Source organism: Micromonospora sp. LA-10 (genome assembly GCF_051853095.1).
Classification (GTDB): Bacteria; Actinomycetota; Actinomycetes; order Mycobacteriales; family Micromonosporaceae; genus Micromonospora; species Micromonospora echinospora_A.
This window is the reverse complement of sequence record NZ_CP195710.1, coordinates 1457381-1515051: the sequence shown is the minus strand read 5'-3', so window position 1 is coordinate 1515051 and position 57671 is coordinate 1457381. Positions and strand designations below refer to the sequence as shown.

The 57671-nt window shown below is 73.5% G+C and carries 47 protein-coding genes and 1 riboswitch (1 of these 48 cut by a window edge); of the genes, 22 read left to right on the top strand and 25 right to left on the bottom strand.

All coding sequences use genetic code 11. The features are described from left to right. Positions 1 to 118 precede the first annotated feature (118 nt). Positions 119 to 259: riboswitch (cyclic di-AMP (ydaO/yuaA leader) on the top strand. 205 nt (positions 260 to 464) lie between these two features. Beyond that, a complete protein-coding gene (locus ACSDG8_RS07045; RefSeq protein ID WP_210899380.1) occupies positions 465 to 1298 on the top strand; it encodes a C39 family peptidase in 834 nt (277 codons plus the stop codon). Between the two features lie 561 nt (positions 1299 to 1859). Then, positions 1860 to 2606, top strand: a complete 747-nt coding sequence (locus ACSDG8_RS07040) for an alpha/beta fold hydrolase (RefSeq protein WP_210895001.1) — start codon at positions 1860 to 1862, stop codon at positions 2604 to 2606. A 6-nt stretch (positions 2607 to 2612) separates the two neighbouring features. Here the strand turns inward: ACSDG8_RS07040 and ACSDG8_RS07035 are convergent, their stop codons facing one another. From ACSDG8_RS07035 to ACSDG8_RS07020, 4 genes are all read right to left on the bottom strand, one after another. Further along, positions 2613 to 4289 carry a CDP-glycerol glycerophosphotransferase family protein gene (locus tag ACSDG8_RS07035; RefSeq protein WP_210895000.1) on the bottom strand — a complete coding sequence of 559 codons (1677 nt, stop codon included), beginning with the start codon at positions 4287 to 4289 and terminating at the stop codon, positions 2613 to 2615. Between the two features lie 19 nt (positions 4290 to 4308). Continuing rightward, complete coding sequence (locus ACSDG8_RS07030) at positions 4309 to 5811, bottom strand: bifunctional cytidylyltransferase/SDR family oxidoreductase (protein WP_210894999.1); 1503 nt, start codon at positions 5809 to 5811, stop codon at positions 4309 to 4311. A 142-nt stretch (positions 5812 to 5953) separates the two neighbouring features. Continuing rightward, positions 5954 to 6754 (bottom strand): ABC transporter ATP-binding protein, encoded by an 801-nt coding sequence (locus ACSDG8_RS07025; protein WP_210894998.1) that lies wholly within the window; start codon positions 6752 to 6754, stop codon positions 5954 to 5956. Further along, complete coding sequence (locus ACSDG8_RS07020) at positions 6747 to 7649, bottom strand: ABC transporter permease (RefSeq protein WP_210894997.1); 903 nt, start codon at positions 7647 to 7649, stop codon at positions 6747 to 6749. Before ACSDG8_RS07020 ends, ACSDG8_RS07025 begins: the two co-directional genes overlap by 8 nt. 154 nt (positions 7650 to 7803) lie before the next feature. Here ACSDG8_RS07020 and ACSDG8_RS07015 point away from each other — a divergent pair, with 154 nt between their 5' ends. From ACSDG8_RS07015 to ACSDG8_RS07005, 3 genes are all read left to right on the top strand, one after another. Then, positions 7804 to 8436, top strand: coding sequence for a TetR/AcrR family transcriptional regulator (locus ACSDG8_RS07015; protein WP_030499727.1), 633 nt, complete (start codon positions 7804 to 7806; stop codon positions 8434 to 8436). Positions 8437 to 8585: 149 nt separating this feature from the next. After that, positions 8586 to 9692, top strand: coding sequence for a DegT/DnrJ/EryC1/StrS family aminotransferase (locus ACSDG8_RS07010; protein ID WP_210894996.1), 1107 nt, complete (start codon positions 8586 to 8588; stop codon positions 9690 to 9692). A 104-nt stretch (positions 9693 to 9796) separates the two neighbouring features. Next, a complete protein-coding gene (locus ACSDG8_RS07005) occupies positions 9797 to 10792 on the top strand; it encodes a Gfo/Idh/MocA family protein (protein WP_247678637.1) in 996 nt (331 codons plus the stop codon). A gap of 42 nt (positions 10793 to 10834) precedes the next feature. Here the strand turns inward: ACSDG8_RS07005 and ACSDG8_RS07000 are convergent, their stop codons facing one another. Continuing rightward, positions 10835 to 12481: a glycosyltransferase gene (locus ACSDG8_RS07000; RefSeq protein ID WP_210894994.1), complete on the bottom strand. Its 1647-nt coding sequence runs from the start codon at positions 12479 to 12481 to the stop codon at positions 10835 to 10837. Between the two features lie 119 nt (positions 12482 to 12600). On the opposite strand from ACSDG8_RS07000, the gene ACSDG8_RS06995 reads away from it, so the two are divergent. Genes ACSDG8_RS06995 through ACSDG8_RS06980 form a run of 4 tightly spaced genes read left to right on the top strand, consistent with a single transcriptional unit; the run spans position 12601 to position 16389 of the window. Next, entirely contained in the window at positions 12601 to 13815 is a 1215-nt protein-coding gene (locus tag ACSDG8_RS06995; protein WP_307856205.1) for a glycosyltransferase, read from the top strand. Positions 13816 to 13844: 29 nt separating this feature from the next. Then, positions 13845 to 14408 carry a hypothetical protein gene (locus ACSDG8_RS06990; protein WP_210894993.1) on the top strand — a complete coding sequence of 188 codons (564 nt, stop codon included), beginning with the start codon at positions 13845 to 13847 and terminating at the stop codon, positions 14406 to 14408. Further along, positions 14405 to 15787, top strand: coding sequence for a glycosyltransferase (locus tag ACSDG8_RS06985; RefSeq protein ID WP_247678581.1), 1383 nt, complete (start codon positions 14405 to 14407; stop codon positions 15785 to 15787). The genes ACSDG8_RS06990 and ACSDG8_RS06985 overlap by 4 nt, the downstream gene beginning before the upstream one ends. Next, positions 15784 to 16389: a hypothetical protein gene (locus tag ACSDG8_RS06980; protein WP_210894992.1), complete on the top strand. Its 606-nt coding sequence runs from the start codon at positions 15784 to 15786 to the stop codon at positions 16387 to 16389. The genes ACSDG8_RS06985 and ACSDG8_RS06980 overlap by 4 nt, the downstream gene beginning before the upstream one ends. A gap of 76 nt (positions 16390 to 16465) precedes the next feature. Here ACSDG8_RS06980 and wecB read toward each other — a convergent pair whose 3' ends face one another. After that, entirely contained in the window at positions 16466 to 17554 is a 1089-nt protein-coding gene (gene wecB, locus ACSDG8_RS06975; protein ID WP_210894991.1) for a non-hydrolyzing UDP-N-acetylglucosamine 2-epimerase, read from the bottom strand. 176 nt (positions 17555 to 17730) lie between these two features. Here wecB and ACSDG8_RS06970 point away from each other — a divergent pair, with 176 nt between their 5' ends. Both ACSDG8_RS06970 and ACSDG8_RS06965 read left to right on the top strand, forming a co-directional pair. Next, a complete protein-coding gene (locus ACSDG8_RS06970; protein ID WP_210894990.1) occupies positions 17731 to 19191 on the top strand; it encodes a hypothetical protein in 1461 nt (486 codons plus the stop codon). 11 nt (positions 19192 to 19202) lie between these two features. Continuing rightward, entirely contained in the window at positions 19203 to 21134 is a 1932-nt protein-coding gene (locus ACSDG8_RS06965) for a hypothetical protein (RefSeq protein ID WP_210894989.1), read from the top strand. Between the two features lie 9 nt (positions 21135 to 21143). Here the strand turns inward: ACSDG8_RS06965 and ACSDG8_RS06960 are convergent, their stop codons facing one another. Next, the gene (locus ACSDG8_RS06960; protein ID WP_247688255.1) at positions 21144 to 22310 is read right to left on the bottom strand and encodes a hypothetical protein; all 1167 of its coding nucleotides are present in this window, start codon (positions 22308 to 22310) and stop codon (positions 21144 to 21146) included. Positions 22311 to 22631: 321 nt separating this feature from the next. Here ACSDG8_RS06960 and ACSDG8_RS06955 point away from each other — a divergent pair, with 321 nt between their 5' ends. The 3 genes from ACSDG8_RS06955 to ACSDG8_RS06945 all read left to right on the top strand — a co-directional run bounded on the left by ACSDG8_RS06955 (position 22632) and on the right by ACSDG8_RS06945 (position 27415). After that, the gene (locus tag ACSDG8_RS06955) at positions 22632 to 24191 is read left to right on the top strand and encodes a glycosyltransferase (protein WP_210894988.1); all 1560 of its coding nucleotides are present in this window, start codon (positions 22632 to 22634) and stop codon (positions 24189 to 24191) included. 3 nt (positions 24192 to 24194) lie between these two features. Beyond that, positions 24195 to 25478, top strand: a complete 1284-nt coding sequence (locus ACSDG8_RS06950) for a nucleotide sugar dehydrogenase (RefSeq protein WP_210894987.1) — start codon at positions 24195 to 24197, stop codon at positions 25476 to 25478. A gap of 188 nt (positions 25479 to 25666) precedes the next feature. Then, positions 25667 to 27415, top strand: a complete 1749-nt coding sequence (locus tag ACSDG8_RS06945) for a CDP-glycerol glycerophosphotransferase family protein (RefSeq protein WP_210894986.1) — start codon at positions 25667 to 25669, stop codon at positions 27413 to 27415. Positions 27416 to 27471: 56 nt separating this feature from the next. Here ACSDG8_RS06945 and ACSDG8_RS06940 read toward each other — a convergent pair whose 3' ends face one another. Together ACSDG8_RS06940 and ACSDG8_RS06935 are read right to left on the bottom strand one after the other, a co-directional pair. Next, positions 27472 to 28014, bottom strand: coding sequence for an acyltransferase (locus ACSDG8_RS06940; RefSeq protein WP_116509583.1), 543 nt, complete (start codon positions 28012 to 28014; stop codon positions 27472 to 27474). 65 nt (positions 28015 to 28079) lie between these two features. Beyond that, positions 28080 to 28418 (bottom strand): DUF952 domain-containing protein, encoded by a 339-nt coding sequence (locus tag ACSDG8_RS06935; RefSeq protein ID WP_073827482.1) that lies wholly within the window; start codon positions 28416 to 28418, stop codon positions 28080 to 28082. 83 nt (positions 28419 to 28501) lie between these two features. Between ACSDG8_RS06935 and ACSDG8_RS06930 the strand changes: the two genes are divergently transcribed. Together ACSDG8_RS06930 and ACSDG8_RS06925 are read left to right on the top strand one after the other, a co-directional pair. Continuing rightward, positions 28502 to 29158: a response regulator transcription factor gene (locus tag ACSDG8_RS06930; protein ID WP_210894985.1), complete on the top strand. Its 657-nt coding sequence runs from the start codon at positions 28502 to 28504 to the stop codon at positions 29156 to 29158. 10 nt (positions 29159 to 29168) lie between these two features. Continuing rightward, on the top strand, positions 29169 to 30626 hold the full coding sequence (locus tag ACSDG8_RS06925) for a sensor histidine kinase (RefSeq protein ID WP_307856206.1): 1458 nt from the start codon (positions 29169 to 29171) through the stop codon (positions 30624 to 30626). A gap of 48 nt (positions 30627 to 30674) precedes the next feature. Here ACSDG8_RS06925 and ACSDG8_RS06920 read toward each other — a convergent pair whose 3' ends face one another. From ACSDG8_RS06920 to ACSDG8_RS06905, 4 genes are all read right to left on the bottom strand, one after another. Beyond that, entirely contained in the window at positions 30675 to 31616 is a 942-nt protein-coding gene (locus ACSDG8_RS06920) for a TAXI family TRAP transporter solute-binding subunit (RefSeq protein ID WP_210894984.1), read from the bottom strand. A gap of 47 nt (positions 31617 to 31663) precedes the next feature. Then, positions 31664 to 32317, bottom strand: a complete 654-nt coding sequence (locus ACSDG8_RS06915) for a hypothetical protein (RefSeq protein ID WP_210894983.1) — start codon at positions 32315 to 32317, stop codon at positions 31664 to 31666. Between the two features lie 109 nt (positions 32318 to 32426). Continuing rightward, on the bottom strand, positions 32427 to 33230 hold the full coding sequence (gene yaaA, locus ACSDG8_RS06910; RefSeq protein WP_210895011.1) for a peroxide stress protein YaaA: 804 nt from the start codon (positions 33228 to 33230) through the stop codon (positions 32427 to 32429). A gap of 16 nt (positions 33231 to 33246) precedes the next feature. After that, on the bottom strand, positions 33247 to 34851 hold the full coding sequence (locus ACSDG8_RS06905; RefSeq protein ID WP_210894982.1) for a hypothetical protein: 1605 nt from the start codon (positions 34849 to 34851) through the stop codon (positions 33247 to 33249). A gap of 119 nt (positions 34852 to 34970) precedes the next feature. Between ACSDG8_RS06905 and ACSDG8_RS06900 the strand changes: the two genes are divergently transcribed. Further along, entirely contained in the window at positions 34971 to 36011 is a 1041-nt protein-coding gene (locus ACSDG8_RS06900) for an App1 family protein (RefSeq protein WP_374223528.1), read from the top strand. A 6-nt stretch (positions 36012 to 36017) separates the two neighbouring features. On the opposite strand, the gene glgB is transcribed toward ACSDG8_RS06900, so the two are convergent. From glgB to glgA, 8 genes are all read right to left on the bottom strand, one after another. Further along, a complete protein-coding gene (gene glgB / locus ACSDG8_RS06895; RefSeq protein ID WP_210942895.1) occupies positions 36018 to 38120 on the bottom strand; it encodes a 1,4-alpha-glucan branching protein GlgB in 2103 nt (700 codons plus the stop codon). Further along, positions 38108 to 40228 carry an alpha-1,4-glucan--maltose-1-phosphate maltosyltransferase gene (locus ACSDG8_RS06890; protein ID WP_210894979.1) on the bottom strand — a complete coding sequence of 707 codons (2121 nt, stop codon included), beginning with the start codon at positions 40226 to 40228 and terminating at the stop codon, positions 38108 to 38110. Before ACSDG8_RS06890 ends, glgB begins: the two co-directional genes overlap by 13 nt. Positions 40229 to 40318: 90 nt before the next feature. Beyond that, positions 40319 to 41164 (bottom strand): SDR family oxidoreductase, encoded by an 846-nt coding sequence (locus ACSDG8_RS06885; protein ID WP_210894978.1) that lies wholly within the window; start codon positions 41162 to 41164, stop codon positions 40319 to 40321. A 101-nt stretch (positions 41165 to 41265) separates the two neighbouring features. Beyond that, positions 41266 to 42981: a 3-ketosteroid-delta-1-dehydrogenase gene (locus ACSDG8_RS06880; RefSeq protein ID WP_210894977.1), complete on the bottom strand. Its 1716-nt coding sequence runs from the start codon at positions 42979 to 42981 to the stop codon at positions 41266 to 41268. Positions 42982 to 42995: 14 nt separating this feature from the next. Then, positions 42996 to 44225, bottom strand: coding sequence for an NADH:flavin oxidoreductase (locus tag ACSDG8_RS06875; protein ID WP_210894976.1), 1230 nt, complete (start codon positions 44223 to 44225; stop codon positions 42996 to 42998). Then, positions 44222 to 44839 (bottom strand): TetR/AcrR family transcriptional regulator, encoded by a 618-nt coding sequence (locus ACSDG8_RS06870; protein WP_210894975.1) that lies wholly within the window; start codon positions 44837 to 44839, stop codon positions 44222 to 44224. Before ACSDG8_RS06870 ends, ACSDG8_RS06875 begins: the two co-directional genes overlap by 4 nt. Positions 44840 to 44934: 95 nt before the next feature. After that, a complete protein-coding gene (locus ACSDG8_RS06865) occupies positions 44935 to 45663 on the bottom strand; it encodes a class I SAM-dependent methyltransferase (protein ID WP_210894974.1) in 729 nt (242 codons plus the stop codon). A 90-nt stretch (positions 45664 to 45753) separates the two neighbouring features. Continuing rightward, positions 45754 to 46947, bottom strand: coding sequence for a glycogen synthase (gene glgA, locus ACSDG8_RS06860; protein ID WP_247678578.1), 1194 nt, complete (start codon positions 46945 to 46947; stop codon positions 45754 to 45756). A 94-nt stretch (positions 46948 to 47041) separates the two neighbouring features. Between glgA and glgC the strand changes: the two genes are divergently transcribed. Both glgC and pgm read left to right on the top strand, forming a co-directional pair. Next, on the top strand, positions 47042 to 48274 hold the full coding sequence (glgC, locus tag ACSDG8_RS06855; protein ID WP_210894973.1) for a glucose-1-phosphate adenylyltransferase: 1233 nt from the start codon (positions 47042 to 47044) through the stop codon (positions 48272 to 48274). 33 nt (positions 48275 to 48307) lie between these two features. Beyond that, entirely contained in the window at positions 48308 to 49951 is a 1644-nt protein-coding gene (gene pgm / locus ACSDG8_RS06850; RefSeq protein ID WP_210942896.1) for a phosphoglucomutase (alpha-D-glucose-1,6-bisphosphate-dependent), read from the top strand. A 3-nt stretch (positions 49952 to 49954) separates the two neighbouring features. On the opposite strand, the gene ACSDG8_RS06845 is transcribed toward pgm, so the two are convergent. After that, positions 49955 to 50884: an NAD(+)/NADH kinase gene (locus ACSDG8_RS06845; RefSeq protein ID WP_210894971.1), complete on the bottom strand. Its 930-nt coding sequence runs from the start codon at positions 50882 to 50884 to the stop codon at positions 49955 to 49957. Positions 50885 to 51082: 198 nt separating this feature from the next. On the opposite strand from ACSDG8_RS06845, the gene ACSDG8_RS06840 reads away from it, so the two are divergent. From ACSDG8_RS06840 to ACSDG8_RS06830, 3 genes are all read left to right on the top strand, one after another. Beyond that, positions 51083 to 52492 carry an O-antigen polymerase gene (locus ACSDG8_RS06840; RefSeq protein ID WP_210894970.1) on the top strand — a complete coding sequence of 470 codons (1410 nt, stop codon included), beginning with the start codon at positions 51083 to 51085 and terminating at the stop codon, positions 52490 to 52492. Between the two features lie 3 nt (positions 52493 to 52495). Further along, entirely contained in the window at positions 52496 to 53863 is a 1368-nt protein-coding gene (locus tag ACSDG8_RS06835) for an oligosaccharide flippase family protein (RefSeq protein WP_210894969.1), read from the top strand. 113 nt (positions 53864 to 53976) lie between these two features. Further along, positions 53977 to 55260, top strand: coding sequence for a glycosyltransferase (locus ACSDG8_RS06830; protein ID WP_210942897.1), 1284 nt, complete (start codon positions 53977 to 53979; stop codon positions 55258 to 55260). Between the two features lie 48 nt (positions 55261 to 55308). On the opposite strand, the gene ACSDG8_RS06825 is transcribed toward ACSDG8_RS06830, so the two are convergent. The 3 genes in view from ACSDG8_RS06825 to ACSDG8_RS06815 are tightly spaced (each overlapping or abutting the next) and all read right to left on the bottom strand, a layout consistent with a single transcriptional unit that may run on beyond the window. After that, positions 55309 to 56214 (bottom strand): dTDP-4-dehydrorhamnose reductase family protein, encoded by a 906-nt coding sequence (locus ACSDG8_RS06825; RefSeq protein WP_210894967.1) that lies wholly within the window; start codon positions 56212 to 56214, stop codon positions 55309 to 55311. Then, the gene (locus ACSDG8_RS06820; RefSeq protein ID WP_210894966.1) at positions 56211 to 57518 is read right to left on the bottom strand and encodes a glycosyltransferase family 4 protein; all 1308 of its coding nucleotides are present in this window, start codon (positions 57516 to 57518) and stop codon (positions 56211 to 56213) included. The genes ACSDG8_RS06825 and ACSDG8_RS06820 overlap by 4 nt, the downstream gene beginning before the upstream one ends. Beyond that, on the bottom strand, positions 57515 to 57671 hold the 3' portion of the coding sequence (locus ACSDG8_RS06815) for a polysaccharide biosynthesis protein (protein WP_210894965.1). It continues 893 nt past the right edge of the window; 157 of the gene's 1050 nt are visible here — the last part of the coding sequence; the start codon falls outside the window, past its right edge; it ends in the stop codon at positions 57515 to 57517. The genes ACSDG8_RS06820 and ACSDG8_RS06815 overlap by 4 nt, the downstream gene beginning before the upstream one ends.

Genomic DNA, 57671 nt, shown 5'->3' with positions numbered 1-57671 from the left:
GTGTTCCGAAATCCGTTACCGAAGATCACGTTTACGCAGGTGGGAGCGCTTGGCAGGGGCAGTACCCGCCGGTAGTGTCGGCGCGTCCGGTGCGGTAACCGATCGCAGAATGCGACGCCGCGCCGACCCGCCTAATCGTGTCATCACGAACCGGGGAACCATGAGCACCATCGGGGTGAATCCGCGGCCACTGCCGCGGTAGGGCGTACTTCCCGCCCGAATCCGTCAGCTAACCCGGTCGGCGGCCACGGAAGGAGTCCCATCCTCGTGCCCACCCCTCGATCGTCCCCCCGCCTCCACGGCTCCGCGGTACCCGCGCTCGCCTGACGCGACCGGCACACCGCCCCTGGGCGCCCGGCATCGCGGGCGTACCCGTTCCCCCGGCCCATCCGGCCCTGCAGCACGTGTGGACACCCCGCGTGCCGGGCCGGCGTGTGCCGACACGCCCCCCGTGGAGGATTTTCGTGAAGCACCACCTGAAGCGTCAGCTGCGCCGGATCGCCACCGAACGCCCGTACCAGATCATCGCCGGATCGGCCGCGGCGCTCGTGCTGGCCGCCGGCGCCGGCACCGCCCTCGCCGCCGGTGAGGACGCCCCGGTCCGCCAGGAGAACACCGCCTCGGTCGCCGAACTCGACGCACGGCTCGGCGAGCCCGCCAGCCGGGGCGAGGCGCGCATCGTCGTCCCGCCGGCCTCGCCGAGCGCCGAGCCCAGCGCGTCGCCCAGCGCCTCCCGGTCGGCGAAGAAGGCCGCGCCGGACCCGGACGTCACCAAGGCCGCGCCGAAGCCGCCGTCCAGCAAGTCGCTCGACTACGACTACCAGGCGCAGATCAACTACTACTACTGCGGCCCGGCTGCCGTGCGCAACGCGCTCAGCGCCACCGGCATCGAGCGCAGTCAGGACGCGCTGGCCGGTCCCCTCGGCACCACCGAGATGGGCACCAACTCGGCCGAGGACACCACGCGCGTGCTCAACCAGCAGGTCAAGGGCAACCCGTACCGGACCCGGATGATTCCCGGCTCGGCCAGCCCGGCCCAGATGGACCGGCTCCAGGCCGACGTGGTCGAGGCGATCAGCAACGGCCGGGCGGTCGTCGCGAACGTCGCCGGCACCGCCACCGACACCAACGGCGGCTGGCACTCGTTCCCCGGCGGCCACTACGTCGCGGTGATCGGTTACAAGGACGACGGCCGGACCGTGCGGATCGCCGACTCGGCCGACCCGTCGCTGCCGTCGTACTGGCTCACCACCATCGACCTGGCCCACTGGATCGCCAGCCGTGGCTACTCCGCCTGACCAACCAGCACCAACCGAAGGCCGGCGCCCCTCCCGGGGGTGCCGGCCTTCTCCGTCCCGCCCGCGCCGCGCCCGTCCCCGCCGCGGCTCTCACGCGGCCTCGGCGCACCCCTCAGGCGGCGTTGGCGCGGCTCTCACGCGGCCCCGGCGCGCCGATCTTGGACTTGTGGCGCCTGGTATGCCCGGCTCACCCGCTATGGGAGGCACCACAACTCCAAGATCGACGGTGAGAGGGCGGGAAGTGCAAGATCGACGGGCGAGGGCGAGGGCGAGGGCGAGGGCGAGGGCGAGGGCGAGGGCGAGGGCGAGGGCGAGGGCGAGGGCGAGGGCGAGGGCGAGGGCGAGGGAGAGGGAGAGGGAGAGGGAGAGGGAGAGGGAGAGGGAGAGGGCGGGCGAGCGCGGGGCGAGCGCGGGGCGAGCGCGAGAGCGGCGCGCGGGGGCGGGGGCGAGCGGCGTGGGGGCGGGCGGCGTGAGGGCGGGCGGCGTGAGGGCGGGCGGCGTGGGTGGCGGGTCGGGGGTTCGGTCTCGCGTGTCCGGGGCGGGCGGTGGCAGACTGCGCCAATGGGCGATGCGACGGGGAACCGGCACCTGATTCTCCTGCACGGCATGGGCGCCACCGGCGAGGTGTGGCTGCCCTGGGCGCCACTGCTGGAGCGCCGCTGGCCCGGGCGCTGGCTCGCCCCCGACCTGGCCGGCCACGGCTGGTCGCCGCCGCTCGACGGCTACTCGTTCGAGGCCCTGGCCCAGCGCGTGGCCGACGGGCTCGGCCCGGTCCGGCTGGGTCCGGACGACCGGCTGGTGCTGCTCGGGCACTCGCTCGGCGGGGTGGTGGCGCTGGCGCTCGCGGCCCGGCAGCGGGCTCTTCCGGTCGACGCGGTGGTGGGGCTCGGCATCAAGGCGGTCTGGTCCCCGGCCGAGCTGGCGAAGGCGGCTGAGCTGGCCGCCCGGCCGGTCACCTGGTTCGCCACCCGCGACGAGGCGGCCCGCCGCTACCTGCGGGTGTCCGGGCTCGCCGGGCTGTTCGCGCCGGACCATCCGGTGGTGGAGGCGGGGCTGCGGCGGGTGGACGGCCGCTGGCGGCTGGCGATGGACCCGGCCGCGTTCGCGGTCGGCGAGCCCCGGTTGCCCGCCCTGCTGGCCGCCACCGGCGTGCCGGTGCTGCTGGCCCGCGGCGAGCAGGACCCGATGGTGAGCGACGAGCAGCTCAAGGAGCTGGGCGCGCCGGTCGCCACCCTGCCCGGTCTGGGCCACAACGCGCACGTCGAGGACCCGGCCGCCGTGCTCGCCCTGCTCGACGCGTACCTCTGAGCGGGCCTACACGACGGCGCGCTGCGCCGGGACCGCCCAGTCGGCCTCCAGCTCGCGGCGGGCGGCGGCGAGGAACGCCTCGGCGTAGGCGTCGGCGGGGAAGTCGCCCAGGTAGCGGGTACGCGCCGCCCAGCGCTGCGCGGCCTTCGGGTCGGCGTCGAGTAGGTCGGTGAGCACCTGGTCCACGTTCGACATGTCGCGCCGCAGCACGTAGCCGGAGGCCGCGAGCGGGAACCGCTCGACGAAGTGCTCGCCGTCGGCGCCGGTGTCGGTGACCGCGTACGGCTTGCCGGAGTAGAGCCAGTCGGAGATGACGCCGGAGACGTCGGAGACCAGCGCGTCGGCGCGGTTGACGCACTCGGTGAGCGTCAGCTCGCGGGCCGCGGCGGCGCCCCACACGTGCGGGCGGCCGGTCTTGGCCCGGTCGGCGGCGAGCAGCTCGGTGAGCCGGGCGAGCTGGCGGGCCGAGGCCGGGTTCTTGCCGGTGTACGGGTGGGCGCGCAGGATCACCGCCGCCCCGCGGTCGATCAGCCGGCGGATCAGCGTCTCGGCCACCGGCAGCGAGCAGTAGTTGGCGTCGGCGTGGTGCCCGGTCCAGGTCGGGGTGTAGAGGACCGTCGGGTGCGCGGAAGCGGTGACCGGCTCCCGGCGTACCTCGATGGCTTCGACCTGGGGCCGGCCGACCACGACGAACTTGTCGGCGGGGATCTCCACGCCGGCGCGGGCGTACCTGTCGATCGCTGCCTGCCCGGCCACGAAGATCTTGTCGAAGATGGCCGAGATCGGGTTGGCGCTGGGGGCCTTGTCGCTGTCGCCGTGGTGCAGCTGCACGTGGGTGAGCTGGTTGAACCGGATCAGGTGGGCGTTCTTCGCGCCGTGGTTGACGTAGAACGCGACGCGCAGGCTGGGCACCAGCGCCTCGTCGAGCGCCTTCAGGGTGGGGCAGAGGACCACCGGGGCGCGGGTGGCGGCGGCCACCGCGGGCAGGAGTTCCGGCTCGCGCAGCACCACCAGGAACGGGCGGCCGATCCGTTCCAGGTACGGCAGCCACATGGTGACCTGGTATTCCGAGCCGGGCGGCGCGGAGAAGTGCAGTACGAACTCGGGCTGGTGGCGGCGCAGCGCGCGGCCGACCGGGCCACCGCCGGCGGGCGGCCGGAACCGGCGACGTGCGAGGTCGAGCGCGACCGCCCCGCAGCCAGCGCCGACGAGCAGCGTGGCGGCGAGCGCCGACCAGGCGGGCAGGGTCAGGGCGGCGGCGAGCGCCACCACGGCGAGCAGCGCCAGCAGCGCGTCGCCGAGCCGGGCGGCGACCAGCGGCGTCCAGGTGCGGACCGGGAGGTTCGCCGCCCGGATCTCCAGTGCGCCGGCCTGCCGCAGCGGGCCGACCAGCAGCACCAGGCCGAGCAGGACGAGCGCGGTGGCGGCGAGGGCCGGGTCGAAGCCGTCGTCGAGGCGCCGGGCGTAGCCGACGAGGATGCCGGCGGCGACGAGCACCGTCTCGGCGAGGCCGTCGGCCGACGGGCGGACCCGGCGTTCCCAGGCGGTGGCGGCGAGCGCCGCGACGGCCAGGGCCAGGCCCCAGCCGGTGGCGCCGGTGAGCGCCACGACGAGGAAGGCCAGCACCGCCAGCCCGGTGGTCAGTACCCGGGCGAGCAGCTTGCGGACCAGGTCACCACGCATCTGGCACGTCCCGTCGGTCTCAGGCGCCGGTGGACAGCTCGGACCGGTCGGCGCCGGGCTGCGCCGGTACGGCGGCGGCCTGCTCGCCGGGGGCCCGGCGCACGTCGACCACCTGGCCGGTCAGGTCGGAGATCAGCACGTCCAGGGACGCCTGCGCGACCGCCTCGGAGGAGAGCAGCGTGTGCTCCGGCTCCTCGCCGAAGGCCCGCGTCCGCATCGGGGTGGCGGTGCGCTCCGGGTTGACGCAGTTGACGCGTACGCCGAACTCGGCCCACTCGTCGGCGAGCGCCTGGGTGAGGTTGACCAGCGCGGCCTTGGTGGCGGAGTAGAGCGCGTAGCGGGCCCGGCCCCGGGTGTACGAGCTGGACGTGTAGAGCAGCAGCTGGCCCTTGGTCTGCTGGAGGTACGGCAGCGACTGGCGCGCGATGGTGACCGGGCCGACGAAGTTGACGTGCAGGAGACGGTCCATCGTCTCGGAGTCCATCTCGGCGAGCGCGCCCTTCTCCAGGATGCCGGCGGTGACCACCACGTGGTCGATCCGGCCGGTGGCCTCGAACGCGGTCTTCAGCGCGGCTGTCACGTCCTCGGCGCGTTCGACGTGGGTGCCGGTGGTGGAGCGGCTGAACGGGAAGACCTGGGCGCCGTAGCCGCGGGCCAGCTCGGCGAGGTCGTGGCCGATGCCGTAGCTGCCGCCGAAGACCACGATGGTCCGGCCGGTCAGCTCCTCGGCGTAGCTGCGGTGGTCGGTCAGCCGGGGCGCCTGGGCGGCGGCGAGCTGGAACAGCTTGTCGGCCAGGTGCACGTCGACGGGGTGGGTGACCTTGATGTTCTCGTCCGAGCCGTCGATCACCTTGATCGGCGTGCCGGGCAGGTAGCGCAGCACCACGCCGCAGTCGTCGGTGGCGGCGAAGTCGGGGTCGCCCTCGGCGCGGCGGTACGCCTCGCGGATGGTGCCGGAGCGGAACGCCTGCGGGGTCTGGCCGCGGCGCAGCCGGGATCGGACCGGAATGTCGGTGATGCACTCGTCCGCGTCGACCTGGATGATCGTGTCGGCGGACGGGATGGCGACGTCGACGGCCGAGTACGTCCAGAGCGCGTTGACGCACTCGCGCACGATCCGGGCACTGACCAGCGGGCGGACCGCGTCGTGGAAGAGGATGTTGACGTCGCCCTCGCCGACCGCGTCGAGCGCGATCCGGGTGGTGTCGTTGCGGGTCTCGCCGCCCTCGATCACCTTGGTGACCTTGCGGAAGCCGGCGTCGGCGACGATGCGCCGCGCGTCGTCGACGTGGCCGGTGGCCATCAGCACGATGATCTCGTCGATCTCCGGCGCGCCCTCGAAGACGGCGAGGGTGTGCTCGATGATCGGCTTGCCGGCGATCTTGAGGAGCTGCTTCGGGATGCCCAGCCCGAGGCGCGTGCCGGTCCCCCCGGCCAGGATCACGGCCACCGTACGCGCGGGGCGCCAGGGTGCCGGGCTCGCCGGCGCGGCGTCCGGTGCGGTGGTGTGGTCCTGCGTCATTGCCGTTCCTCACTCTGCGTGGATGGGGGATGCGTGCTCTGGTGACCGGATCGTGAACTTCGGTCGACGGCCGAGGAAACCTTAACGCGGACGGCGGAGCGCACCGATCCGGGCGATCCCGGGACCGGTGCGCTCCGGCGGGCTACTTCTGGCCCTCGTACGCGTCGCAGACCTCCTTGGTGGGGCCGTCCATCCGCAGGACGCCGCCCTCCAGCCAGATGGTCCGCTCGCAGGTGTCCCGGATCGAGCCGATGGAGTGGCTGACCAGGAACACGGTGCCGGCGCTGTCGCGCAACTCGCGGACCCGCTGCTCGCTGCGGACCCGGAACTTGCGGTCACCGGTGGCCAGCGCCTCGTCGATGAGCAGCACGTCGTGCTTCTTCGCCGACGAGATGGCGAAGCGCAGCCGGGCGCCCATGCCGGAGGAGTAGGTACGCATCGGCAGCGAGGCGAAGTCGCCGCGCTCGTTGATGCCGGAGAACTCGATGATCTCCGGGGCGATCTTCTTGACCTGGTCCGGGTGCATGCCCATGGCGAGGCAGCCGAGCACCACGTTGCGCTCGCCGGACAGGTCGTTGAGCAGCGCGGCGTTCACGCCCAGCAGGGACGGCTGGCCCTGGGTGTAGACCGCGCCGCGGGCCGGCGGGAGCAGCCCGGCGATGGCCCGCAGCAGCGTCGACTTGCCGGAGCCGTTGCTGCCGATCAGGCCGATCGCCTCGCCCTGGTACGCGGTGAAGCTCACGCCCTTGACGGCGTGCACCTCGCGGATGTTCGGCGCCTTGGTGCGCGAGACGATCCGCTTGAGCGCGGAGACCGGTGTGGTGCCGCCGCTCGCGCCCTTGTGGATCCGGTAAATCACGTGCACGTCGTCCACCACGACTGTGGGCACGCGACCCGAGTCGAACACGGGACCGGCGTTCAGCGGCAGGGTCTGCTCAGCCACGGCCGTACTCCTTCTCTCCACGCCAGAAGTAGACGAACCCGCCGATGCCCATGACGACCGCCCAGAACAGGCCCAGCGCCCAGAGCTTCGGCGGCGAGCTGACCAGGTTGGCCTGGTGCGAGTCGAGCAGCGAGAAGCGGGCCAGCTCGATGAAGACCAGCGGCGGGTTCCACTCCAGGAGGTTCGCGGCCCAGTGCGGCAGGTGCTGGCGGAACAGCGCCACCGGGTAGAGCACGCCGGAGGCGTACAGCCAGGTGCGCATCACGAACGGCATGATCTGCTTGAGGTCGGTGATCTTGGAGCCGATCCGGGCCATGATCATGGTGAGACCGATGTTGAAGACCGTCTGGAGCAGCAGTGTGGGGGCGAGCAGGATCCAGCGCCAGGTCACCGGCTCACCGGTGAACAGCACGATCGCGGCCAGCACCACCATCGACATGAGCAGCTGCTGGAGCTGCACCAGCGTGACGGTGATCGGCAGCGCGGCCCGGGGGAACTGGAGCGCCCGGATCAGGCCCAGGTTGCCGGTGATCGCGCTGGTGCCGTTGGACACCGCGGTCTGGGTGAACATGAAGATGAACACGCCGGTGCACAGGTACGCGATAAAGTTCGACACGTTCCGGTTCTGCGACAGGATCACGCCGAAGATCAGGAAGTAGACCGCCGCGTTGGTGAGCGGTGTCAGCACCTGCCAGAGCTGCCCGAGCTGGGTGTTGCTCAGCGAGGACGCGACCTTCGCCCGCGAGTACGCGGTCATGAAGTGCCGGTACGCCCACAGCCGGCGTGTGTACTCGCCCAGTGGTGGTCGTTCCCCGGCGACCCGCAACCCGTACCGCCGGGCCAGTTCGGCCCGGCTCAGTCCGGATTCGGGGTCGGCCACCGCGGTGTTGGCCATGATCAGGCGCTCCGATCTTTCGTGCTGATGGGGAGCATTGCGGTGAACAGATCCAGCGTGGCCCGGCGGGGAGGAGCCGCCTCGCTGCTGCATGGAAGGTAGTCCACCGAACGTCGGGACGCAACCGTACCGTCGTTGCGCTACATTGTTCCACGTGACGACCGAGAAGAGGCGTGCCCCGGCCGGCGCGGCGGTGCTGCGCGGGGAGATCACCAGCGCCATCCGTACCGCCGTGATGCAGGAGTTGGCCGAGGTCGGCTACGGTCGCCTCTCCATCGAGGCGGTGGCCCGCCGGGCCGGTGTGAGCAAGACCGCCATCTACCGCCGCTGGCGGTCCAAGCTCGACCTGGTGCTGGACATGGTCTCCGCCGTGGCGGGCCGCAACATCCCACTGCTGGACACCGGCAGCCTGATCGGCGACCTGGAGATCCTGCTGCACGTGATGGCGCGTGCGCTGCGTCACCGGCTGGCCGCGCAGATCATCCCGGACCTGCTGGCCGAGGCGGCGCGCAACCCGCAGATCGCGGAGAAGCTGCAGGCCGCGCTGGACGACTACCAGCAGGCGGTGGGCCGGATCCTGATCGGCCGGGCGGTCGAGCGCGGCGAGCTGTCCCCGGACACCGACCGGCGTGCCGCGGTCGACCTCATCGTGGGGCCGGTGTACTGGCGGATGGCGATCTCCCGGGCCCCGCTGGAGCCCGCCGAGGTGCCCCGGATGGCGGCCGCGATCGTCGCCGCCCTGCGGGTAGCATGCGTGGGGCCTGTGCGCGACGAGGTGGAAGTCTGACCCGGGTCGCCCCCGGAGGGCCGTCGTCGATCATGAACAGAAGGTCACATCCAGTCGGACAATCAGCGCGACCCGATTGTTTTTCTGACAGAGCGGTAGCATCCCCCGAAATGTCTCCCATGAACCACGTGTCGACAGGAGGAAGCCCCATGGCCGGGCCGCATCCAGAGTTCATTCCCCCCGCACGGCCGATCATCGGCGAGGCCGAGATCGAGGCGGCCGTCCGGGTGCTGCGGAGCGGCCGGGTCGTGCAGGGCCCCGAGGTCGCGGCGTTCGAGGAGGAGTTCGGCGACCTGGTCGGCGGCCGGCACTGCGTCGCCGTCAACTCCGGCACCTCCGCGCTGCAGCTGACGCTGATGGCGCTCGGCTTCGGCCCGGGCGACGAGATCATCGTCCCCTCGTTCTCCTTCGCCGCGAGCGCCAACGCGGTGCGGCTGGTCGGCGCCGAGCCGGTCTTCGTGGACATCGAGCCGGGCAGCTTCTGCCTCGACCCGGAGGCCGTCGCCGCCGCCGTCACCCCGAAGACCGTCGCGATCATGCCGGTGCACCTCTACGGCCACCCGGCCGCGATGGACCGGATCATGGCGATCGCGCAGCAGCACGGCCTCGCCGTGGTCGAGGACGCCGCGCAGGCGCACGGCGCCGAGCTGAACGGCACCCCGGTCGGCGCGTTCGGCACCGCCGGCTGCTTCAGCTTCTACCCGACGAAGAACATGCACGCCCTGGAGGGCGGCATGATCAGCACCGCCGACGCCGAGCTGGCCCGCACCCTGCGGCTGCTGCGCAACCAGGGCATGGAGCAGCGGTACGCCAACGAGATCGTCGGCGCCAACATGCGCATGACGGACGTGGCAGCAGCGATCGGCCGGGTGCAGCTCACCCAGCTCGGCGAGTGGACCGAGCAGCGCCGCGCCAACGCCAAGTACCTCGACTCGGCGATCACCGGCATGGTCACCCCGCCGGTCGCCGACGGCGCCCGGCACGTCTACCACCAGTACACCGTGCGCGTCGCCGGCAACCGGGACGCGGCCATGGCCCGCCTCACCGAGCTGGGCATCGGCAACGCGGTCTACTACCCGACCCCGATCCACCGGCTCAAGCCGTACCTCGTGGACGGCAAGCCGGGCGCCTGGGACCTGCCGGAGACCGAGCGGGCCGCCGCCGAGGTCGTCTCGCTGCCGGTGCACCCGTCGCTGAGCCCGGCCGACCTGGAGCGGATCGCCGAGGGCGCGAACCTGGCCGCCGGTGCTCGGTGAGCGCGAGGAGTGAGCCGGGTCTGCGAGCCCCGCAGTCGCGAACGAAGGAGAGCTCAGTGAGCGAAGGACGGAAGCTGCGGGCCGGTCTGATCGGCCTCGGCGCCATGGGGCGCAACCACGCCCGGGTGCTGTCCAACCTCGACGGCGTCGACCTGGTCGGCGTGGTCGACCCGGCCGGCGACGTGACCGGCACGCTGCGCGCGCCAGTCGTACCCGAGCTGAGCGACCTGCTCGCCCTCGGCGTCGACTACGCGGTGGTGGCCTGCCCCACGGCGCTGCACGAGCCGATCGGCATGGAGCTGGCCGCCAACGGCGTCTGCGCGCTCGTCGAGAAGCCGCTCGCCCAGTCCGTCGACGCCGCCACCCGGCTGGTCGAGGCGTTCGAGAACGCCGGCCTGGTCGCCGGCGTCGGCCACATCGAGCGCTACAACCCGGCGCTGCAGAGCCTGCGCACCCGCCTGGAGGCGGGCGAGCTGGGCGAGGTGTTCCAGGTCGTCACCCGGCGCCAGGGCCCGTTCCCGCACCGGATCGCCGACGTCGGCGTGGTGATGGACCTGGCCACCCACGACATCGACCTCACCGCCTGGGTGACCGGCCAGGAGTACACCTCGGTCTCCGCCCGCACGGTCTCGCGCAGCGGCCGGCTGCACGAGGACATGGTCGCGGTCGTCGGTCAGCTCGCCGACGGCACGATGGTCAACCACCTGGTCAACTGGCTGAGCCCGCTCAAGGAGCGGTCCACTGTCGTCACCGGCGACAAGGGCTGCTTCGTGGCCGACACGCTCACCGCCGACCTCACGTTCTACGCCAACGCCGCCATCGACACCGAGTGGGAGGCGCTGCGCGCGTTCCGCGGCGTGGCCGAGGGCGACATGGTCCGCTACGCCATCCCGAAGCGGGAGCCGCTGCTGGTCGAGCACGAGCGGTTCCGCGACGCGGTGGAGGGCAAGCAGAGCGACATCGTCACGCTGCGGCAGGGCCTGCGTACCGTCCAGGTCGCCGCCGCCCTGCTGGAGGCCGCCGCGGACGGCCGTACCGTGGCCGTCGGCCCGGCCGCCGCCGACCGTGACGGGCGCGGCCTGCAGCCGACCCCGGCCTGACACCGGCTCCGGCCGGGCGTCACCGACGCCCGGCCGGGCCGGTCACACGCTGTCGATCCCCAGCAGACGGTCGAAGCACGGGGCGTTCACCGACCAGTCCCAGGTGGCAGCGGCGTGCTTGGCCGCGGCCTCGCCGGCGGCCCGCCAGACCTGCTCGTCCGCGGTGACCGCACGGACCCGGGCGGCGGCCTCGGCCGGCGTCCCGACCACCCAGTCGGCCGGGAAGACGGTACGCGCGCCGTGTTCCCCGCCGGCGAAGAACGGCCAGTCCCGCACCACCGGCACCGCGCCGCTGGCGGCGCCCTCCACCACGGCACAGTGGAAGCTCTCCCGCACCGAGCTGCTGAGCACCACGCCGATGCCGGTCAGCACACCCGGTACGTCGTCGGTGTGGCCCAGCCGGGTCACCGCGCCGGAGGGCGCCAGCTCGGCCAGCTCCGTCTCCAGCTCGGCCGCGTAGTGGCGTGCCGCCCGGCTCATTCCGGTGTCGATCCCACCGCCGACCAGGAGCAGGCGGTACCGCTCGTCGGTGGCGCGCAGCAGCCGCAGCACCTCGACCGCCCACCGCGGGTCCTTGGCGACCGCGCTGGTGCCCACCAGGCCGAGCGTGAACCGCGCCGCCGGGTCCTTGGGCCGCGCGAACGGCGCCAGGGCCATCGCGTTGCACAACACATGGGTACGCGGCGCGTGCGCGCCGGTGAGCCCGGGCGCCACCCGCAGCGTGAAGTCACGCAGGTGCTCGGAGACGAAGACGACGTCGTCCACCCGGCTGAAGTCGATCAGGTTCGGCCACCTGCCGAACGCCTCGTAGCTGTGCAGCCGGACCACCACCCGGGTGTCGCCGGGGTCGACCAGGCCGACCATCACCGCGGTCGCCACCGCCCAGTCCACGAACACCGTGTCGGCCCAGTCCAGGTGCGGTCGCAGCCAGTCCTCGACCTGCCTGCCGTAGTCGGTGTCGCGCAGCAGCGCCTCGGCGGTCATCCGCCTGGACTGCCGGATCAGCGGCCCGGCCACCGGGTCGTCGTCCAGCCGCACGTAGCGCAGCTCCACACCGGGGTGTGCCTCGTACCGCTCGCGGATCGCCTGCACGAAGTGCGCGCTTCCGTTGAGCAGCAGCAGCACCCGCTGCGGCCGGTCCGCCGGCGGCGGCGCGGCCGGCTGCCGGCGACCGCGCGGCGTCAGCAGCGCCCGCCCTACGGCGCTGTCGTGCAGCGGCGCGAGGAACGCCGCCGGATCGTCCACCAGCGGTGAGCTGAGCTGGTCGAAGTGGATCACCCGGTGGAACTGGGTGTGCAGCACCCGGTGCAGCCGCCGGGCCGCCGCCTCGCCGTCGCCCCGGGCGTACGCCCGGTCCGCCTCGGCCAGGTCGGCCGAGACGGCGGCAGTCAGGTGGGCCGGGGTACGCCCCTCGGCGATCTCGTCGGCGGCCTCCTGCGCGAGCAGGTCGGCGCGGGCGGCCGGGTCCACGCCACCGGCCACCGCGACCAGCGCCGCCCGGGACTCCGCCGCCGGCCAGCCGGCCCGGACCATTCCGGCGCGCAGGCGGCGGGCCAGCGACGACCGTGCGCCGGCCGGCAGCAGCGGCGCGGCCGCCAGGCCGTGGATCAGACGGGCCGCCGCGCGGTGCCGCACCACCCGGGGGGCGGTGACGCGACGGAGCACGCCGGCTGCGAGCTTGCTGCCCATCTGGGCTGGGTCCTTCCGATCGCGGAGGCGGGCGCCGCAACGCCGACACGCGTGGTCGGCGAGCGCGGTGGGTGCATGTTAACGTGGCGCGGTCCCTACTTGCGGCGAGGAAGGTTCGGGTGCCGGCAACTTCAGCACGGGACGTCGTCGTCCTCACGCCCTGGTTCCCGACCCGCGAACTGCCCTTCCGCGGCTCGTTCGTCCAGGCGATGGTCGACGCGACCGCACCGGTTTCCGACCGGATGACCGTCTATCACTGCGACGCCTGGGTGGCCGCCCTCGATCCGGCTGCTGAGCGCCGGGTCCGCGACGCCCACCGCGTCCTGCTCGGCCACGCGCTGCACCGCACCCCGACCGTCGGCGGCGCCGACCTGGTCTACGTGCCGGTGCCGGTGCCCCGCGGGCTGGGGCACGCGGAGATCGCCGACCGGCACGACGAGGCGCTGCGCGCGGCACTCGGCGGCCGTCCGCTCACCGCCTCCGTCGTGCACGCCCACGTCGGGCTGCCCAGCGGCTGGGCGGCGATCCGCAACGCCGGACCGGACACCCGGGTCTTCGTGACCGAGCACGCCAGCTTCCTGGACAAGGTGCTCGAGACCGCCCGTGGCCGGGAGATGTACGACGAGGTGCTCGACCGGTGCGCCGGTTTCCTCGCCGTCGGCGAGGGCGTCCGTGCCCCGCTGGTCGAGGCGTTCCCGCACCACGCGGACCGGATCGGGGCGATCGCCAACCCGATCTCCTTCGACCGGCCCCGCCCGACGCCGATCACCGCGCTGCGCCGGTGGCTGTTCGTCGGCGCGCTCTCCGAGCTCAAGGGCGTACCGCTGCTGCTGGAGGCGTTCGCGCGCTGCCGGCAGGACGACCCGGCCCTGACGCTGACGCTGGTGGGGGAGGGTGCGCTGCTGGCGAGCCTGACCGCCCGGGCGGCCGAGCTCGGGGTGGCCGACGCGGTCACGTTCACCGGGGCGGTCCCGCCCGAGCGGGCGCTGGAGCTGATGCGGGAGCACGACCTGCTGGTGCACCCGAGCCGCCGCGAGACGTTCGGGGTGGCGGTCATCGAGGCGATCGCGGCCGGGTTGCCCGTCCTGGTCACCCGCTGTGGCGGTCCGGAGCGGACGCTGGCCGGCATCGAGGACGCCGCCGGTCAGATGATCGACGTGACAGACGCCCCGGAGACGATCGTCGCCGGATACCGGCGGCTGCGGTCCCGGTTCCCCGACGACCTCGAACCGGCCCACGCCCGTAAGGCGCTCGCCGACCGGTACGGCTACGCAGCCGTCGCCGAGACGCACCGCCGCCTGTGGTTCTCCGACGAGGCCGACCCGGCGGTCTGACGCCGGGCGCCCGCAGCTGATGGAGTGAGATGCACGTCCTTTTCCTGTCCGTCGGGTCGGTCCGGCGGCGCGCGGTCGTGGAGGAGTCCCGTCAGGTGATCGCCGACGGGGGCGCCGCCACTGTGGTCGTCGACCGGATGGGCCCCTGGAGTCGTGAGACGTTCGCCACCGGCGTGCGGGTGATCGACCTGGCCGCCCTGCAACGTCGGCTGCCGGCCGACCGGGTCGAACAGGCGGCGCTGTACAAGGCGCCCCGCAAGCTGCTGCGGACCATCGGCCGCGGTCCGCTGCGGAAGGTGTCGAAGCGGGCCGAGCGGGCGTTCCAGCGGCGCCTCGCCGACCCGGCGCACCGGGCGTTCGTGCGGATGCGCGGCGACCAACGTGACCGGCTTCTCGCCCGCGCCTGCGCGCGCCCCACGGTGGATGTGCTCGTCGTCACCGATCCGGTGGCGATGCCGTACGCCGTGCGCCTGATCGAGCGCCGACGCGGTCACGCGAGCCCGAGAGTCTGCTTCAGCTACGACTACTCTGGAGTGGCGACCGATGGCCAGCACCGACCCGACCCGGATTCCGCCCAGGGGGACACTCCATGACGCGCCCGACGCGCCGACCGCGCATCCTGTACCTGTCCTTCTACTTTCCGCCGTCGCGGGCCAGCGGCGTGTACCGGGCCCGGGCCACCGCGAACTACCTCGCCGAGCACGGCTGGGATGTGACCGCCTTCGCGTCGCCGCTGTCGTTCCTGCACCGCGTCATCGGCTCGGTCGACGAGCAGCTGGCCGAGACCGTGCACCCGTCGATCCAGGTGGAGCGGCCCAACATCAGCCACTTCGCCTGGGAACGTGACCTGCACGCCTACGGCCGCTTCCGGGGCATGTCGCCGATCCTGGCCCGCAACCTCTACAACTTCGGGTTGAAGAAGTTCTTCCCCGAGCACTACCTGTCCTGGGCGCTGGCGTCGGTGCGCAAGGCGCTGCGGATGCACGCCCGGCGGCGCTTCGACGTGGTGCTCGCCACCGGCAACCCGTTCGCCTCGTTCGCCGCCGCCTGGATGATCCACAAGGCCACCGGCGTGCCGTTCGCCGTCGACTACCGCGACGCCTGGACGCTGAACATGTTCACCGAGGAGCCGGGGTACGAGCCGGGCCACCCCGCCTGGCGCTGGGAGCGCCGGATCCTGCGCGACGCCTCCGCGTCGATCTTCGTCAACCAGCCGCTGCTGGCCTGGTACGCCGACCGCTACCCGAACGCCGCGGACCGGATGATGGTGGTCCCCAACGGCTGGGACCCGGACCTGCTGACCCAGCTCGACGCGCCCACGCCGCCGTCCGAGTCGGACCGCGACCGCCCGCTGCGTTTCTCCTTCCTCGGCACCATGAACAGCACCCAGCCGGTGGAGCAGATGGCCGAGGCGTTCCAGATCGCCCGGCGGCATCCCGACCTGGCCGACGCGGAGCTGAACATCCACGGTCACCTCGGCTACTTCAAGCAGGGCAAGACCGACCTCATCGCGCGGCTCGGCCTGGTCGAGGGCGAGCAGGGGCACGCGCTGCCCGAGTACGGCATCCACTACCGGGGCCCGGTCTCCAAGACCGAGGTCGGCAAGGTCTACCAGGACAGCGACGTGCTGGTCTTCCTGGCCGGCGGCGCGCGGTACGTCACCTCCGGGAAGATCTTCGAGTACATGGCGAGCGGCAGCCCGATCGTCTCCGTGCACGCGCCCGGCATCGCCGCGCAGGACGTGCTGGCCGGCTACCCCCTCTGGTTCAACCCGGAGAGCCTCGACGTCCACGACATCGCCGAGTCGATGATCGCCGCCGGCAAGGCGGCCCGGGACATGTCGGCCAAGCAGCGCGCCGAGGCGCGCGCGCACGCCGACACGTTCACCCGGCAGGCCGTCACGGCGCCGCTGGAGGCCAGGCTGCGCTCGATGGTCAGGCGCAAGATCGAGGCGGGAAGGATCGCATCGTGACGTTCGACGACGGAACCGGGAACCAGCCGTCCCCGGTGGACGCGCCCCGTACGCCGCGGGCGCTGCTGCTGGCGTTCAACCACAAACCGCACGAGAAGGTCGTGGCGCTGGCCGAGCGGCTCCTCGACGAGGGCGCCCGGCTGGACGTGGTGGTCCTCAGCGACACGAACTGGGCGGACCTGGCCGGCCGGCCCAACGTGCGGCTGTTCACCCTCGGCGCCGCGGAGAAGCGGCATCCGCTGCTGCGCACCGAGCGGATCGTGGTCACCAGCGGGCCCCGGCGAGTGGCCCGCGGGCTGAGCCGGCTGGCCGGCGGCGGCCCGGCGAGCGGGCTCAGCCGGCGGCAGGAGCGCCTGAGCCGGGCGTTCCACAAGCGCGTGTTCATGAAGGCTTACTCGAACGTGCGCCCGCTGGTGCTGTCCCGGCTGGCCGACAAGCGGCTGTCCGAACTGGACCTGGAGCGCGACCCGGTCGACCTGATCGTGGCCTCCGACGCGCTGTCCATCACGCTCGGCTGGCGGCTGGCCCGCCGCTTCCCGAAGGTGGTCGCCACCACCTCGCTCGACCCGCCCCCGCTGGAGCAGCTCACCGCGGCGGCCTGACGCCGCCCGCGGCACTACCGGAAAACGGCCCGCCGGACACCGTCGATCGCGACGGCGCCCGGCGGGCCGATCCGATTCAGCGGGCGTGCTCGGCGAGCACCCGGACCACGTTCTCGGCCGCGCGGCCGTCACCGTACGGGTTGCCTCGCGGGGCGGCCGGCCGGGCCCGGGTGGCGGTCTGCACCCAGCCGGCGTCGCCCAGCGCCGACGGGTCCGGCACCAGCCGGTTCCAGTCGTCGGCGAGCGTCTCCACCCATTCCGTCTCCGGGCGCAGCGTGGTGCAGGGCCGGTCCAGCAGGTACGCCTCCTTCTGCAGGCCGCCCGAGTCGGTCACCACACCGACGGAGCCGAGCACCGCGGCGACCATGCCGCCGTACGGCAGCGGCCGGCCCACGTGCAGCGCGCCGCCGCCCAGCTTGATGCCGTGCTCCTCGGCCCGGGCCAGCAGGCGCGGGTGCGCCAGCAGGGCGACCGGCACCGGCAGCTCGGCGAGCGCGCCGACCAGCGCGGCCAGCCGCGCCGGGTCGTCGGTGTTCTCCGCCCGGTGCAGCGTGGCCAGCAGGTACGGGGCGTCCGGGTCGATGCCGGCCGGCAGCTCGGGGCGCGGCTGGTCACCGGCCAGCACGGCGTCGCGCACACGCAGGCACACGTCGACCATCACGTCGCCGACCAGCACCGAACGCGCGGCCAGGCCCTCGGCGGACAGGTGGCGCACCGCCTCCTCGGTGGGCGCCAGCAGCAGGTCGGCGCAGTGGTCGGTGAGGACCCGGTTGTGCTCCTCCGGCATCCGGCGGTTGAACGAACGCAGCCCCGCCTCCAGGTGGGCCACCGGCAGGTGCATCTTCACCGCGGACAGCGCGCCGGCCAGCGTCGAGTTGGTGTCGCCGTACACCAGGACCCAGTCGGGTCGTTCGGCCGCGAGCACCGGGTCGAGGGCGGCCAGCGTCTTGCCGGTCTGCACGCCGTGGCTGCCGGACCCGATGCCCAGGTGCACGTCCGGGTCGGGGATGCCGAGCCCGGAGAAGAAGACGTCGGAGAGGTCGGCGTCGTAGTGCTGCCCGGTGTGCACGATGACGTGCTCGTGCTCCGTGGCGGCGAACGCCGCGGCGATCGGTGCGAGTTTGACCAGCTGGGGCCGGGCGCCAACGATGCTGACGACCTTCATGTGGGTGATCCCTCCGATTGTCTGTCCGTCCGACCGGGGCGGCGACAGTGGGCGCCCCGCGGAACCGGCTGTGCCGGCCGGTGAGGGGAACCCCCACGCGGGCGATCCAGGCTAACATCGGGGCATTCCGCTTCTGGACGCCGACAAGGCCGGCACGAGCGCGAGGAAATCCCGTCATGGTCGAGTCGTCGGTCGTTCAAGAGCGCCCGCAGGAGCCGGCTGAGCCGCCCGCCTCCCGGCGGCCGCGGTCCCGCCCGCGCCCCGCGCAGCTCGTGCTCGCGGGCCTGGTCGTCGCGTTCGTCGCCGCGCGGCTGAGCATCGCCGCGCGGGCCGAGGCGTTCCGCACCTTCGACACCCGGTCGTACGCCGGGCTGCTCGACGGGCCGAACCCGACGGCGACGCTCTCCTTCACCGGGCACGCGCCGCGCCTGTGGGGCACCCCGCTGCTCTACACGCTCGCCGGCAGCGATCCCGCCCGCGCGTGGGCGCAGGCCCTGATCAGCACCGCGGCGTGGGTGGTGCTCGTGCTCGCGCTCTGGACGATGCTGCGCAGCACGACCGCCCGGGTCTGCGCCGGGGTCGCGCTGTTCACGCTGGCGCTGACCCGGGCGGTCTACGTGTGGGACCACACGCTGACCGCCGAGTCGCTGTCCATCAGCCTCGGCCTGCTCGCGTTCGGCCTGCTGGTGCTCTGGGTGCGCCGGCGGTCGTGGCCGCTGCTCGCCGCGACGGTCGTGGTCACCGTGTGGTGGATGTTCGTCCGGCAGGACATGCTGCTGTTCATCGCGCTGGTGCCGGCGGTGCTGGCGGTGCTGGCGTGGCGCAGGCGCCCGCATCGCTGGGCGGCGGTGGTGGCGCTGGTCGCGATCTGCGCCGGGCTGGGCTGGAACGCGGCGCTGCTCGGTCCCACCGACGAGACGTTCGCCAAGTGGAGCGCGTCGGGCCGCTCGCAGACCGACGAGACGTTCCTCTACCGGCTGATGGTCGAGGTGCAGCGCGACCCGGAGATGCGGCAGGTCTACCACCGCGAGCTCGGCATGCCGCGGTGCGTGGCGATCGAGGACCCGAGCCTGGTCCGGCGGTGGAACGTCCGCAAGTTCTCCGAGGCGTACGCGAACTGCCCCGAACTGCAGCGGTGGGCCGATGAGCACGAGATGGCCATCGGCTTCCGGTACGCGGTGGCCGAGCCGGATCACTACCGCGAGATCATGGTCGGTCGGATCCTGCCGATGGCGCTGGGCAGCACCGAGTTGCACACGTACGGCCGGCCGGTGTCGATGCTGCCGGAGGCGGTCGAGAAGGTCTGGTACCCGCGGCGCGGCCTGGTGCTGCCGCTGCTCGCCGGTGCCGTCGTGGCGACAGTGCTGGCGTGCGTGCTCACCGGCGCGGTCCGCCGGCGGCGGTGGCTCGTCCTGGCCGGCGTGCTCGGCGTGGTGGTGAGCCTGGCCAGCGTGCTCGCCAGTCTCATGCTGTCCGCCGGCGAGTACAGCCGGTTCGGCATCCAGGAGGCCATCTACCTGCGGATCAGCCTGGCGGTGCTGGCGGTGGCGGCGCTCGACGCGGCGCTGACCAGGCCGTGGAGACGCGCCGGGCGGGCGGCCCGGGGGGTACCGGGCGGCGACGCCGCGCAGCCGTAAACTCCTGCCTCATGACCGTTCCGGACACCCGTCCCACCGACCCCGCTGCGGCCACTCCCGGCGACAGTTCGCCCGGCGACACGGCGGTGAGCCGGGCGCCGGAGCCGGCGGAGACCGCGACGATCGACGACGGCGCGACCGGGACCGACGGCGCGACCGGGACCGACGGCGCGACCGGGACCGACGGCGCGACCGGGACCGGCGACGGGACCGGCGAGCGGCCGGCCCGGCGGTGGAGCCGGTGGGACGCCGTGGTCGCGGCGGTCTACCTGGCCTGGGCGCTGCTGGTGACCGCCCGCGGGTGGCGCAACCCGGACGGGCGCCTGCTCGGCAGCCGCCCGGACGACCAGGGGTTCAACGAGTGGATGCTGGCGTACGCGGCGCACGCGGTCCGGCACCTGGAGAACCCGTTCTTCACCACCGCGCAGAACGCCCCCGACGGCGTGAACCTGATGACGAACGTCGGCATGCAGCTGCCCGGGATCCTGCTGTCGCCGGTGACGCTGCTGTTCGGCGCCCCGACGGCGTACGTGCTGCTGATGACGCTCAACCTGGTCGGCACCGGCTACGCCTGGTATTACGTGCTGTCCCGGCACGTCGTACGGTCCCGCGTCGCCGCGTTCGTCGGCGGCCTGTTCTGCGCGTTCGCGCCGGCGCTGGTGTCGCACAGCAACGGGCACCCGCACATGACCGCGCAGTGGCTGGTGCCGCTCATCGGCTGGCGCGTGCTGGCGCTGGCCCGGGGCGGCCGCCCGGTGCGGGACGGGCTGGTGCTCGGCGCGCTGATCGCGGCACAGTTCTTCATCAGCGTGGAGATCCTCTTCCTGCTCGCGCTCGGCTGCCTGCTCGCCGTCCTGGCACACCTCGCGGTGGCGCCGAGGGTCGCGTTGCGGCGTGCCCCCCGGCTGCTGGGCGGGCTCGGCGTGGCCGGAGCGCTGGTCGCTGTCGTCACCGCGTACCCGTTGTGGATGCAGTTCTTCGGGCCGCAGCACCGGATGGGGCACCCCGGCGGCCCCGACGTCTACGCCCTGAAGCTCGGCTCCTACGTCCGCTACGCGACCGAGTCGATCGCCGGCAGCCCGACCAGCGCCGGCGGGTGGGGCCCGAACACGACCGAGCAGGTCAGCTTCTTCGGCTGGTCGCTGGTGGTGGTGGCGGTCGCCGCCGCGTGGTGGCTGCGCAAGGAGGTCACCGTCCGGGTGCTGACCCTGGTCGCCGTGGTGTGCGCGCTGCTGTCGATGGGCACCACCTGGACCTGGGGCACCGAGCGGACCACGATCCCGGCGCCGTTCGCGCTGCTGCAGCACCTGCCGGTCTTCGACGCCGTGGTGGTGGCGCGCTTCGGGTTCATCACCACCATGGCCGTGGGTGTCCTGCTGGCGCTGGCCCTGGACCGGGCGGCGCGGCACTCGCGTGCCGGGGACCGGCTGCCGGCCCGGATCGCTGTGGTCGCGGTGGCTGCCGCGCTGGTGCCGATCCTGCCCACCCCGCTGCCGGCCCAGGGCCGCCCCGCGGTGCCGGACTTCGTCACCGCCGGCACCTGGCGTGACCACGTGGCCCCCGGCCGCACCCTGGTGCCGGTGCCGGTGGCGAACATGACCTCGGTCTACTGGGGTTCGGCGGCGCTGGCCGAGTTCGCGGTCCCGCAGGGCTACTTCCTCGCCCCCACGTCGAAGGACGACCCGACCGGGCGGTGGGGCGTCGAGCCGCAGCCGACGGCGAAGCTGCTCACGCTGGTCGCCGAGGGCAAGCGCGGCACCGCGGTGACCCCGGCCGAGGTCGACCAGGCCCGCGCCGACGCCCGTTACTGGCGGGCGGACGCGGTGGCGCTGCCGAAGCACCGCCGGCAGGCCGACCTGCGCGCGGTGCTCGACGCCCTGTACGGGCCGGGCCGCCAGGTCGACGACGTGTGGCTCTGGGACGTGCGGCCGTTCAGCAGCTGACCGGGCGCCTCACGGCGACCGGTTCCAGATGATCAGGACGTAGCCGCCGAAGTAGGCGGAGACGATCAGCAGCGGGGTCAGCACGGTGACGGCCCGGGCCCAGCCGGCCCGGGCCAGCGCGACGGCGACTGGGAGCAGGAGCGGGAACGCGGGCAGCAGGAAGCGCGCCTTCGCGTGGTAGTAGCCGGCCGCGCCGAGCGTGGTGAGCAGGATGAGGCCGCTGTAGAGCAGGAGCTGCCAGGGCTGCTTGTCGAGGGCGCTGAGCACGAACAGCGCCAGCGCGATCAGCACCACGAGCGTCACCACGTACATGGTCAGCGCCGTGGGCTGCGCCAGCACGCGCTGCGCCACCCGGACCGTGTCGGCGCCGAAGTCGAAGGTGGTGCCCCAGCCGGCGTCCTGGATGTGGAACCAGCCGTCCGGCCGCCCGGTCTGCCGGCCGACCCAGGCCAGGTATCCGACCCAGCCGGCCGGGGCGATCACCAGCGCGGCCCACGGGCGCCAGCCGTCGCGGCGGCGCAGCGCCGCGATCAGCGCCGCGAGACAGACCACGGCGAGCAGCGCGGAACCGGTCGGCCGGGTCAGCCCGGCGCACAGGCTGAGCACGGCGGCGGTGAGCCACGAGCGCCGCAGCAGCGCGTACAGGGACCAGGCGGCGAACGCGGTGAAGATCCCCTCGCTGTAGCTCATGTTCTGCACGATGCTGTGCGGCAGCACGCCCCACAGCACGGCGAGCAGGATGCCGACGCGCCGGTCGTACAGCCGCTCGCCGACGGCGAACAGGCCCCACGCGGCGGCGAGCGCGGCCAACGCGGCGACCGCAAGCGCGGTGGCGCGCGCGCCGAGCGGGGTCAACGGCTCCAGCGCCCCGACCAGCCGTGGGTAGAGCGGGAAGAAGGCCATGTCGCTCTGGACCCGGGCGTAGCCGTCGTAGCCGTCGCGCGCGATCCGCAGGTACCACACGCCGTCGGACCCGGTGAGCAGCGCGGCCGGACGGTCCCCGGTGGCGCGGGCCCAGAGCCAGAGCGTGACCAGCCCGACCGTACGGACGGCGGCGTAGCCGACGAGCGCGGGCAGGGCGTTGCGGAAGGCGGTCGCCAGCCGGTGCCCGAAGGAGGCCCGGTGCTGGGAAACCGTCTCCGCGGGCGGCTGTTTGCCGCGCGTCGGTGCGGTCATGCGTGGTCCTGTCCGAGTGATCTTCGCCCCCGGCGTCGGCGTTCCGGGGCGTCGGCGACCGGCTCCGGAACCGGCGGGAGCGCCCGCCCGGAGCCGGGTGCAGGGTAGCAACGGCGACACCGGTTCCCGGCGCGGCCGGGCATCGACCTCCCGCGCAGCGCTTGTCGTACACTCGCTCGGGTCGCACGTGCGACGCTGGTTGACACGGAGACGGACGGGCATGGGTTCTGACGGGGCGATCTCTGCGGCAGACCTGAGGGCGGCAGCCGCGGCAGGGGGCGCCGTCACGATCGACAACTCGGCCCGGACGGCGGCCGGGCGGTGAGCCGACCGGACGTCACGGTCGTCGTCGCGGTGTACAACACCATGCCGGACCTCACCACCTGCCTCGAATCGCTGATCAACCAGACGATCGGGCACGACCGGCTGCAGATCGTCGCGGTCGACGACGGCTCCACCGACGGCAGCGGCGCGGAGCTGGACCGGTTCGCGGCGGCGTACCCCTCGGTGCTCACCGTGGTGCACCAGCCCAACTCCGGCGGCCCGGCCGCGCCCAGCAACCGGGCGCTCGACCTGGCCACCGGCCGGTACGTGTTCTTCATCGGGGCGGACGACCACCTGGGCCGCGAGGCGCTGGAGCGGCTGGTGACGGCGGCCGACCGCTGGGAATCGGACGTGGTGCTCGGCCGCATGGTCGGCGTGAACAAGCGATACGTGCACCAGGAGATCTACGACCGCACCCGCTCCGACATCGACCTGTTCGACTCGCCGCTGCCGTTCTCGCTGTCGAACACGAAGCTGTTCCGGCGGGACCTGATCGAGCGTCACCACCTGCGCTTCCCGGAGGACATGGCGGTCGGCAGCGACCAGCCGTTCACGTTGGAGGCGTGCCTGCGGGCCGCCCGCATCTCCGTGCTCGCCGACTACGACTACTACTTCGCGGTCAAGCGGCTCAACTCCACGAACATCACCTACCGCAGCGACCACCTCGCCCGGCTGGAGTGCGTGGAGCGCATCGTCCGGTTCGTGGCCGACATGGTGGAGCCGGGCCAGCGGCGCGACGCGGTGCTGCGGCGCCACTTCGCCTGGGAGATCGCGAAGCTGTTCCGCCCCGACTACCTCACGCTCGACGCCGAGACCCGGGAGCAGGTCCGGGCGCGGGTCGGCAAGCTGGTCCGGGAGTACCTCACCGACGGCGTCCGCGCCCGGCTCGACGCGGCCACCCGGGTGCTCGTCGGCACTGCGGCGTACGGCCGGCCGGAGGACCTGCTGGCGATCATCCGGCTGACCGCGACCGACGGCCTGCCCTCGACAGTGGTCCGCGACCAGCGCTGGTTCGCCGCGTTCCCGGGCTTCGGCGAGGCGGGTGGCCTGAGTGACGAATGGTACGAGTTGGAGCCGGCCGCGAGCCGTTGGCTCGCCGCCCTGACCGCCGTTTCGGTACGCTCGGTGACCGGGCCCGACGGCGACCGGCGGGTGCAGATCTTCGCCCGCAGTCCCCGGCCGGATCTCGCGGACCTGGTCGGCGGGGACATGTCGGTGCGGGTGGGTGAGGCGGACGCCGCGGTGCGGCTGCTGCCCGCCGACCCGATGGGCACGACAGTGGAGGCCACGTTCCGGCTCCAGGATCTGGCGGCCGACCTCGGCCCGGCGGGAACGACCCGGGCGGTCCGGGTCCGGGTGGCCGACAGCGCCGCCGTCCCGGTGCGGGGGTTCCGGCCGCCGCTGATCCACCGGGTGGTGTACCGCGACGGCACCCGACTGCATCTGGTCACGATCAACAACAACCACAAAGGTCACTTGGCGTTCACCGTCTGGCCGGTGACGCTTCGCCGGGTCGCGGCCCGTCTTCGGCGCCGGCTCCCCCGAGGAGGAAAGTAGTTCATGAACATCTGCGTCGTCGCGCTCGGCAAGATCGGTCTGCCGCTGGCCGTGCAGTTCGCGTCGAAGGGGCACCGGGTGATCGGCGCCGACGTCTCCGAGCGGGTCGTCCAGCTGGTGAACGACGGCGCGGTGCCCTTCCCGGGCGAGGCCGACCTGGACGTCAAGCTGAAGGAGACGGTCGCCGCCGGCCTGCTGTCGGCCACCACCGACACCGCCGCCGCGGTCGCCGAGTCGGAGGCGGTCGTCGTGGTCGTGCCCCTGTTCGTGGACGCCGACGGCGTGCCGGACTTCGGCTGGATGGACGACGCCACCCGGGCCATCGCCCGTGGGCTGAAGCCGGGCACGCTGGTCAGCTACGAGACCACGCTGCCGGTCGGCACCACCCGCGACCGCTGGGCGCCGATGCTCGCCGAGGGTTCCGGCCTCACCGCCGGCACCGACTTCCACCTGGTGTTCAGCCCCGAGCGGGTGCTCACCGGCCGGGTCTTCGCCGACCTGCGCCGCTACCCGAAGCTGGTCGGCGGCATCGACGAGACGTCGGCCGCGCACGGCGTCCGGTTCTACGAGGCGGTGCTCGACTTCGACGAGCGGCCCGACCTGGACCGCCCCAACGGCGTGTGGGACCTCGGCTCGGCCGAGGCGTCCGAGCTGGCCAAGCTCGCCGAGACGACCTACCGGGACGTGAACATCGGCCTGGCGAACCAGTTCGCCCGCTTCGCCGACACCGTCGGCGTGGACGTCACCAAGGTCATCGAGGCGTGCAACACGCAGCCGTACAGCCACATCCACTCGCCGGGCATCGCGGTCGGCGGCCACTGCATCCCGATCTACCCGCGGATGTACCTGTGGAACGACCCGGCCGCCACTGTGGTGCGTTCGGCCCGCGAGGCCAACGCGGCCATGCCGGAGTACGCGGTCGACCTGCTCGCCGCCGCGTACGGCGACCTGACCGGGGTCGGCGTGCTGGTGCTCGGCGCCGCCTACCGCGGTGGCGTCAAGGAGACCGCCTTCTCCGGCGTCTTCCCGACCGTCGACGCGCTGCGCCGCCGGGGCGCGGTGCCGTACGTCTCGGACCCGATGTACAGCAACGAGGAGCTGGCCGCGCACGGCCTGCCCGGCTACGACGGCGAGGCGCTCGGCGCCGCGGTGATCCAGGCCGACCACGCGGAGTACCGCACGCTGTCCCCGGCCGACCTGCCCGGCGTGAGGGTGCTCGTCGACGGCCGGCGGGTCACCGACCCGGCGCGCTGGACCGGCGTGCGCCGGGTGGTCATCGGAGGCTGACCGCACACGCGCGTACCGGGCCCCGGCCGTGATCACGGCCGGGGCCCGTCGCGTGTCGCCACCAGCGGATCGGCGTCCGCCGTTCACCTGCCGGACACCCCGGCAATACTTGTGTCATGTGACCCGTTTAGGGTCGCAGCGGTCCGAATCGAACCTGGCCGACGTCGGGGCAGACAGGGAGCGTGTCGTTGTTGAGCAGAATTCGCAGCCAGCAGGGTCTCGCCGCGGTGGGCGCGACGCTCCTCGGCTACGCGGTCATGGTCCTCTCCGGAGTACTCGGCCTGGTGGTGCCGTTCGCGGTGGCCGCCGTGGTCGCCATCGCCGGTGAGCTGGCCCTGGCCGGGCGGCACACTCCGACCGCCGAACTGCTCGACAAGGCCGGTCTCGGCGAGACCTTCCGGCGGCTGGTGCGGGACCTGTCGGTGGTCCTGCTGGTGGTCGTCTCGGCCCGTCCCGGCGTAGCCGGCACGATCGCGGTGCTGCTGCTGCCCGCCGCGCTCTGGACCGTGGCGGTCGCCACGAACGCGGTCACCAAGGTGATCGACGGGCGGGTGGACCCCCCGGCGTACACCCGCAACATCGACCTCGGCGCGCTGCGCCGCGTCCCGGTGCCACCGGGCTGGGCGCGGCGGCTGGCCGGGCTGAACATGCCGCTGCTCAACGTGCTGCTGGTGCCCGCGGCGGTGGTCGCCGCCGCGCTCGACCAGGTCACCCCGGTGGTCGTCACCGGGATGGTGACGCTCGCTGTCGGCCTGCTCACCGCCGTGGTGCTGGCGCTGACCGCGCTGCGCGGCCGGGGCAGCCAGCCGGGCGTGCTGCCGGCCGTGCACGACTGGCTCGCCCGGGAACAGCCCGAGGTCGCGCTCTACTTCGCCGGCCCGGCCAAGGACGTCTACCAGGCCAACATGTGGCTCGCGCCGGTCGAGGCGACCGGCCGCCGCGCAGTGGTGCTGCTGCGCGCCGCGGACGCGTTCGAGCAGCTCGCCGACACCCGGCTGCCGGTGGTCTGCGTACCGGCCGGCGTCGACTTCATGAACCTCGACCTCAGCTCGCTACGCGTGGCCCTGTACGCCGCGAACGTCGGCGCCAACATCCACCTGCTGCGCGAGCCGGGCGTCAAGCACGTCTTCGTCGGTCACGGCGACAGCGACAAGCAGGCGAGCGTGAACCCGTACAGCAAGGTGTACGACGAGGTGTGGGTGGCCGGGCCGGCCGGGCGGGAGCGGTACGCGCGCGCCGACGTCGGCGTGCTGGACCGCGACATCGTGGAGGTCGGCCGGCCGCAGCTCGCCGGGGTGCACACGTTCGGCTCCGGCGCCGCCGACCACCGTTTCACCGCGCTCTACGCGCCCACCTGGGAGGGCTGGCTCGACGACGACCCGTACCACACCTCGCTGGTGCTGATGGGGGAGCGGATCGTCTCCGGCCTGCTCGCCGCCGGGGACGTACGGGTGATCTACAAGCCGCACCCGCTGACCGGCAGCCGGTCGGCGAAGGCACGGGCCGTGCACGAGCGGATCGTGGGCCGGATCAAGGCGGCCGGTGGCGACACCGACCCGTCCTCGCTGGACGGGACCGCGCACCTGGTGGTCACCGGCCGCACCCCGGCCCTGTTCGACTGCTTCAACGTCACCGACCTGCTGGTCAGCGACGTGTCCAGCGTGGTCTCCGACTTCGTGCAGAGTGAGCGGCCGTACGTGGTGGCGAACCCGGCCGGCCTGCCCGAGGACGAGTTCCGCCGGCAGTTCCCGACCGCGCGGGCGGCGTACCTGCTCTCCGCGGACTGCGGCGAGCTGGCGAAGATCCTCGACGTGACCCGGGCCGGCGACGACCCGTTGACCGGGGCGCGACGGGAGCTGAAGGAGTACCTGCTCGGCCCCGCCGGGTCGAACCCGATGGACCGCTTCCGGGACGAGATCGGCCGGCTCTGCGGCTGAGACGTACCCACGACGAGGGGCGACGACCGGCGTGGTCGTCGCCCCTCGTCGTCTGTTCAGCCCTGGTGCGGCGGGTTGTCGACGTCGCGGGAGACGACCTCGCCCTTGGCGTCGACCCAGCCCTTCGGCCGGGCCGGGTTGCCGGCCACCAGCTGGTACGGCTTGACGTCGCGGGTCACCACCGAACCGGCCGCGATCATCGCGTACTCGCCCACCTCGATGCCGCAGACGAGCGTGGCGTTCGCGCCGATCGACGCGCCGCGGCGGACCAGCGTCGGGGTGATCGTCCAGTCCGGATTCTGGGCGCGCGGGCGGAAGTCGTTCGTGAACACCGCGCAGGGGCCCACGAACACCTCGTCCTCGAGGGTCACGCCCTGGTAGACCGAGACGTTGTTCTGGATCTTCACGAGGTCGCCCACCGTGACGCCCGCGTCGACGTAGACGTTGCGGCCGATCACGCAGCCGGCGCCGACCTGTGCGCTCGACCGGATGTGCGCCAGGTGCCAGACCTTGGTGCCGTCGCCGACCTTGGCGCCGTCCTCCACGTCGGCCGTCGGGTGGACGAAGACGGAGGCGGACCGGTCGTTGCTGTCAGTCATCTCAACTCGCATCGTGGCAGGGCGCGTCGCGCCGTCGGGCGGGCTCGACGCAGCATAACGAGCGCTCACCCGAGCAGTTCGGCCACCGCGTCGGCGGCGGGCCGGTCGGCCGGCAGCGGATGCGCGGCGACCACCGCGTCCACCGGCAGCGCGGCGTACAGGTGCGGGAACAGCGCGCCGCCGCGGGACACCTCCCAGCGCAGCGCGTCGCCGAGCCGCGCCTCGTCCACCGCGAGCAGGGTAAGGCCGGTGACCCCGGCGAAGACCCGGCGGGCCGTCTCCACCACCTGGTCGGCGGCGGAGAGGTGGACGTAGCCGTCCTGCCGGTCCATCGCGGTGCCGGTGAACCGCCCGGCGGCCCGTGCCCCCGCCCACTCGTCGTCGGAGAGAATCTTGTAGATCACGGCAGCAGCCTAGAGCGCGCTCGCGTCCCGGCGGCGCGTCTGCCACCATTCGCAGGGCACATGTCGAGCGGAGGGAGGAACGGGTGCGGATCCTCCTGGTCGAGGACGACCGTCGGGTCGCCGCCGCGCTGTCATCAGCGCTGACCCGGCGCGGCTACCAGGTGGAACACGCCGCCACAGTCGCCGCGGCGCTCTCCGCCGCCCCCTGCGACCTGGTGCTGCTCGACCTGACGCTGCCCGACGGCGACGGCACCGACGTGTGCCGCGAGCTGCGCCGGCGCAGCAGCCAGCTCGGCATCATCGCGGTGACCGCGCGCGGCGAGGAACGCGACCGGGTGCTGGGCCTGCGGCTGGGCGCCGACGACTACGTGGTCAAGCCGTTCTCGATGGTGGAGTTGCAGGCGCGTATCGAGGCGGTGCTGCGCCGCGCCGCGCACACCGTCCCGGAGCGTCACCTCATCGAGGCCGGGCCGGTGCGCATCGACGTCGGCGGCCGGACGGTCAGCGTGGCCGGCCGGGACGTGGCGCTGACCCGCAAGGAGTTCGACATCCTGCTCTCGCTGGCCCGCCAGCCTGGGGTGGCGGTGCCGCGCGAGCGGATCCTGCTCGACGTGTGGGGCACCACCTGGGCCGACCGGCACACAGTGGAGGTGCACGTCGGGTCGCTGCGCGGCAAGCTCGGCGACGCGACGCTCGTGGAGACCGTACGCGGGGTCGGTTACCGGCTCCGCGGCGCGTGAGGAGGAGCCCGTGCGCCGCCGGCTGGTGATCAGCTACCTGCTGCTGATGGTGCTCGTCCTGATCGCGCTGGAGACGCCGCTGGCGTTCACGCTGGCGTCCCGGGAGACCGACCGGGTACGCGCCGACCGCCTCGCCGACGCGACCCGCTTCGCCTCGCTCGCCGGCCCGGCGCTGCGCGGCGGCAGCCCCGGCCCGCTCGACGGGGAACTGGCCGCCTACGACGCCCTCTACGGCATCGGCGCGGCGGTGGTGGACCGGGAGCGCCGTACCGTGGCCGCCTCGTCGGCCTGGGAGCCGGGCGCGGCCACCGGCCCGGCCCTCGACACCGCGCTGTCCGGGCAGCAGTTCAGCGGCCCGGAGTCGGTCTGGCCGTGGGACGGCGGGCCGGTGGTGACGGCCGTGCCGATCAACGACGGCGGCGAGGTGCTCGGCGCCGTGGTGACCACCAGCCCGGCGGACGGGGTGCGCCGTACCGTCAGCGCGTGGTGGCTGCTGCTGGCCGGCATCGGCCTGCTCGCGGTGCTGGCCTGCGTCTCCACCGCGTTCGGGCTGGCCGGCTGGGTGCTGCGCCCGGTCACCGAGCTGGACGCGGTGACCCACGAGATCGCCGAGGGCCGCCGGACCGCACGGGTGCGCGCCCGGCTCGGACCACCCGAGCTGCGCCGGCTCGCGACGAGCTTCAACGACATGGCCGACGCGGTCTCCGACGTGATGGACCGGCAGCGCGCCTTCGTCGCGCACGCCAGCCACCAGCTCCGCAACCCGCTGACCGCGCTGCGGCTGCGGGTGGAGGAACTGGGGCCCAGCCTCAGCGACGCGGACGGGCGGGCCGAGCACCGGCTGGCGCTGGAGGAGACCGACCGGCTGGCCACCGTGCTCGACGCGCTGCTCACACTGGCCCGCGCCGAGCGGGAGGAGAACCAGCGGGTCACCGTGGACGCCGCCGCCGCGGCCGCCTCCCGGGTGGCGGCCTGGCTGCCGCTGGCCCGGCACCGCGAGGTCGTGCTGCGTCTCGACGCGGACGGCGAGCCGGTGTACGCCCGCACCGTGCCCACCGCCATCGACCAGGCGCTGGACGCCCTGATCGACAACGCGGTGAAGTTCAGCGGGGTCGGGGGAGAGGTGACGGTGACCGTCCGGGCCGCCGAGGGCGGTACGGCGCTCACCGTCCGGGACACCGGCCCGGGCATGACGGCCAGCCAGCTCGACCAGGCCACCGAGCGGTTCTGGCGGGCGCCGGACGTGCAGAACGTGGACGGCGCGGGGCTCGGGCTGACCATCGCCGCGGTGCTCGTGGACGCCTCGGACGGCCGGCTCACCATGCGCCAGGGCGAGCCCCGGGGACTGGTCGCCGAGTTGTGGTTCCCGGCGCCGGCCGAGGCCGGCGACAAGGCCGCGGCGGACTGCCCGGCCGAGGCCGGCGGCACGGTGGGCACGCAGCGCGACGGCGAACCGGTCATCCGCTGACCGCGCCCGGGCCGCCGACCGCAGCCGGGCCGCTGACCGCGCCCGGGCTCAGGGTTTGGCGGCGCGGTACCACTGCGCCGCGCCCGGGTGCAGCGGCAGCGGGGTGGTGACGATCGCCGACCGAGGGCTCATCCGGCCCGCCGCCGGGTGGGCGGCGGCCAGCTCCGCCCGGCGCTCCATCAGCAGCCGGGTCACGTCGCGCACCAGCGCGGCGGGCAGATCGGCGCGCACGATCAGATAGTTCGGGTTCGCCACGGTGCTGACCGGTTCCGCCTGGTACATGGAGCGGGGGATGTCCCGGGTCACGTAGACCTGCCCGTAGCCGCGGCGCAGCGCCTCGGTCCACTCGCCCAGGTCCACGATGCGCAGCGAGGTCCGCTCGGCCAGGTCGGCGACGCCGCGTACGGGCAGTCCGCCGGAGAAGAAGAACGCGTCGATCCGGCCCTCCCGCAGCGCGGTCATCGAGTCGTCCAGCCCGAGGTGCTCCTGGCGGATCCGGTCGCCGTCGAGCTGGGCCACCTCCAGCAGGCGGGTGGCGGTGATCTCGGTGCCGGACCCGTCGGCGCCCACCGAGACCCGGTGGCCGCGCAGGTCGGCGAGCGTGCGGATCGGCCCGCCGGCGCGGGTGACCAGGTGCAGCAGGTCGTCGTAGACGCGGGCCACGGCGAGCACGGACGGGTGCTCGGGTTCCCGCGGCGGGAGCACGTCGGCCTGGGTGAAGCCCAGTTCCGCCGCGCCGGAGCCGACCAGCCGGACGTTCTGCGCCGAGGCGGCGGTGACCACCACCTCGGCCCGTACCCCGGGCAGCTCCCGGTTGAGCACGGCGGCGAGCGACTGGCCGAACGCGTGGTAGACGGCGGTCGGGCTGCCGGTGGCGATGCGGATGCGGGTCGGCTCGGCCGGCTCGTCCCGGCATCCGGCCAGGCCGGAGACGAGCAGCAGCGCCAGCACGAGCGGGGCGGCGGCGCGCACAGGCCAGTGTCGGCTCACGGGCTGCACTCTGCGCCGTGCACCCGCCGCCGCGCAAGCCCAGCCGGTCAGCCGGCGGCGGCCAGCTCCGCGCTCTCGGTGATCCTGGTCCGGTACTCCCCGTTGGGCACGATCACCAGGAAGCAGCCCGCACCCGGGCGCAGCGCCGCCGGCACCTCCAGCAGCGCCGCGCTGCGGACCAGCACCGCCGCCAGGTCGCGGTCGGCCAGCCGGATGCCGAGGCAGTGCCGGCGTACGTGCCGGCCACCGGCGAGCAGCGCCGCCCGCCAGGCCGCCGCCGCCAGCCGGGGCCGCCAGAGCCGCCGTGCCGCCGAGGCGCCCGGGAACGGCCCGCCGAGCAGCTCCCGGCGGCCCTGCCGCCAGCCGGTGGTGAGCAGATTCGCGTACGCCGCCCGGTGCTGCGGCGGCACCGCCAGCCGGTGCAGCTCGTACCGGCGGCGCAGGCCACCTGTGGTCAGTTCGTGCTGCACCGGCACGTCGAGCCGCCCCAGCAGCTGCCGCATCCGGTGCGCCGCGTCCGCGCGGTTGAACTCGGCGATCCCGCCCCGGTGCGGTCCGGGGTCCAGGCGGCCTGCTCCGGCGGCCGGCGGCGGCGTGCAGCGCACCATGCAGGCGATCTCGAAGGCGTCGGTCAGGGTCAGCCAGTCCAGCGGCGGGGACGGGCGGGGGCGGTCGAGCAGCGAGGTGGGCTCGGCGAGCATCGGCTCAGCTCCTCGGGTCAGAGTCGGGGTACCTCTACCGTCGTCGCCAACCGCCGGGCCGGGAACCGATGCGGCCGAGCCTTGAGCAAAATTTGCGGGAAGCCCGCCGTCAGAGTTCGCTGACCACCAGGTCGACCTGCCGCGGCCGCCCGGCCGACCGGGGCGCCTCCTCGACCGTGTACTTGAGGTCCCGCAGCGCGCCCACCAGCGCGTCCGCGGTGCGCGGCCGGGCGTCGGCGAGCAGCAGATCCCGCACCAGGCGGCCCTTCGTCGCCTTGTTGAAGTGGCTCACCACCGACCGGGTCGGCGTGCCGTCCACGGTCCGCTCGTGCAGTACCCGAACCGTCACCGTGCGTTCGGCGAGCGCGCCGCGCGGCGTCCAGGTGGCCGCGTACGCGCCGGAGCGCAGGTCCAGCACCGGGCCGCGTCCCGCGGCGGGCTCCAGCACCGGCCCGAGCGCGCCACGCCAGTACGCCGACAGCGCCCCGAGCCCGGGCAGCCGCGCCCCGATCGGGCAGCGGTACGGCGGGACCCGGTCGGCGAGGCGTACCGCGCCCCACAGCCCGGAGCTGATCAGCACCTGGCGGCGGGCCGCCCGCTGCGCCTCGGCGGGCAGCGTGTCCAGGCCCAGCGCCTCGTAGAGCACGCCGGTGTAGAGCCGCCCGGCCGGCGCCGTCGCGGCCTCCCGCAGCCGGGCGTTGCGCCGCAGCTCGCCGCGCTGCCCCTCGGTCAGGCCCAGCGCGGCCAGGGCCGCCGCCTCGTCCGGCCCCGCGCACAGGTCGACGAGCGCGGTCAGCACCGCCTCCCGGGCCGGGTTCAGCTCGGTCAGGGACAGCCGGGACAGGTCCAGCCGGCGGCCGGTGCCGGCCTCGGCCTTCCCCTCCGACGGGGGCAGCAGGATGAGCACCGGCACAGCGTACGGGCCGGGCTCAGCGCCACGGCCGCACGGCACGGTCCGGGTGGTACACGCGACTGCCGCCCACCTCGGCCACCACCGCCGCGTCGGCGCGCTCGCCCAGCAGCCGCCGCAGCGTGCGCTCGGCGGGGGAGCCGACGTCCACCACGTACCCGGGCCGTGCCGCGCGCGCCACCCGCTGCCAGTACGCCGGATAGCGGTTCTGCCCCGGCGTCAGCGCGCCGTCGAGCACGCCGCAGGCGACGGTCTCCCCGGTGTTGAAGATCAGCCGGTTGCAGGTCCAGTAGTCCCCGTACACCTCGTGCAGCCCGGCGCCCCGCACCGTGTCGGCCAGCCGGCGGGCCGCCTGCTCCTCGGCGCGTACGCCCGGCACGCCGGCCAGGAACGCCACGGTGCCGGCAACCGTGGCGGCGGTCAGCCCGGCCAGCACCACCGCCGCCGTGGCGCCGCCGAGGCGGGCGGCCCGCCCGGCGGTGGCCCGCACCGCGTGCGCGGCGGCCAGCCAGAGCGGCCACAGCACGGCCGGCAGCGAGATCTGCAGCACCGACAGGTAGCGGGCGTTGCCCAGCGGGTCGGTCGCGGCGAGCGGGCTGCGCACGTACGCCAGCAGGGTCAGCGCCGCGCCCACGACCAGGGCGAGGATCGCCGCGGCCCGGACCCGCGCCGCGTGGTCGGCGGCCCGGCGGTAGGCGAGCAGCCCGAGCGCGGCGGCGGCCACCAGCAGCACCGGGTAGAGCAGGCCGAACCACTGCGCCCAGCGCGCGCAGCCGTCCATCGGGCACAGGCCGGACGCCAGCGGCACCCCCTCCAGCAGTCCGCCGCGCAGCCGCTCGGCGAGCGACGGCGCGACGCCCTCCTTGGTGCTGATCTCCCGGAACACCGACAGCGAGTCCTGCCCGGGCGGCGCGACGATGTTGTCCTTCACCACCGGCGCGATCCCGACCAGGAAGCCCGCCACCAGCAGCACGCCCGGCCAGCCGATCAGATCCCGGGGCACGGCCAGGACCAGCACCACGCCCGCCACCAGCAGATACGGCGCGATCAGCCAGTCCGACCAGAGCGCCAGCCCGGCGAGCAGCCCGAACGCGCCGGTGGCCAGCCAGCGGTGCCGCACCCGGTTCTCGCCGAGGGCGACCGCGAGCAGCAGCATCGCCAGCACCGCAGGCTTGACCTCGGGACGCCCGCCGACCACCGTGAGCTGGTCGCGGACCACCCGCTCCGAGCCGAGCGCCAGCAGGCCCACCACGACAACGGCGAGCCAGGGGGAGAACAGGCGGCGGGTCAGCCGGTACGCCAGCCACAGGAACACCGCGAAGAGCGCGAGCAGCGGCAGCCGCAGCACCGGCCAGCTCGGTCCGGCCCAGCCGACCAGCGGCGCGGCCAGGTAGGACTCCAGCACGCCCATGTAGCGCTGGCCGTAGAGGAAGACCGGTCGCTCCCGGCCGGCGGCGATGTGCAGCGCGGCCAGGCCGAACGTGGCCTCGTCGCTGTTCGACGCGGGCACGGTGAGCAGCGTCAGCGCCAGGCGGTAGCCGACACCGGCCACGCCGAGCAGCAACGCCACCAGCGCCGGCGCGTCCGGACGCCGTCGTACCGGGTCCCGCTTCGCTGTCGACACGACCAACGCCCCCGTCGTCGCCCCGACCGCAGTCTGTCACGGCGGAACGCGGCTCCGAGGGCCGATCGGTGTGGATCACTCGCGTGGCCGGGCCCGTCCGGTTGTGGCAGTGTTGCAGCGTGCCACCCACACCACCGGACCAGCTGGCCGTGCCGCGACTGCACCGCGCCGCGCGCTTCGAGGACGCCGTGCACGGCCTGGTGGAGCGCCGGTTGCGGCGCACCGGATGGCAGCCCAACATCATCGCGTACGCGGGCTACGGCGCCCCGGGCTGGGCGCGGGTGCTCTGCCGGGTGCTGCTGGGCCGCCCGGACACCCGGCGGCGGGGTCGCCTGGACAAGGTGCGGGGCTGGCGCAGCTTCGCCACCCTGCCCGCCAAGCACATCCGGGTGACCATCGAGGCCGACGGCGTACGCCAGGAGGTGACCGCCGACCGCAGCGGGTTCGTCGACACCGTGATCGAGGCCGACTTCACCCCGGGCTGGGGCTGCGTACGCCTCAGCGTCGCCGACGCCGAGCCGGTGGAGGCGCTGGTCCGCGTGCTCGACCCGGCTGTCCGCTTCGGCATCCTCTCCGACATCGACGACACCGTCATGGTGACCGCGCTGCCCCGGCCGCTGCTGGCCGCGTGGAACACGTTCGTGCTGGACGAGCACGCCCGCACGGCGGTGCCCGGCATGGCGGTGCTGTACGAGCGGCTGGCCACCGCCCACCCGGGCGCGCCGGTCTTCTACCTGTCCACCGGCGCCTGGAACGTCGCGCCGACGCTGACCCGGTTCCTGTCCCGGCACCTCTACCCGGCCGGGCCGCTGCTGCTGACCGACTGGGGACCGACCGCGGACAGCTGGTTCCGCAGCGGCCGGGAACACAAGCGGGCCACGCTGGCCCGGCTGGCCCGGGAGTTCCCCGAGGTGCGGTGGCTGCTGATCGGCGACGACGGGCAGCACGACCCAGAGATCTACCGGGAGTTCGCCGCCGCGCACCCGGACCACGTGGCCGGGGTGGCGATCCGGCAGCTGTCGCCGACGCAGTCGGTGCTGGCCGGCAGCCTGCCCGCCCCCGCCGGACGGCCGTCCTCGGGCCCGATCGGCCAGAAGTGGCTCAGCGCCCCCGACGGCGCCGGCCTCTGGAAGCTCCTGCGCGAAGCCGACCTGGTCTGACTCCCGTCAACGAGGGGTCAGCCAGAGGACGCCGAGCGGGGGGACGCGCAGGGCGACCGACGCGGGCAGGCCGTGCCAGGGGATGTTCTCGGCGTGCACCTCGCCCAGGTTGCCCACCCCCGACCCGCCGTAGTGGTTCGCGTCGGTGTTCAGCGCCTCGGCCCACGTACCGGCCGCGGGCAGGCCGATCCGGTAGTCCTCCAGCGGCAGCGCGGAGAAGTTCGCCACGCACACCAGCGTCCGGCCGTCCGGGGCGATCCGGATGAACGACACCGCGTTGTTGGCGACGTCGTCCCCGGCGATCCAGCGGAAGCCGGCCGGGTCGGTGTCCTGCGCCCAGAGCGCCGGCGTGGCCCGGTAGACCCGGTTCAGGTCGGCGACCAGCCGCTGCACGCCCGCGCGCGCCGGATCGTGGGTGAGGTACCAGTCGAGGCCGCGCTCCTCGCTCCACTCCCGGTCGTCGGCCAGCTCGCAGCCCATGAAGAGCAACTGCTTGCCCGGGTGCGCCCACATGTACGCCAGCAACGCCCGCACTGTGGCCAGCCGCTGCCAGGTGTCGCCGGGCATCTTGCCCGCGAGCGAGCCCTTGCCGTGCACCACCTCGTCGTGGCTGATCGGCAGCACGTAGTTCTCGCTCCACGCGTACGCCAGGGAGAACGTGAGCTGATGGTGGTGGTGCTGCCGGTAGATCGGGTCCTTCGAGGTGTAGAGCAGGGTGTCGTGCATCCAGCCCATGTTCCACTTGAACCCGAACCCGAGCCCGCCCTCGGAGGTCGGCCTGGTGACGCCGGGCCAGGCGGTGGACTCCTCGGCGATCATCAGCACGCCCGGGTGGTGCCGGTAGACGGTGGCGTTGACCTCCTGGAGGAACGCGATCGCCTCCAGGTTCTCCCGCCCGCCGTGCACGTTCGGCGCCCACTGCCCGTCGGAGCGGGAGTAGTCCAGGTAGAGCATCGAGGCCACCGCGTCGACCCGCAGCCCGTCGATGTGGAACTCGTCGAGCCAGTACAGCGCGTTGGCGACCAGGAAGTTGCGGACCTCGTTGCGGCCGAAGTCGAAGACGTACGTGCCCCAGTCGGGGTGCTCGCCGCGACGCGGGTCGGGGTGCTCGTACAGCGGGGTGCCGTCGAAGCGGGCGAGGGCCCACTCGTCCTTCGGGAAGTGCGCCGGCACCCAGTCCAGGAGCACGCCGACGCCGGCGGCGTGCAGGCGGTCCACCAGGTACCGGAAGTCGTCCGGGTCGCCGAACCGGGCGGTCGGCGCGTAGTAGCCGGTGACCTGGTAGCCCCACGAGCCGCCGAACGGGTGCTCCATCACCGGCAGGAACTCCACGTGGGTGAAGCCCATCTCCAGCACGTACGCGGTGAGCTGCTCGGCCAGCTCCCGGTAGCCCAGGCCGGGCCGCCAGGAGCCCAGGTGCACCTCGTACACGCTCATCGGCTCCTGGTGCGGCGCCTGCCGCGACCGGCGCGCGAGCCAGTCCGCGTCGCCCCACTCGTACCGTGACTCGTGCACCACCGACGCGGTGGCCGGCGGCACCTCGGTGCGCGCGGCCATCGGGTCGGCCTTGTCCCGCCACCGGCCGTCCGCGCCGAGGATGCGGTACTTGTAGCGGGCGCCCACCGGCATGCCCGGCGCGAAGATCTCCCACACGCCGCTGGAGCCGAGCGACCGCATCGGCCAGCCGTCGTCCGGCGACCAGCCGGTCACGTCGCCGACGAGCCGCACCGCGCGCGCGTTGGGCGCCCAGACGGTGAAGGCGACGCCCTCGTCGAACACGCGGGCGCCGAGCGCCGCCCAGAGCCGCTCGTGCCGGCCCTCGCCGATCAGGTGCAGGTCGAGTTCGCCCAGCGTGGGCGGATAACGGTACGGGTCGTCGTGCGTCGTGCCGTCCACCTCGACCCGGTAGTCGAGCACCTCGCCGGGGAGCACCGCCTCGAAGACACCGGCGTCGTGCACCCGCTTCATCGGGTGCGCCTCGCCGTCGACGAGCAGCGTCACCTCGCCCGCGCCCCGGCGCAGCGTCCGGATCGTGGTGCTCCCGCCGTCCGGGTGCGCGCCGAGCACGGCGTGCGGGTCGTGTACCTCGCCGGTGATCAGCTGGTCCATCGGGCGTCGTCCTTGTCGGCCGGTGCGGTCGGGGCGGTGCCGCCGGAGAGGTCGGCGGGTACGTCTTCGACTGTCAGGTCGGGCGAGGCCGGCTGCTCCGGCTCGGCGAGGGCCGGTGCGGCCGGCTGCGGCGGCTCGGGCGCGGCCGGTCGGCGCACGGTGAGCACGTGCGCCGGTTGCAGGTACGGGTCGAGGCGCACCGCGTTGCGCTGCCCCCAGTCGTACTCGGCGCCGGTCAGCTCGTCGCGCACCGTGAACCGCTCGTGCCAGTCCATGCCGAGCGCCGGCATGTCGAGCGTGGTGTTGCCCCACTGCACCTCGCGGGAGTCGAACGAGCAGACCACGATCACCGTGTTGCCGGTCTCCGGGTCGTGCTTGGACCAGCACAGCAGCGCCGGGTTGTCGATGTCGTGGAACCGCAGGTTGCGCAGCTGGTGCAGGGCGGGGTTGTCGCGGCGTACCCGGTTCAGGGTGGTGATGAACGGCGCCAGCGACCGGCCCTGCGCCAGCGCGGCGTCCCAGCCCCGGGGCCGCAGCTCGTACTTCTCGTTGTCCAGGTACTCCTCGGCGCCCGGGCGCGCCACGTGCTCGAACAGCTCGAACCCGGCGTACATGCCCCAGGAGGGGGACAGCAGCGACGCCAGCACCGCCCGGATCTTGAACATCGGCGGGCCGCCGTGCTGCAACGACGAGTGCAGGATGTCCGGCGTGTTGGGCCAGAAGTTCGGCCGCATCCAGTCGACCGAGGCGACCAGCTCCTCGCAGTACTCCCGCATCTCGGCCGCCGTCGTGCGCCAGGTGAAATAGGTGTACGACTGGGTGAAGCCGATCTTCCCGAGCCCGTGCATGATCGCCGGCCGGGTGAACGCCTCGGCCAGGAACAGCACGTCCGGGTCCACCTTCTTGACCTCGGCGATCAGCCAGTGCCAGAAGTCGAACGGCTTGGTGTGCGGGTTGTCCACCCGGAAGATCCGGATGCCCTGGCCGACCCAGTGCAGCACCACCCGCAGCATCTCGGCCCGGATGCCCTCCGGGTCGTTGTCGAAGTTCAGCGGATAGATGTCCTGGTATTTCTTCGGCGGGTTCTCCGCGTACGCGATGCTGCCGTCGGCGCGGGTGGTGAACCACTCCGGGTGCTCGGTGACCCACGGGTGATCCGGCGCGCACTGCAACGCCAGATCCATCGCCACCTCCAGGCCCTGCTCGGCGGCGGCGGCGACGAAGTCGCGGAAGTCCTCCGGCGTACCCAGGTCGGGGTGGATGGCGTCGTGACCGCCCTCGGCCGCGCCGATCGCCCACGGCGAGCCCACGTCGTCCGGCCCGGCGGTGAGCGCGTTGTTGCGGCCCTTGCGGTTGACCCGGCCGATCGGGTGGATCGGCGGCAGGTAGAGCACGTCGAAGCCCATCGCCGCGACACCCGGCAGCCGCTCCGTGGCGGTGGCGAACGTGCCGGAACGGGCGGGCGCGTCGACTGTGGCCGGGATCGCGCCCTCGGAGCGGGGGAAGAACTCGTACCAGGCGGAGAAGAGCGCCCGCGGCCGGTCCACCCAGATCGTGCGTTCCTCGCCGGTGGTGACCAGCTCGCGCACCGGGTGCTCCCAGAGCAGGTCGGCCAGATCCAGCGCCGCGCTCACCCGCCGCGGCAGGTCCCGCTCGTCGTCGGCAAGGGCCCGTGCGGCTTCGCGTACGCGGGCACGGTCGGCCTTCGGCACCAGGTCGAGCGCGGCGGTCAGCACGCGTACGCCCTCGGCCAGGTCGTTTGCGAGCTCGGCCGCGCCCTGGCCGGCGGCGATCTTCTTGGTGACCGCGTTCTGCCAGGTGAGGTACGGATCTCCGAACGCCTCCACGGCGAAGCGCCACAGGCCCACCGCGTCCGGGCGGATGGTGGCGTGCCAGCGGTCCTGGCCGGGCTCGCCGGAGCGCATCCGGGTGAACGGGCGGGCCGCGCCGTCCGGGCCGAGCCAGACCACGTTGCACCCGAGCGCGTCGTGGCCCTCGCGGTAGGCCCGCGCCGACACCGGCACGACCTCGCCGACCACCGCCTTGGCCGGGTAGCGACCGCAGGAGACGACGGGGGAGACGTCTTCGATCGGGAACCGTCCAGTCACCCGCTCAACCTACTGCGCGAGATCCTCTCGCGCTCGGTTGCGCGCTGCTTCCACGGCGACGCGCCCGCCCGGGTGGGCGGGCCTGCCGGGTCAGCGCCGGGCCCGCCACGCCTTGGCACGCCGCATGTAGCGCAGCACCCCGGCCGGCCCGGTGGAGACGGGCCAGTCGTCGGTGCGGAAGTAGGCGTCCGAGCCGCCGTCCAGGAAGATCACCGAACCGCAGAGGAAGTCGGCGGCCGGCGACAGCATGAACGCCACCCACTCGCCGACGTCCCCCGGCCTGCCGCGCCCGCCGATCGGCACCGGCAGCCCCTCGACCGCCTCCTTCTCGCCCCGGGCCATCTGCTCCTCCAGCAGCGGGGTGGCGATGATGCCGGGGGCCAGGACGTTCACCCGGATGCCGGCGCCGGCCCACTCCGGTGAGATCGCGGCGCGGCGTGCCCACCGCGTCACCGCCAGCTTCGAGCTCGCGTACGCGAACGGCGCCGAGCGCTTGCCGAAGCGCCCCACCACGCGCAGCGCCCTGTCGGCGTCGCGATCGAGCAGGGCCCGCACGGCGCGCTCCGGCACCATCGGGGTGAGCGTGACGGAGTTCGAGCCGAACACCACGACCTTGCTGTTGCCGGCGGCGGCCAGCGTCGGTCGCCACGCCTCGAGCAGCTCCACCACGCCGAAGAAGTTGACCTGCTGCACGAGCCGGTCCCGGCCGGGGATGCCGCCGAGCCCGGCGGCGCAGACCGCCCCGTCGAGCCGCCCGCCGGCGCGCTCCAGCACCTCGGTGGCCGCCGCCGCGCGCCCGGTCGGCGTGGAGAGGTCGGCGACGACCTCCACGTCCCGCAGGTCCACGCCGACGACTGTGTGCCCGTCGCGCCGCAGCCGCTCGGCGGACGCCCGGCCCATGCCCGAGGCCGCGCCGGTCACCGCGTACGTACCCATGTCGGTTCCTCTCCGCTTCGCCGACGGCCGGTCCGGGTCGGCCCCGTGCGTCCTGCCGGATGCTGGCACGCCGGGCGGCCCCGGGTGCGACGAAACCGTGCCTATTCCGCCGTCCGGTCAGCCGGGGCCCGGTCGGCGGCGGGGAGCTTGCCCGCCGCGTGCCGCCCGACGATGTAGCCGTAGACCAGGCCCTGGCCGATGGTCGCCCCGGCCCCCGGGTAGGTGCGGCCGAAGGCGTTGGCGGCGGCGTTGCCGATCGCGTACAGCCCTGGGACCGGGGTCCCCTCCTCCGACAGCGCCCGGCCGAGGCCGTCAGCCCGGATCCCGCCGCAGGTCCCGAGGTCGGACAGGACGACCCGGACGGCGTACAGGGTGCCGGCCAGGGGCCGCAGGTTCGGGTTCGGCGTCATCGTCGGGTCGCCGTAGTAGCGGTCGTACGCGCTGGCGCCACGCGCGAAGTCGTCGTCGACGCCGGCGGTGGCGAGCTGGTTGAACCGCGCCAGGGTGGCGCTCAACGCGTCGGCGTCCACGCCCATCGACCGGGCGAGGTCACCCGGGGTGCCCGCGCGGTGCGCGACGCCCGCCGCGTACCAGGACTTCGGCAGCGGTGCGCGGGGGAAGTGCGTGCCGGCGAAGACGTAGCTGTTGCGGTACCGCTGGTCGAAGACCAGCCACATGGCCGGCAGCGCCGCGCCCTCGCGGGCGAGGCCGAGGACCCGCTGGCCGAACGTCATGTAGTCGCAGGACTCGTTGACGAACCGGCGGCCGGTGCCGTCCACCATGAGCGACCCGGGCAGGGAACGCTCGGCGAGGAGCACCGACGGCGCGGCGTCGCCGACCGGCGCGACGGCGGGGAACCACCACGCCTGCTCCATCAGGTCGGTGCCGGCGCCCGCCTCCTGCGCGGCGCGGATCCCGTCGCCGGTGTTGCTGTCCGCGCCGAGGCTCCAGTCGCCCAGGTCGCGGTGGTGGTGGGCGTGCCGCAGCGGCAGGTTGTGGTCGAAGCCGCCGCTGGCGAGCACGACACCCCGCTCGGCCCGTACGGCGAACGTCGACTCCCCGTGGCGCAGCTCGGCCCCGACGACCCGGTCCCCCTCGACCAGGAGCCGCTCCAGCGCCGTCTCGGTCCAGACCGGGACGCCGGCACGGCGGACGCCGGCGAACAGGCCGGCGGCGATGGCCTGGCCGCCGGCGGCGTACTCGCGCCCGAGCGCGAGGCCGCCGAGACCCTGGGCGAGGCGGGTCACGATGCGGGGCAGCGCGCGAACCGGGGTCTTCGCCATCAGGTTGAGCCACTTGTAGTCCGCGCCGGTGACCGGCATGGGCACTGGTGCGGAGAGGACGGCGGGACGCAGCCGCGCGCGGTCGGCGCCGAGGACCTTCAGGTCGAGCGGGCGGCACTCGCAGCTGCGGCCGGCGGCGGTGCCGCCGGGCAGCTCCGGGTGGTAGTCGGAGTAGCCGCGGGCCCAGAGGAACCGCATCGGGGTGGTCCGCGTGAGCATCTCGATCGTGGCGGTGCCGTGCTCGAGGAAGCTGCGCCAGCGCTGTTCGGGCGCGGAGCCGTCCACGACGGCCTCCAGGTACGCCGCGCCGCGCTCGGGTGTGTCCCCGGAACCTTCGGCGACCAGCACGGGATTGGCGGGGATCCAGAAGGCGCCGCCGGAGCGCGCCGTGGAGCCGCCGACCCAGCGCGACTTCTCCACAACCACGACGGAGAGGCCGGCCTCGTGGGCGCTGAGCGCGGCGGCGAGGCCGGTGCCGGAGCCGATCACGACGAGGTCGACCGAGGTCGGCCGGGGCTGCCGGGGTACGGACATGGGGGAACTCCTTGCTACGGGGCGACGACGGGCCGGGTACCGGCGGCGACGAGCGCCGTCGTCCCCTCGGCGTCCAGGGGGCAGTGGGTGCCGGTGAAAATGCTGGCGGCGCAGAGGTTGCAGTGGGTGCAGCGCGACCGGGTGGCGGCGTCGCGGCTGATCTTGTTGATCAGATCCGGCTCCCGGAGCAGGGCGCGGGCCATCGCGACGTACTCGAAGCCGTCGCTCATGGCCGTGCGCATCCCGTCGAGGTCGGTGACGCCGCCGAGCAGGATCAGCGGCATGGACAGCTCGCGGCGGAACTGGAGCGCGAGGTCGCGGAAGTAGAGCGGCTGGTAGGGGTAGTCGCGGAACAGGAACCGGCCGAACATCTTCATGCCGAGCCGCAGCAGCGGCGGCTGGGGCGCGGCCATCGCCGCGAGCGGGATGTCGCCCCGGAACAGGAACATCGGGTTGAGCAGCGAGGACCCGCCGGTGAGTTCCAGGGCGTCCAGGTGCCCGTCGGTCTGCAGCATCCGGGCGAACGGGATCGACTCGTCGAGATCGAAACCGCCGCGTACGCCGTCGCTCATGTTCATCTTGGCGATGACGGCCACGTCGTCGCCGACGGCCTCCTTGACGGCGGCCAGGATCCGGCGCGGGAACTCGGCGCGGTTGGCCAGCGCACCGCCGAACTCGTCCCGGCGTCGGTTGAGCTTCGGCGACAGGAACGATCCGGCGAGGTAGGTGTGGCCCAGGTGCACCTCGACGGCGTCGAAGCCGACCTCGCGCGCCGCCGCGGCGGCGCTGCCGTGTGCGGCCACGATCCGGCGGATGTCGTCGTGCGTCGCGGCGCGGTCGAAGCCCATCGCCAGGGGGTTGAACCGCGCCGACGAGGCGAGCGAGGGCAGCCCGTTCGAGCGGGAGTTCGCCACCGGCCCGGCGTGGCCGATCTGGGCGCTGACCTTGGCGCCGGTGGCGTGCACCGCCTCGGTCAGCCGCCGCAGCCCGGGCAACGCCTCGGGCCGCCAGTGGACCTGGCCCCGTTCGGTGCGCCCCTCGGGCGTGACGGCGAGGTAGGCGACCGTCGTCATGCCGACGCCGCCGCGCCCCACAGCGGTGTGGTACTCGATCAGGCGGTCGGTGACGAGGGCGTCCGGGGTCGCCCCCTCGAAGGTGGCGGACTTGATGACCCGGTTGCGCAGGCGAACCGGACCGAGCGTGGCGGGGGCGAGCGGGTCGGGAGTCGGGCGCGTGGCGGTCACGGGGCTTCCTCGGGTGTGGTGATGCGGATGTCCAGCCGACGCAGCAGGGCGTCGACGGCGTGGGCGGGCGAGCCGTCGGGGCCGCCGCGGGCCCAGTCGTACAGCGCGGCCTGGGCCGCCTCGCGGTACGCGGCGGCGACGGCGTGGTAGATCGCCCTCGGCGCCCCCGGTTGACGCCGGGCGATCTCCCGGGCGAGGGCCTCGGTCCAGGGCGCGTAGGCGCGGCCGGAGGCTTCCGCCAGCTCGGGTTCCTCGGCGACGACCCGCATCCAGTACCCGCCCGCGCTGAGCACGAGCGCGTCGTCGGAGACGGAGGCCACCACGGCGGCGCGCAGCGCGTCCGACAGCGGGATGTCGAGGGGCAGCGTGCGGAACGTCTCGGTCAGCCGCCGGGTGGCGGCGGGGACCCCCACCCAGGCGAGGGCGGCCTTGGACGGGAAGTGCCGCATCAGGGTGCGGGCGCTGATCCCGGTGGCCGCGGAGATGTCGTCCCAGCCGGTGGCACCGTAGCCGTGCTCCGCCCAGAGCCGCAGGGCCGCGGTGCCGACCGCTTCGGGATCGAGCACCGTGGGCCGGCCACGCCGGCGCCGCGCGGGCGGGTTGTCCGAGGCCATGCGGCCAGTGAAGCATTTTTGGCAGGAAGCGTCAATAATCGGGGGACCGGCCGCCGACGACTTGCCCGGGACTGTCTCGCCCGAGCGCTCCGCGTCTAGCTCGTCCGCCGCGCGACGAACACGAACTCCCGATCGGGGCGATCAGGCGCCTCCCGCACGTCGAGCACCCGGTATCCGGCGGCGTTCAGGCTCGACTCGACCTCGTCGCGGTCGCGGAACCGCAGCGTCGAGTCCGACGTGACCACCGCCCCGTCGGCCAGGAACCGGTAGGTGAAGCGGAAGGAGACGAACGGCAGGTCGATCGCGGTGACCCGGAGACGCCGTTCCACCCGTCCGACGCCCGGGACGGACCGGATGACCGCGCCGGTATCCGTCGCCCACTCCTCCCAGGCGCGATGGCCGGGACGCCGGGTCTCGAAGACGAGATGCCCCTCCGGCCGGAGTGCGGCGTGGATGCTCTGGAGCGTCCGTCCCCAGTCGGCGTCGGTCAGGAAGACCTGCGCCACGTTCCCGGTCATCGTGGCCAGGTCGGCGTCGAGCGCGGGCAGCGCCGTGGCGTCGCCGTGGATCCAGTGGACCGTGCCGGCCCCGTCCTTGGCCCGCGCGACGTCGAGGGACGCCTCGGCCGGGTCGACGCCGACGACCGCGTGCCCGTGCCGGGCCAGCAGGACCGCCAGCGACCCCGTCCCGCAGCCCACGTCGAGCACCGTGCGCGCGCCCAGCTCCCTGGCGAGCGCAAGGTAGGCGGCCAGGTCGTCCCGGTCGGAGTCGAAGGCGTCGTAGACCGGCGCGAGACGCGGATGGGCGAAGATCGCATCGGGCATCCGGCGACTGTATCCGCCGCCCTGCGACCGGGGGCGGGCTGTTAAGAAGGGGCCCTTCCTCTACCGGAGGCGTTAATAAGGGGCCCTTCCTTACACCCCCACCGAGCGGTAGACCTCCAGCGTCTGGCGGGCGATCGCGTCCCAGGAGAAGTGCTCCACCGCCCGCCGCCGCCCCGCCGCCCCGAACGCGGCGATCCGCTGCGGGTCGGCCAGCAGCTCGTTCATCCGCGCGGCCAGGTCGGCGACGAAACGCTCCGGGTCCAGCGGGGTGCCGGACCCGTCGCCGGCCTGCTCGATCGGCACCAGCAGCCCGGTCTCGCCGTCGGCGACCACCTCGGGGATGCCGCCCGTGGCGGTCGCCACCACTGCGGTCTCGCAGGCCATCGCCTCCAGGTTGACGATGCCCATCGGCTCGTAGACGGACGGGCAGACGAAGATCGTGGCGTGGGTGAGCACCTGGATCACCTCGTGCTTGGGCAGCATCGCCGCCACCCACACCACGCCCGAGCGGGTGGCCCGCAGCCCGGCGGCCAGCTCCTCGACCTCGGCGGCGATCTCCGGGGTGTCCGGCGCGCCGGCCAGCAGCACCAGCTGGACGTCGGCGGGCAGCTCCCGGGCCGCGCGCAGCAGGTACGGCAGGCCCTTCTGCCGGGTGATCCGCCCGACGTAGACCACGCTGGGCCGCGCCGGGTCGATGCCGAGCCGGTCGAGCACGTCGGTGTTGCGGTCCGGCGCGTACTGCGCGGTGTCGATGCCGTTGTAGACCACGCGGACCCGGTCCGGGTTCACCGCCGGGTACGCGGTGAGCACGTCACGGCGCATCCCCGCGCTCACCGCGATGATCGCGTCGGCGGCCTCGAACGCGGTCCGCTCGCACCAGGAGGAGAGCGCGTACCCGCCGCCGAGCTGCTCGGCCTTCCACGGGCGCAGCGGCTCCAGGCTGTGCGCGGTGACCACGTGCGGCACCCCGTGCAGCAGCTTCGCGGTGTGCCCGGCCAGGTTGGCGTACCAGGTGTGGCTGTGCGCCACGTCGGTGCCGGCCGTGCCGGCGGCCATCTCCAGGTCGACGCCCATGACCCGCAGCGCGGCGTTCGCGCCGGTGAGCGCGGCCGGCTCGGCGTACGCGGTGACGCCGGGCTCGTCGCGCGGCGCGCCGAAGCAGTGCACCCGCACGTCGGCGAGCCGGCGCAGCTCGCGGGCGAGGTATTCCACGTGCACTCCGGCGCCGCCGTACACCTCCGGCGGGTACTCGCGGGTGAGCAGGTCGACGCGCATCGGTGCCATGCCCGCACCCTAGTGCAGAGCGGGGTGTCGCACGCGGTGCGCAAGTGTGGGCGTCCGAGTGGTGAAGTCGGTTCCAGGTCGTTAGCGTCTGAGCATGGCTGCCAAGGTGCTCGCGATCGTCCTGGCCGGCGGGGAGGGCAAGCGCCTCATGCCCCTGACGACCGACCGGGCGAAGCCCGCCGTCCCCTTCGGCGGGATGTACCGCATGGTCGACTTCGTCCTGTCCAACCTGGCGAACGCCGGCTTCCTCAAGATCGTCGTGCTGACCCAGTACAAGTCGCACTCGCTGGACCGCCACATCACCAAGACCTGGCGGATGTCGACGCTGCTCGGCAACTACGTCACGCCGGTGCCCGCGCAGCAGCGCCGCGGCCCGTGGTGGTTCGCCGGCTCGGCCGACGCGATCTACCAGAGCTTCAACCTGATCAACGACGAGCAGCCCGACTACGTCATCGTCTTCGGCGCCGACCACATCTACCGGATGGATCCGCGGCAGATGGTCGACGACCACATCGCCTCCGGCGCCGGGGTGACGGTCGCGGGCATCCGGCAGCCGCTGTCGATGGCCGACCAGTTCGGCGTGATCGAGGTCGGCGAGGACGGCAAGCGCATCCGCGCGTTCCGGGAGAAGCCCACCGACGCGGTGGGGCTGCCCGACGCGCCGGACGAGATCTACGCCTCGATGGGCAACTACGTGTTCACCACCCGGGCGCTGTGTGAGGCCGTGGAGCGCGACGCGGCGGACAAGACCAGCAAGCACGACATGGGCGGCAGCATCATCCCGATGCTGGTCGAGCGCGGCGAGGCCAACGTCTACGACTTCAAGGACAACGAGGTGCCGGGCAGCACCGACCGCGACCGCGGCTACTGGCGGGACGTGGGGACGCTCGACTCGTTCTACGACGCGCACATGGATCTGATCAACGTGCACCCGGTGTTCAACCTCTACAACTTCGAGTGGCCGATCTACACCGAGCAGCCGCCGTACCCGCCGGCCAAGTTCGTGCACGCCTGGGGCGAGCGGGTGGGCCGCGCGGTCAGCTCGATGGTGTCACCCGGTTCGGTGATCTCCGGCTCGCTGGTGGAGAACTCGATCGTGTCGCCGAAGGTGAAGGTGCACTCCTGGGCGCACGTCGACGGCGCCGTGCTGATGGAGGGTGTCCAGATCGGCCGGCACGCCGTGGTCCGGCGCGCGATCCTGGACAAGAACGTCTACGTTCCCGAGGGCGCCGAGATCGGCGTCGACCTGGAGAAGGACCGCCAGCGCTACACCGTGTCCGACAACGGCATCGTCGTCATCGGCAAGGGCCAGCGCGTCGAGCCCTGAGCAGCAGCACCGCAACCCGAGGAGGATCCCGCAGTGGCCCACCCCCGTGCCGGCCAGCCCGCGCAGCCCGACGATCTGGTCGATGTGCCCCGGCTGGTCACCGCCTATTACGCCGAGCACCCGGACCCGAACGACCCGGCGCAGCAGGTCTCCTTCGGCACCTCCGGCCACCGCGGGTCGAGCCTGCGCAACGCGTTCAACTCCGACCACATCCTCGCCGTCACCCAGGCGCTCTGCGACTACCGGCGCGAGCAGGGCCTCGACGGGCCGCTGTTCCTCGGCCGGGACACCCACGCGCTGTCCGCGCCGGCCGAGGCCGACGCGCTGGAGGTGCTCGCCGCCAACGACGTCACGGTGCTGCGCGACAGCCGCGACGGCTACACCCCGACGCCGGCCGTCTCGCACGCCATCCTCACCCACAACCGGGGCCGCACCAGCGGCCTCGCCGACGGCATCGTGATCACCCCGTCGCACAACCCGCCGTCCGACGGCGGGTTCAAGTACAACCCCACCCACGGCGGGCCCGCCGACACCGACGCCACGAAGTGGATCCAGGACCGCGCGAACGCCATCCTCGCCGCCGGGCTCAAGGAGGTGAAACGCATCCCGTACGCGCGGGCGCGCGCCGCCGACACCACCGCCGGGTACGACTTCCTCGCCCGGTACGTCGACGACCTGCCCGCCGCGCTGGACATCGACGCGATCCGCGACGCCGGGGTACGCATCGGCGCGGATCCGATGGGCGGGGCGAGCGTGGCGTACTGGGGTGAGATCGCCGAGCGGCACCGCCTCGACCTCACCGTGATCAACCCGCTCGTGGACCCGACGTGGCGGTTCATGACGCTCGACGGCGACGGCAAGATCCGGATGGACTGCTCCTCGCCGAACGCGATGGCCTCGCTGATCGCCGCCCGGGACGACTACGCGGTCTCCACCGGCAACGACGCCGACGCCGACCGGCACGGCATCGTCACGCCCGACGGCGGGCTGATGAACCCCAACCACTACCTGGCGGTGGCGATCGGCCACCTGTTCCGTACCCGGGCGCAGTGGGGCCCGGCCGCGGCGGTGGGCAAGACGCTCGTCTCCTCCTCGATGATCGACCGGGTCGCGGCCGACCTCGGCCGCCCGCTGCTGGAGGTCCCGGTCGGGTTCAAGTGGTTCGTGCCCGGCCTGCTCGACGGCGCCGTCGGCTTCGGCGGCGAGGAGAGCGCCGGGGCGTCGTTCCTGCGCCGCGACGGCGGCACCTGGACCACCGACAAGGACGGCATCCTGCTCTGCCTGCTCGCCGCCGAGATCATCGCCACCACCGGGCGTACGCCCAGCGAGCACTGGGCCGAGCTGGCGGACCGCTTCGGCGCGCCCGCGTACGCCCGGATCGACGCCCCGGCCGGTCGGGAGGAGAAGGCGGTCCTGGCGAAGCTCTCGCCGGAGCAGGTCACCGCCACCGAGCTGGCCGGTGAGCCGATCACCGCGATCCTCACCACCGCGCCCGGCAACGGCGCCGCGATCGGCGGCCTCAAGGTGACCACGGAGTCGGGCTGGTTCGCCGCCCGCCCCTCCGGCACCGAGGACGTCTACAAGATCTACGCCGAGTCGTTCCAGGGCCCGGAACACCTGGCCCGGATCCAGGAGGAGGCCAAGGCGCTCGTCGACGGGGTGCTCGGGGCGTCCTGACGGTCAGCGGGGCGGGGGCAGCTCCCGGCGGTTGAACTGCTCCCGCAACCCGTCCGGCAGCAGTTCGCGGAGCTGGTCGGGCAGCAGCGGCAGGTCCAGCAGGCTCAGCTTGAGCTGGTTGCGCTCCTGGTAGCGGCGCGGGTCGAGGCGGACCACCCGGCCGGCGTCCTTGACGTACCGGATGTGCACCGAGCCCTCGGTCGCGGCCTCGCGGATCAGCAGCCCGTCCATCTCCACAGCCACCGGCGCCGAGTCCGCGCGCAGCTCCAGATGCACCGTCTCGTGCGCGGAGAGCAGCACCGAGCGGGAGATCCCGGCCATCGGCGCCGACGGCGTCACCACCATCGCCTCCGTCGCCGGTGAGATCAACGGGCCGCCGGCGGCGTAGCTGTACGCGGTCGAGCCGGTCGGCGTGCTCACCACCAGCGCGTCGCAGCGGTAGTAGCCGTACCGCTGGCCGTCCACCGCCAGGGTGGCCGTGACGAACCCGGCGCCGGGGTGCCGGACCAGCGCGATGTCGTTGAACGCGACCACGTCGTCACCGCAGACGTCGCAGGCCAGACAGGCGTGCGACTCGACTGTGAAGTCGTGGTTCACCAGCCGTTCCAGGGCCCGGGGCAGGTCCGGCGGCTCCACCTCGACCAGGAAGCCCAGCCGGCCCAGGTGGACGCCGAGCACCGGCTTCGGGTCACGCACGGCCATCCGCAGCGCGCCCAGCATGGTGCCGTCTCCGCCGATGCTGATCAGCGCGGCGCAGCGGTCGGCCAGCTCGTCCGTGGGCAACGCCTCGACCGAGGCCGGTACGCGCGCACGGTCCTCGGCGCGTACGGCGAGGGTGATCCGGTGCCGGGCCGCCCAGTCCACGATGATCCCCACCACCTCGGAGACGTCCCGGGTGGGGTGCAGCACCAGCCCCAGCACATCTCCCGCCACCGGTACAGCTCATCACACGCGCGGTGGGCGTGGTGGGCGTACAAGCACTCGGTCGAGACCGGATCGCCGTCGCCGGTGCGACGCGGCGTGACCTGCCGGGGGAGCGGTCGTTGAGCCTGTGTGCCGCCGTGGGTGGGGCGAGCGGAGCGTGCGCGCTCCCACGGGACGACTCCAGAGGATGAACGGATTCCGCAAGTCATGATGTTGCTTCTCGTCGCGGTGGTCCTGCTGGCCGTCCTGCACTACGTCGTCGCGGTTCGCACGTACGGCCTGCTCACCCCGGACGGGCTCTTCGTCGTCTCGCAGCTGCTGATGGCCCTCGGGACGGTGCAACTGGTCGATCCGGACTCCACCACCGAGACCTTCTACGGCCGGCTCGTGCTCGGCGCGGTGGCGGTGTACCTCGTGGTGAGCATGGTGACGTTCATGTCCTTGCGGGCCAGCCGGCGTTCGGTGCCGCGCAAGGTGGGCGACCGCGCGCCCTACACGTTCCGCCTGGTGCGCCCGACGGCGAGCGTGCTGGTGGTGACGGCGCTGTCGATGGCCGCCACCGCGGCGTACTTCGCCGCCGTGGGTTACAGCGCCTTCGTCGTGGGCCTGCGGGGAGTGCTCACCGGTCAGACGGAGAACGTGAGCACGCTGCGGCTCCAGTCGTACGCGGGTGAGGACTACTTCTTCCCCGGGTACGCGAACCAGTTCCGCAACGTCCTGCTGCCCTCGCTGGCTGTGGTCCTCGCGGTGTGGTTCTTCAACCGGCGGGGCCTGGCGGGCCGGGTCTTCGCGCTCTTCCCGCTCGGCCTGGCGACACTGGCGCTCATCGGCACGGGCCAGCGCGGAGCGTTCTTCCTGTTCCTGCTGACCCTGGTCGTCTACTCGTTCCTCGCGGTCGGCCGCGCGATGTCCCGGTGGGTGCTGCTCGTACCGGTGCTCGGCGCCCCGGTGGTCTTCGTCGCGACGCAGGTGCTGGGACGCAGCGGCGACGCGGGCGGGCATCCGGTCACGGCCGCCGCGCGGGAGCTGTACCGGCGCTTCATGGAGGACAACCAGCTCTCCGGGCTCGCCGCCTTCAACTACACGTCGCAGCTACCTGTCCGCCACGGCGGCGAGTGGCTCCGTTCGCTGTCCGGCATCCTGCCCGGCGACCGGGGCAGCAGCCTGGCCAACGAGGTGTTCGCGACGCTCTACGGCTCGACGGTCGGCACGTCGCCGCCGTCGCTGTGGGGATCCATCCACCACAACTTCGGCACCGTCGGCGTGCTGGTGGGCGCAGCGGCCCTGGCCCTGGTGCTGCAGAAGATCACCTTCAACGGACTGCGCCGTACCAGCTACAACTCCCTGGAGCTGATGGGGTACGCCGGCATGACAGTCGTGCTGGGCACCTGGGCAGTCGGCGGTCCGGAGACGCTTCTCAACACCGGGCTCGTCGCCTACCTGGCGCTCTGGTACTGGGGCGGCCGGATCAAGCCGGAGCAGACGGCGCTGTCGGCGCGGGCGCGGCGGGCCGCGTCCGCGGCCCCGGTTTCCCCGGGCCACGAGCCGGTCAGGTGGCAACCGGGACGGCCGGTGGCCGGGCCGGAGAGACGGACACCGGTCGGGGCGGACCGATAGCGCGTGCGTGCCGAACAGCCTCGGCGGGCGGGGCGCCCCGGCGTCCCCCGGTCGCGCCTGGCCGGAGCGCGTCGCGGCGTACTGAGCATCGCCTCGGGCACCGTCGGCGGTCAGGTGCTCCTGCTCGCCGCGGCGCCGGTTCTGGCACGCCTCTACACACCAGCGGACTTCGGCGTCTTCACCGTGATCGCGACGCTGGTCGCCACGGTCGGCGCGGTCGCGGCACTGCGCCTGGAGATGGCCGTGCCACTGCCCGCCGAGGACCGGGACGCCGACGCGCTGGTGGCGCTCGGGCTCGTCTGCGCACTGGTGACGGGCGCGCTGGGCACGCTGGCGGTGGCGCTGGCCGGTCAGCCGATCGCGGACGCCTACGATCAGCCCGCCCTGCGCGTCTGGCTCTGGCTGGTTCCGTGGGCGGCGGCCGCGATGGGCTGCCTCCTGGTGCTCAACCAGCTGGCAGTCCGCCATCGCCGTTACGCCGCGATCGGGCGGCGCAACTTCCTGCAGGCCGTCGCCACGCTTGCCGCGCAGGTGCTCTTCGGCGCGGCTGGCGTACGGGCGGGCGGGCTCTCCCTCGGCCTCGCCGCCGGGCAGGTGACCGGCGCGCTGATGCTGACGCCCGGCGCCCGGCTGCGTGATCCGGAAACGCGTGCCGGGTTCCGCCCCCGGCGGCTGTGGCGGACCATGCGGCGCTACCGCCGGTTCCCGCTCGTGCTCGCGCCGTCCGGGCTGGTCAACGTGCTGGGAAACCAGCTCCCGGTCCTGCTCATCGCCTTCTGGTACGGCGGCACCGTGGCCGGGTGGCTCGGGCTCACCCAGCGGGTGCTGGCGGCGCCGGTGGCTCTCGCGGGCACCGCGATCGCCCAGGTCTACCTCGGTGAGCTCGCCCGGCTGGCACGGGAGGCGCCGCAGCAGGCCCGGTCGATGTTCCTCGGGGCGAGCCGGCAACTGTTCATGATCGCGGTTCCGGCAGCGGTCGTCGCGGTCCTGGCGGCGCCCGCGATCTTCCGGCTGGTCTTCGGTGCCCAGTGGGCGAGCAGCGGCGCCTACGCGCAGGCTCTGGCCGTCGGCGTGGCCGCGCAGTTGGTCGCGTCCCCGCTGTCGCAGACGCTCGTCGTGTTCGGCCGGCAGAATCTGCAACTCGCCTGGGACACCGGCCGGGTCGTGGTCGTGGTCGGCGCGGTCACGGGCACCTGGCTGCTCGGCGGGTCGGCGCTGGCCGCCGTCTGGGCGTTCGGCATCGCCGCCGCCGTGGCCTACACCGCCTGCTGGCTGCTCTCGCTGACGACGGTACGGGCGCACGCGCGCGTCGCGGACGGGCCGGGCCCGGGAGCGGCGACGACGCCGAGGCGGGAACGGGAACCGGTGTGAACCGCCCACATGCCGACAGGCGGTCGGCATCACCGCGTACGCCTCAGGTCGTTGGACACAGGGACAACAGCAACCTTCGAGAGACGAGCCCAGAGTTGCGCCCGCGACCCCGAGTGCTGATCATCGCGTACGTCTTCCCGCCGTCGGAGTCGGTGGGCGCCCGCCGGCCCGGTGAGCTGGCGCGTTTCGCCGCCGCCCAGGGGTGGGACGTCCGGGTTCTGACGGCGACGCCGCCCGGCGCCGGACCACCCGGCGTGCCCGAGAGCGACGTCCTGCGGGTGGCGCCGGTGCCCGACTCGACGCGGGTCGTGTCCTCCGTCCGCCGGGCGGAGGCTCAGGCCAGAGTGGGCCGGCGGCCGGCGCTGACCGTCCTGGGGACGCTGGGACGCGAGGTGCTGATCCCGGACGCCTGCGTCAACTGGGTCGTGCCCGCCGTGCGCGGGTTCCTGCGCGGCCGGGGGGACTGGCGGCCCGACGTCGTGATGGTGACCGGGCCGCCGGCCTCGGCGTACCTCGTCGCCGCCGCCATCGCCCGCCGCCTGAAGGTGCCCTGGGTGGCGGACTACCGCGACCTGTGGACGGTCGGCAACGACTACTGGCCGTACGGCCGGACGCGGATACGGCGGAAGCTCGACCACTGGATGGAACGGCGCCTGCTCCGGTCCGCCGCCGCGTGCGTCACGATCTCCGAGCCGCTGGCCGAGATCATGCGCTCGACGTTCGGGATCGGCACGACGGTGGTCATGAATGGCATCGACCCGCGTCCACCGGGCCCGGCGGGAGGAACGACCGAGCGACCGGCCGGCCTGGACGTGTACGGTTCGGCGCCCTTGACGCTGGCGCACACCGGGCGGCTCAACCCCGGGAAGCGCGATCCCTCGCCGCTGCTGGACGCGGTGGCGATCCTCGGCCCCGAGGCCCGGCGTGTCCACGTCGTCTTCGCCGGTGAGGACAACGGGGTGGCGCAGGCCGCCACCGAGCGCGCCGGCATCTCCGACTCGGTGACCAACCTGGGGGAGGTGTCGGCGGAGAAGTCGTGGCGCGTGCAGGCGGAGGCCGACGTCCTGGTCCTGGTGATGTGGAACGACCCGCGCGACGCCGGGACGGTGCCGGGGAAGTTCTTCGACTACCTGCGTGCCCGGCGTCCGATTCTCATGATCGGGCACCCGACCGGAATCGTGGCGGACATCCTGCGCTCCCGTGGGGCCGGCGTCGTCCTCAGCGACCCGGCGCGCATCGCCGAGCAGTTGCGGATCTGGCTGGCCGAGAAGGACCGGCACGGCCGCCTCGCCGAGATTCCGCCGTCCGCGCTCGACGGGCTGCACCGGGACGACCAGCTGGCGCGGTACCTGGACCTTCTCTCCGACGTCGCCGGGGCGCGCCGGGCTCGTCCCTGATCGACACCGTCGGGTGCCACGCCGTCGGGCGGCGCGGCACCCGACGGCTCAGGACGTCGCGCCGGTTCCCGTCACGTCCGCCGGCAGCTGCCAGCGGGACCGGGCGGCACGCAACTCGGCGACCATCCGGGGCCAGGAGGGCGGGCGGTAGCCGGTCGCGGCGGCCAACGCCTCGGCCGACAGCGACCTGTCGCAGACGAAGCCGTCGTAGGGAACGATGTCGCCCGTCCACGCGTACTCGGACGCCACCAGCCGGAGCAGGTCGTACTTGGTGATCGGCGCCGCCGCGACGTGGTAGAGCCCAGCGAGATCGGTACGCGGAAGCACGACGGTGCGCAGGACACGAGCGAGTTCGACAGTGGTCACGCCGCTGTACACGGCCTTGGTGTAGCCCCGCACCGTGCCCGCCTGGCTGAGGAACCAGTCGACCAGGGAGCGGCTCGACGCGAGCTCGTGACCGATGATCGAGGTCCGGAGCGTCAGGGCGTTCGGGCCGCCGACCTCGCCCAGCAGCTTCGACCGCCCGTACAGGTCGGGCGGGTCGGGCAGGTCGGTCTCCACGTAGTTGCCGCGGTCACCGGAGAAGACGCAGTCCGTGCTGACGTGGACGAGACGCGCGCCCACCGTCTGGCACAGGCGGGCCAGCAGATGGGGGAACAGGGCGTTGAGCCGCACCGTGCCGACGGCGTCCTGGACCTCCGGACGCTGCTTGACGACCCCCACGCAGTTGACCACCACGTCCGGCCGCACGCGTTCGAGCAGCGAGCCGACACCGTCGATGTCGTCCGCGTCCAGGCCCGTCTGCACCCGGGCGGCGAGCCCGGGCGGCAGCAGGCCGGTCAGGTCGCCGGTCCGGCAGGCGCCGTGCACGGCGATGCCCGGATCCCGGTCGAACTCCCGCAGCAGGGTGTGCCCGAGCATTCCGGTGACACCGAGGACGAGTACGCGTGTCATGGCTTCCTCCTCCGGCCGCGACCGTCGGCGCCGCGCCGCCGGACGGCGTCGGTCAGCAGATCGGCGAGCACCTGCGCGTTGATCTCTTCACTCATGTGGGCCAGATAGTGCCGCCGGGCGGCGTGACCCATGTCGCGCAGCCGGTCCCGCGGGGCAGACCGCGCCTGCCGGATCACCGCCGCCAGCGCGGCGGGATCGCCGGGAGGCGCCGCGAACCCCGCCCCGGCGCCGGTCACGATGCGGGCGGCGTCACCGGGAGCGCACACCAGAGCCGGCTGGCCGCTGGCCAGGATCGCCTGCACCTTCCCCGGGAGCGTGATGTGGAACAGCGGCTCGTCGGCGAGCGAGATCAGCTGCAACTGGGTGGCAGCCATGGCGGACGCGATCCGCTCCGGCGCGATCTGGTCGGCGAAGTGCACCGTGGCGAGCCCGCCGGCCCGGGCCCGTTCCCGCAGCGACTCCCGTTCCACGCCGCCACCCACGAGCACGAGGTGCACGTCGGGCAGGTCCCGCAGGTGCTCCATCGCCGCGACCGCCACGTCGAGCCGCTGCGCGGCGCCGAGGTTGCCGGCGTACATGACGACGAAGTCGTCCCGGCCGAGGCCGAGCCGGGCCCGGAACGTGGGGTCCGGCTCGGCCGGCTGCATGACCTTCTCGTCGGCCCAGTTGTAGACCACCGACACCTTGTCCGCCGGGATGCCCCGCTCGATCAGCGTCCGCCGCAGGCCGGGGGAGGGAACGGTGATGTGGTCCGCCCAGCGGTGGACGCGGTCGGTCAGGCCGCCGAGAGCGCCGGCCGCCAGCCGCCTGCCCGCGCCGTCGGTGAGGAAGCCGGTGGCGAACACCGAGTCCGGCCAGAGGTCCATCACCATGAGGACGTACGGGGTCCGCCAGCGCATCCGGGCGGCCATCGCGGCGGTGGCCGCGGTGATGGGCGAGCCGTAGACGAGGCTCGCGTCCGCCGAGCGCAGCAGTCCGCGGCCGACGACTGTGGAGGAGGCTGCCCAGCTGAGGTAGTTGGCAGCCCGCCGGACGGCGGACCGGTCGTGGCTCGGGTAGAGGGGGGCGCGCAGCACGCGCAGCCCGTCGAGGTCCTCCACGCTGCGGCGGTGGGCGCGGTAGCCGGCGGGCACGACGCCGGTCGGGTAGTTCGGCACCCCGGTGAGCACGTCCACGGCGAAGTCGCGTTGTTCGAGCGACCGCGCGATGCCCAGCGGGATGCCCGTCGGCTCCGGGGGGAACCACTGCGTGACGAGGGCGATCCGGGTGGCGTCGGCGCCACCGCGGCCCAGGTCGGCGCTCACGCCGGAACGGCGGCGGTCGGCAGGCCGGCCAGGTCGAGCTGCGCGCGCAGCTCCGGGAGGGTGACCAGCAGTTCCATCACCTCCGCGACGCCGAGCCGGCGCGCGTTGTGTGAGTGGTAGTCGACGCGGTGATCCCGGTTCGTGTCGCCCTCG

Excerpts from the sequence above, each read along its gene's own strand:
- ACSDG8_RS07020 (WP_210894997.1), bottom strand. The coding sequence starts at position 7,649 with ATGGCCAACACCGCGGTGGCCGACCCCGAATCCGGACTGAGCCGGGCC.
- ACSDG8_RS06880 (WP_210894977.1), bottom strand. The coding sequence starts at position 42,981 with ATGTCCGTACCCCGGCAGCCCCGGCCGACCTCGGTCGACCTCGTCGTG.
- ACSDG8_RS06950 (WP_210894987.1), top strand. The coding sequence starts at position 24,195 with ATGAACATCTGCGTCGTCGCGCTCGGCAAGATCGGTCTGCCGCTGGCC.
- ACSDG8_RS06840 (WP_210894970.1), top strand. The coding sequence starts at position 51,083 with ATGATGTTGCTTCTCGTCGCGGTGGTCCTGCTGGCCGTCCTGCACTAC.
- ACSDG8_RS06915 (WP_210894983.1), bottom strand. The coding sequence starts at position 32,317 with ATGCTCGCCGAGCCCACCTCGCTGCTCGACCGCCCCCGCCCGTCCCCG.
- ACSDG8_RS06990 (WP_210894993.1), top strand. The coding sequence starts at position 13,845 with ATGCACGTCCTTTTCCTGTCCGTCGGGTCGGTCCGGCGGCGCGCGGTC.
- ACSDG8_RS06970 (WP_210894990.1), top strand. The coding sequence starts at position 17,731 with ATGGTCGAGTCGTCGGTCGTTCAAGAGCGCCCGCAGGAGCCGGCTGAG.
- ACSDG8_RS07000 (WP_210894994.1), bottom strand. The coding sequence starts at position 12,481 with ATGGGCAGCAAGCTCGCAGCCGGCGTGCTCCGTCGCGTCACCGCCCCC.
- ACSDG8_RS06940 (WP_116509583.1), bottom strand. The coding sequence starts at position 28,014 with ATGACTGACAGCAACGACCGGTCCGCCTCCGTCTTCGTCCACCCGACG.
- ACSDG8_RS06965 (WP_210894989.1), top strand. The coding sequence starts at position 19,203 with ATGACCGTTCCGGACACCCGTCCCACCGACCCCGCTGCGGCCACTCCC.
- ACSDG8_RS07030 (WP_210894999.1), bottom strand. The coding sequence starts at position 5,811 with ATGACGCAGGACCACACCACCGCACCGGACGCCGCGCCGGCGAGCCCG.
- ACSDG8_RS07010 (WP_210894996.1), top strand. The coding sequence starts at position 8,586 with ATGGCCGGGCCGCATCCAGAGTTCATTCCCCCCGCACGGCCGATCATC.
- wecB (WP_210894991.1), bottom strand. The coding sequence starts at position 17,554 with ATGAAGGTCGTCAGCATCGTTGGCGCCCGGCCCCAGCTGGTCAAACTC.
- ACSDG8_RS06985 (WP_247678581.1), top strand. The coding sequence starts at position 14,405 with ATGACGCGCCCGACGCGCCGACCGCGCATCCTGTACCTGTCCTTCTAC.
- ACSDG8_RS07035 (WP_210895000.1), bottom strand. The coding sequence starts at position 4,289 with ATGCGTGGTGACCTGGTCCGCAAGCTGCTCGCCCGGGTACTGACCACC.
- glgB (WP_210942895.1), bottom strand. The coding sequence starts at position 38,120 with ATGGACCAGCTGATCACCGGCGAGGTACACGACCCGCACGCCGTGCTC.
- ACSDG8_RS06885 (WP_210894978.1), bottom strand. The coding sequence starts at position 41,164 with ATGGGTACGTACGCGGTGACCGGCGCGGCCTCGGGCATGGGCCGGGCG.
- glgA (WP_247678578.1), bottom strand. The coding sequence starts at position 46,947 with ATGGCACCGATGCGCGTCGACCTGCTCACCCGCGAGTACCCGCCGGAG.
- ACSDG8_RS06960 (WP_247688255.1), bottom strand. The coding sequence starts at position 22,310 with ATGACCGCACCGACGCGCGGCAAACAGCCGCCCGCGGAGACGGTTTCC.
- ACSDG8_RS06825 (WP_210894967.1), bottom strand. The coding sequence starts at position 56,214 with ATGACACGCGTACTCGTCCTCGGTGTCACCGGAATGCTCGGGCACACC.
- glgC (WP_210894973.1), top strand. The coding sequence starts at position 47,042 with ATGGCTGCCAAGGTGCTCGCGATCGTCCTGGCCGGCGGGGAGGGCAAG.
- ACSDG8_RS07005 (WP_247678637.1), top strand. The coding sequence starts at position 9,797 with ATGGGGCGCAACCACGCCCGGGTGCTGTCCAACCTCGACGGCGTCGAC.
- ACSDG8_RS07040 (WP_210895001.1), top strand. The coding sequence starts at position 1,860 with ATGGGCGATGCGACGGGGAACCGGCACCTGATTCTCCTGCACGGCATG.
- ACSDG8_RS06870 (WP_210894975.1), bottom strand. The coding sequence starts at position 44,839 with ATGGCCTCGGACAACCCGCCCGCGCGGCGCCGGCGTGGCCGGCCCACG.
- ACSDG8_RS06865 (WP_210894974.1), bottom strand. The coding sequence starts at position 45,663 with ATGCCCGATGCGATCTTCGCCCATCCGCGTCTCGCGCCGGTCTACGAC.